Below are 57,671 nucleotides of genomic sequence, written 5' to 3'. Positions count from 1 at the left end.
GTCCGCCGGAGTGGATCACGCCTCCCTCAAAGGTATGCTTAGAAGAACAGTTTATAAGTTGCCGCGGAGATAGCAATCAGACCCATCACGACGACAAACACATTGCTAAACTTACCCGCGTACTTATGCATTGCAGGAACTTTGCTAATCGCATATACCGGCATTAAGAACAGGAGGATCGCAATCACTGGGCCACCTAAACTCTCAATGATATCCAATACGCCAGGGTTCAGTGTTGCGACTAACCAAGTTGTGACCAACATGAAAATAGCGGTACCACGATTGAGCTTACGGATATCAATTGTTTTGCCTTTTGCACGGTATGCGCGCTCAACTAGGCCATTAAAACCTTCTCGTGCACCTAAATAGTGACCGAGGAATGACTTAATTATAGCAACAAACGCGATGATAGCGGCAGCAAACTTGATGAAAGGTTGATCAAAGTAGCCTGAAAGGTAATCAAGGATACTAATGTTCTGAGCTTTTGCTTGCGCTAGGTCAGCTGATGAAAGGGTAAACACACAGCTAAACACAAAGAACATTACGGTAAAGACCATCAAGATATGGGCAGAGGCTAGGATGCGTGAACATTTTTTCTCTGCTTGCGCACCGTACTCTTCGCGTTTCGCTACAGAGAAGGCAGAAATAATCGGTGAATGGTTGAAGGCAAATACCATGACAGGGATTGTCAACCAGATGGTCACCCACATGCTTTGTCCACCGCTGTGTTTTGCTGCTTCGGCAATACCTTCCATTGTTAATGTATCCAGTACTGCGCCATTCCAATGAGGGATCATATATAAAGAGAACGCGAGCAGGACCGCAATGAATGGGAATACCAGCATGCTCATCACTTTAACAATATATTTTTCACCGAATGAAACAATTGCCATAATCCCACCCACTAAGATCAGCGCAAGTAACCAACGTGGTGGCGCGGCGAATCCCATGAGTTCAGTAAGGAATTTGTTGACGTTATTGGTAATTGAAACCCCATACACCAGCAAAATAGGGTAGATGGCGAAGAAATACAGCAAGGTGATCCAGTTACCGGCAGTTCGTCCAAAATGCTCTTCCACGACTTCCGTGATATCCCCTTCTGGTTTTGAACCAGAAAGAACAAAGCGTGTTAAGCCACGGTGAGCAAAAAAGGTCATTGGGAAGGCTAATACCAACATCAACAGAACAGGAATTAATCCACTCATCCCCGCGTTAATGGGTAAAAACAGAACACCAGCACCGATTGCTGTACCATATAATCCCAGCATCCATACTGTGTCAGTTTTACGCCAAGCCGCGGCATCCACTGTTTGCGAGGCTGTTTTATCGATGGAACCAACTCGAGTTGTATCCATAATAGTCTCCGAAATAAAAGTCAAAAAATAGGCATCTGAGCGAGGACAATAAGTCATCGCTGATGTTTTAATCTTTTGGTACGAACAAAATATCGCCAAATATAATGTGCAGTTTTTGTTTCAACGTAACAATCTGATTGGAAATAAATATAAAACTGATAGTAAATTTATTTTCAATCAGTTTTGTTAATTTTATATGTAAATTTGATAAACCGTTTTTGATGGTGCAAATGTACATATTATTAGTAGAAATCACCGTGATCATACTCTCAAAAGAGAAAAATGTCTTTAATGATGCTTTTTTTCGATTTTTATAAAAATGTTAAAAAATTTACCTTAAGATTAACGGATATAATGCTATTTGTGACAATGCAAAATAACCAAGATAAGGGCGTTATATGCCTTTTTATATTTAGTCTGCAATTTATTATTATATTAATAAATTAAATTAATATAAAAAAATAACAGTGAAATAAATTAATTTAAGAAAAAAATGTTAATGTGAAAAATATTATACTCAAGCGATGAGTTATATAAAGAATTGATTTTTATTGGTATTTTTATTGGTGGTTAAGTGATTCACTTAGTGAATAATTATTGTTTTTTTAGTTTTTTAATTCTAAATACATTAATGAACGATAAGGTGATAAGAGGAAGAGGTTAATACTTATTTTTCGATGCAAAAAATAATTAAAAAACGTAACGAAATATTTGTTAAGTAATTGTTGTTATTTTTTGTTAGGAAAGCGTTATTTTATTCATTTGAAGGATAAAAAAATAAAACTAAATATTGATACAACGCAATATTTAAATAGCTTAGGTACTGGCGGAAATAACGCCAGTACCGATTAATAAGATTATTAGGCTTGCAACCAGCCTTTACGGATCAGAGACGCAAATATCATGTGGTAGAGGCGAGTGAGAGGAGCTTGAATTTTATGGCCAATAAGGCACCAAAAAATCTGAGTTAATCCGCATGAGATTAGGCCTAAGATAAATGCGCCAACCATGTCTAACGGCCAGTGAACCCCGAGATAGATGCGTGACCATGCAATAGCAATGGCGGGAACAAGCATTAATACGCCAACCCAAGTTCTTAGCCAGAATAAAAATGCAAATACAAAGGTAAAGACAATCGTTCCGTGGTTACTAGGGAACGAGGAAGTCGGCTCGTGTTCAAGGAAGTTAGTACCAATACCCATCACAAAAGGTCGGTCGTGAGGCGCGACTAAACCAATCAACCATGAAATTGCTAAGCCAATCACTAATGCATATGCAGTTTTACACACAAAGGCTCTTTGACGAGTCATGTCTTGTTGTGCTCCCCAAAACCAACATGCTGCGGTGAATAAGGGGAAAAGGAGAATTAAGCGTTTAGCGATAACGGTTGCAAATGCGATAGTACCACTTGCAGACGCTGGGGCCGCATTAATGAGATTAAAAAGATCCAGATTAAGTTGTTCCAGCACGAGTGTATACCTCTGAAAATGGTGATATTAAAGACAATAAAGCGAGAGAGTAAAGTCTCTTACATGACAGGTAAAGTACCTTTATCTTAATATTGGTGAAATTAGTCGATAAATTGACGTTTTGTTGATGATTTGCTCAATGGTTATCAATGAAAAACATGAAATGGGGGAAAGGACAGGTGATGTGGGTTCAAAAAGAAATAAAGCTAATGGCAAAAGAAAGGGGATTTCATCTTGTTACTGAGGAAATTTTACAGCAGCTACCAGAGCTAAAACAGATTCGGATTGGGTTACTGAATGTGTTCATTCAACATACCTCAGCCTCATTGACGATAAATGAAAATGCGGATTATACGGTAAGAAAGGACTTTGAGCATTTTTTTAATCGTATGGTTCCTGAAGATGAACCTTACTATCAGCACAATTATGAAGGAAGTGATGATATGCCTGCTCATCTTAAAGGGAGCATTCTAGGGGCGAGTTTGACCATTCCTGTGAGCAAGGGGCAATTAAACATGGGAACATGGCAAGGGATTTATCTATGTGAACATCGAAATTATGGCGGTCAGCGTAGGCTCATTCTGACATTACAAGGGGAATAAGAGGGATCGCTTGAAAATGGGCAACAAAAAACCCGATAGCAGTAAGACGTAAAGTTGGCTATCGGGCTCCTCAATATGGGGACATCAAAGAAAAGCAGTGGCATAAATTAAGACTCCTTCTCAATAAGAAAGTTCGCATGTAAGAAAAAAAATTTGCTTTATTTTTGAATTTCTGGCTGGAATAGCACAAATTGGATAAGAAAGCGGCTCAAAGGAAGGCGTGAACCGCTTGAAAGTGAATGCTTATTTATAAAGGTCTAGATGCTCTTTCGCATAAGCTTCAAAATCTGTGCAGCCACCGATGTGTTTTTCATCGATAAAAATTTGTGGCACGGTCAGAACTTCTTTACCTACTGTTTTTGAAAGATCTTCTTTGGTGAGGCCTTCTGCTTGAATATCGACATAGCGATAGTCGAAATCATCACGATCATTTTTCAGTTTTTCCGCTAACTCTTTCGCACGCACGCAGTATGGGCAGCCTGGACGACCAAAAATCACAGTATACATAGTATCTCCTATATGACTAATTCTGTTTTTTATCCACAATGCTCAATACTATGCCTATAACAGCAAAGAAATAAAAGATGATTTTTCCTTTTGTTAGTATAGGTCTGTCATATAATACGGTGAGTAGCTGTTGGTCATATTTTAAAGTACAGCATGGTTGATGTGCGCCAGCCACTGACATGACATAGCTATCTGCTAATTTGAGTAGGTTATTGATAAAAATTGACCAAAGGGTATACGATGAATAAAAAACCACAACGTGAAATGCGTTCACTATCTGATCTACCTAAACCCATTTTAATTTTAGAAGCTATCGGTATTCTGCTACTCATTGTTGTATTACTTGCCATGAATGGTTACTTGACATTACCTGAACCATTGATGCAAAAAAATGCAATGGTGGCGATAGTGATGGTTGGAATTGGTTGCTTGATACCTGCAACGATTAACATCGTTTGGCGTGCGATTCATCGATTAAGCTTTCTTGGGATTGATAGTCAAAAAACGGCAAGGCCGGGAAGTAGAAAAAATCGAAATAACGATGATGAAAAAGAGAAAAAGGATGAGTGAGCATGGTTTTACTGGCGTTTTCACGGTTGATGTGTGAAAATTATCCACTTTTCTAACCATAAACGTTCGGTTTGGTTTAGTTAGAGTCAGGCGATTTGTTATTATTTGAGTTGAAGAAGGTTGTTACCCATGGATTCTATTTGTTACCCAGACATCTCACAATTGCGTGAATGGCTCGATCAACTCAAAACGTCCTATTTCGAGTGTGATTCATGCGCGGCGTTGCATTTGCCTCATATGCAAAATATAGAAGGTATCTTTGATGCTAAACTGGACATTATTAATAATGTACTGGTTCTTTCTGCTTTAGCTGAGCTGAAACCGACCGCAATAGTGACTTTGGTGGCAAATATTAGCCAAATTAATGCGAGTTCGCTGACGGCGAAAGTCTTTTTAGAAATTAATAACGAAAACCTACCTAAGTTAATTGTTAGCCAATCATTTTCTCTTGAAGCTGGGATGACTTATCGTCAGTTTTGTCATTTTTTACAGCAAGCCGAAGAGCAAATATCATCAATTGTGTTTGAAATTTATAGTAATAATCTACTTTATGCTAACCAAGATGAGTTTGATGAAGAAACCATTGAACTTGATGTTGATGATAATCCTTCCGTGATCCTTCACTAAATTTTTATATTATGTATTGTGAAAAATATGAGGCAGGTGAATGTCGTTCCTGCCAGTGGCTTGAATTACCGGCTGAGCAACAACTTAGACTAAAACAAGACAATTTGTTTTCCCTGCTACCTACGCTTTCACCAGCAGTATTTCAGCCTCCCGTTGCGAGCGCCTCGGTCAGATTTCGTAATAAAGCAAAAATGGTCATTAGCGGTAGTGTTGAAAAGCCTGTATTTGGCATCATCAACCCGCAAGGACAGGCGGTTAGCTTAACTCATTGCCCTCTCTATACTGAAGGTTTCGAACCCGTGTTTGACGTGCTTAAGCCTTTTATTGCGCGTGCAGGCTTAACGCCATATAACATTGAACGCAGACGAGGGGAATTAAAATATATCTTGTTAACTCAGAGCCAGCATACAGGGCAATTTATGTTGCGCTTTGTATTGCGTTCAGAAAAAAAAGTTGAGCAATTAAAAAAGGCATTACCTTGGCTAAAGCAGCAACTCCCACAATTAGCCGTTATCACCGTCAATTTACAGCCTATTCATATGGCGATTTTAGAGGGTGAGCAAGAAATCTATCTTACTGAGCAACAGGTTCTACGGGAAGAGTTTAACCAAGTTCCTTTGTTTATACGCCCTCACAGTTTTTTTCAAACTAACCCTGTTGTTGCTGCGCAGCTATATCAAACAGCGCGTGAATGGGTAAGGGAACTTAAGATTGATAGCTTATGGGATCTTTTCTGTGGAGTTGGCGGCTTTGGTTTACATTGTGCTGATAAACAAACTAAATTAACGGGCATTGAAATTAGTGCACCTGCTATCGCTTGTGCAAAGCAGTCAGCCCAAGAACTGGGTTTACAGCGGGTTGAATTCCAAGCGTTAGATTCCACTCAGTTTGCGACAGCTAAAGAAGGTGTTCCTCAACTTGTTTTAGTCAACCCACCAAGGCGTGGGATTGGTAAAGCGCTGTGTGATTATCTTTCAAGAATGCAGCCAGACTATATTTTATATTCGAGCTGTAATGCGCAAACAATGGCAAAAGATATAGAGCAATTGGTCGGCTACGACGTTCGCAAAGTTCAGCTGTTTGATATGTTTCCTCACACATCGCATTATGAAGTGCTAACCTTGCTTGCCAAGGTCTCCACAGAACACAAGCATTGATTTATTCGCAGTCACTTGCATGTTAGCAAGTGGCTGACTGCTTCTCTAGAAATGCAAGCTACGCCGAGCATAATGGCGAGTGATGGCGCTTTGACTTGATAGGTATCTGATAGACAGGAACGATACAGTTGCAGCCATCTGTTGAGTGGCTGCGACGTAAATTCGTAGAATTGGATATGATGGCGCTAATTTCATGATGGCATATGGCAATATGCCATCATGAAAAGCTTAACTTCGTTGTTCAAACGCGAGTGCTTGGCGCTCAATCAATCGCATAATAATGGTTAAGATGGCATTAACAACAAGATAAATAATACCAGCAGCGACAAACGCCATAACATCCCAACTTTGCCCAAACACTTGGCTACTGTAGCCCATAATATCCATCATCGTGATGGTACTGGCTAATGATGTACTCTTGAAGATCAACACGACTTCATTTGAATAAGAAGATAGAGAGCGTTTGAAAGCATAAGGCAGAATAATGCGCATAGTTTGTGCTTTAGACATACCTAATGCTTGGCAAGATTGCCACTGTCCTGAGGGAATCGCTTTTACCGCACCGTGGAAAAGTAATGTTGAGTAAGCCGCACTATTTAATGCCAACGCAATCACAGCACAGACCCATGGTGTCGAAATAAAATCCCATAAAACAGGGTAGTTCTGTAATGATTTAAATTGGCTAGGGCCATTATAAATTAAAAAGAACTGCACTAATAATGGGGTTCCCGTAAATAGCGTGATGTAAACCTTCACCGCTTGGGAAATCACCGGTGTTTTCAAAGATAGAATCAATGTAAAGACTACCGCCAAGACAAAAGCGATAAACAATGCACTGAACGTCAATGATAAACTGGTCGGTAAGCCAGGAAGAATATTAAGAATTAAATCGATCATTGCGATTCACCTCGCTCAAAACGGGTTGTACGCAACTCGATTCGTTTTAGGATGACTTGGCTCAATAAGGTGATCGCTAAGTAGATTAAGCCAACAATCGCATACCATGTAAACGGTTCATGGGTACGGTTAACGATGGTTTTAGTCTGCAACATTAAATCATTAACACTGATTAAAGAAACTAAAGCGGTATCTTTGAGTAAAACTAACCACTGGTTCCCTAATCCGGGCAGCGCATGACGCCACATCTGAGGCATGATAAAGCGAAAGAAAATAGTTCGTTTAGTTAATCCGAGGGCTAAACCAGCTTCCCATTGCCCATAAGGTACGGCTTTTAAGGCTCCTCGTAGCGTCTGTGATGCATAGGATGCATACAGTAGAGCCAGTGCAACCACACCGCAAGCAAAAGGCGTAAAGTCGAACTCACCACTTTCCGCAAAGAAAATGCTTGGATCAATTTGTAAGGTGGTTTGCCAGAAACCAAGGTTGATATCAATACCATCGCCTAATAGGTTTATCAGTTGCAGTGTCCCGAAGTAAACAAACAGGACAACCAGCAGTTCTGGTAAGCCTCGAATTAACGTTACCCAACAGGTTCCTAAAAATGCGATTGGTTTAAATCGAACGGATTCCCAAGCTGTGAATAGCATGGCGAGAATCAAACCCAATATAAGGGCAGAAACAGCAAGGCCGACGGTCAGACCGGCGGCACTTGTTAGAAAAAGAAAATTATTCATTAACAGTATCGATTATTGTTCAAACCATTTTTTATAGATAACGTCATAAGTACCATCTGCTTTGACTTCTGCGAGTGCCTTATTCATTTTATCTAATAACTCTTTATTACCTTTACGTACTGCAATACCGAGACCAATGCCGAAGTATTGTGGGTCTGTGACTTTTTCACCAACAGGTGCTAAGTTTTCGTTATCTTTAGCTTTTAGCCATTCGTCGGCAACCGCAGTATCGCCAAACACGGCATCAATACGGCCATTTTGTAGGTCAAGAATGGCAGATTGATAGTTATCATAAGGCACAGTTGTCATACCTTTATGTTGTTCCATGATGTATTTTTGGTGAGTTGTTCCGTTTTGTACACCAATTTTTTTACCTTGCAGTTGATCGACCGAAGAAACCTTCTCTTTAATGGCGATAAATTCGGCTGAGTTAGGATAGTAAGTATCCGTGAAATCAACTTGTTTTTGACGATCTGGCGTAATATCTATTCCTGCCATCAATGCTTCAAAACGACGGAATTTTAGACTTGGGATCAAGCTATCGAAGGATTGGTGAGTAAATGTGCATGTTGCATTCATTTTTTCACACATAGCATTCGCCAAATCAACATCAAAGCCAACGATTTGGTTATTTTTATCGAACATTTCAAATGGTGCGTATGTTGCTTCTGTTGCAAAACGGATAGTCTCTTTTTCCGCCGCAGTTGCAGATAAGGTTACAGCGCCAAGTAGTGCAGCTAATATCATTTTTTTCATTGCTTAATCCTATATCTATTAATGTGACAGATAGTTTGCAAATGCTTGAGTTTGAGGAGCAGTGAAGTGGCTAGCATCCCCTTGTTCAACAATATGGCCGTTTTCCATATACACCACACGGCTAGCGGCTTTACGGGCGATCTCTACTTCATGAGTAACGATAACCTGTGTAATTCCTGTTGCTGACAATTCCCGAATAATATCGACAACTTGTGCCGTAATTTCAGGATCAAGTGCCGCAGTAGGTTCATCAAATAGCAGCACTTGGGGTTCCATCATCAGTGCACGGGCAATGGCAACACGTTGCTGTTGACCACCCGATAAATGTAACGGAAAACGTGTTGCGAATTGTGTTAGGCGTAAACGCTCTAGCAATTTCTCCGCTTTGGCTTTTGCTTCTTGACGTGACAGCTTTAAAACTCGGCATGGTGCTTCAATAAGGTTATCTAAAACGGTCAAATGTGGCCACAAGTTGTATTGTTGAAATACCATACCTACATTTTGGCGCAATGCACGGATCGCCTTGGCATCGGGTGTAGATGCAAAGTCAAATTGCTGACCTGCAATGTTAAGCAAACCTGAACGTGGCATCTCGAGCAGATTTAACACGCGTAATAAAGAGCTTTTACCAGCGCCGCTTGGACCGAGTAACACCATGGTTTCTCCGGCTGGGCACTCTAAGTTAATATCAAAAAGTGCCTGATGAGAGCCGTAAAAACAGTTTATATTTTTTAATTGAATGCTCATGCTTACCAATAATACCTTGTTTAATTGACACAGATATTAATCCTGTAAGCATATTTATGCAATATTGTATGCATAAAAATTTGGTTTTTATCTTCAATCAATGATTATTTTGAAGATAATTGCTCTGTTTGTGGTTTATGAGCACGCTGTTTATCGCGTTCAAAAGCCAGCTCACTGATGCGTTTTGCCATTCCTTTAAAAATAAATAAATGTGCTGGCATCATGGCGAACCAATACAGTAATCCACTGAAGCCAGCAGGATGCCACCAAGCACGTACATCAATTGAACGGCGACTTCCGGTATCATGAATCGTAAAGGTGAGACGGCCTAAACCTGGCGCTTTCATACCAAATAATAAACTAAGCTGTTTTTCTGGTTCGATATTAATCACTCTCCAGCCATCGATCTCATCACCTAGCTGAAGTTCTTCGCGATCAGGCCGACCATATTTCACCTTGTTTAGCATCATGTCATCCATAATCGCACGGGTCTTCCAAAGGGCATTGGCATAAAAGTAGCCATCTTTCCCCCCAATTTGTTGTACGACGTGCCATAAAGATTCTGTGCTGGCGGAGGTACCGAGGGTAAAACCTGCTTGTTTAGGATAAAAACCATAACCTGGGCGCCAACGTTTTTTAACTTCAGGATCGTATCCCCAATCTGCATTATCGATCGCATCGGCTTCTTGAGATAAAGTCATTCTGACAGCATCATCAAATGAAACTAACGTTTGTGGGATCAATTGGCGTAGCGCTTTATCATCTGCTGGCAGATCATGTTGTAGGCCTTGGATCAACTCTTTCGCAATGGAAGGTGGTACTGAAGTGATTAGACTAATGAAATGTACCGAAATCATACTGATTGGAATGGGAATAGGGATCAGTAACCGACGTTTGCCGCTGATTTTGATAAAGCGTTTAAATAATTCTTGGTAGCTCATATATTCTGGGCCACCGGCATCATAGATATGATCTTCCGTGACAGGCAGTTTTGCGAATTCAGTTAAATAATAAAGGATATTACTCAATGCGATTGGTGATGATTTTGAGCGAACCCAACGTGGCGGAGTCAAAATGGCTAAGTTGTAAACCATATCACGCATGATTTCAAAGGCGGCGGAACCCGAACCAACAATGATAGCCGAGCGAATTTCGGTGACAGGCACTTTGCTTTCGCGCAGGATCTCTCCGGTTAAACGGCGAGAGATTAAATGCTGTGAATAACTATGGCCATGCTGTAATGAACTAAGATAAATGACATGTTTTACATTAGACTCATCAAGCGCTTGCTGAACATGACGTGCCGCAGTGCGTTCACGTTCAATGAGATTGGCTTGATCCGCCATGCTATGAACGAGGAAATAGACAATATCGATTTCCTGCATAATATCATTGAGTGTTTCAGGATCTTGTAAATCAACATAGATGCATTGCGTGTCTTGCCAACCTTGGGAGAGCATCCAATCTACACGTCTTGCTGCTGCTGTCACTTGATGGCCTTGTTTAATTAATTCAGGGATTAAATTCTGCCCGATATAGCCACTCGCCCCCAAGACTAAAATACGTTGTTTTTCACTCATGTTGGTTTCCTATTTCGCACTCATCTAACGCTATTGTGACTGAAATTCTACTTATGTAAAGCGCTGTTAAATATCGTCATTTTAGGATACCTGCTTATTCACTTAGTCATGAATAAGCAGGTGGATATAAAGAAAAAGGGGGTTAGGTAAAGAAGGCCATTAAGATAGGGGTAACGAGACTCAGCACGAAGCCATGAACAATCGCTGCGGGAACAATAGAAACCCCTCCACTACGCTGGAGAACGGGAAGTGTAAAATCCATTGACGTGGAGCCACATATCCCTAAAGCCGTAGAACGGTAGCGATTAATCATTAGAGGAATTAGCATAATTGCGGCAAGTTCACGAGCAAGGTCATTAAAGAACGCGGCACTTCCCATAACAGGGCCGTAAGCATCGGTTAATACGATACCCGTTAAGGAATACCAGCCAAAACCTGAGGCTAATGCCAGTCCCATTTTGACCGGTAGACCCAATAATATTGCAGCAATAGCACCACCTGCGAGTGCACTGACGGCCATTACAAAGGCAATCGTTGTACCACGACGGTTAACTAATATCTGTTTAATACTCATGCCACTGTTACGTAGTTGCAAGCCAACTAAGAGTAATAGGGCCATTAAAGCTATTTGGCTACCTTTATCGGCATAGTGAAGAAAATCAAAGCCGGTTAAGCCGACCAAGAAACCGATTAACAAAACACCACATAGCTGGAGTGATTCGAAAACCATCTTGATACGTGAAGGCGGTTTTTCTTGTTTATGCTTTGGAATTTTCCAAGGATCAAGCTTATCTAATAGCAAGAGTGAAATCAGGTTGAGCGAAAAGATACAACCAAAAAATGTTAGTGCGTAGATTAAAATGGAAAAGAGGTGAACACTTAAGTTTTCAAGTAAGGCGAGTGTAACCCCCATTAAAAATAAAATGATATATACCATTGAATTTAATGCACGATGGGTAATATCTAAGATCTTTTTATTTTTTATAGGGATAAGATAACCTAGTGTTAACGGTAGTAAAATAATGAGTAGTCCTGAATACATTTTGCATCCTTAAATTTATCCCATTAACAAGGAGTTATATAATCATTATTATATTTTAAAATGATTTTGCCTGTATCCTGTTTTTATAACAGCAGGCCAAATACTTTTATTACAACAACTATTACAGCAACGTCTTTTTCTCTAGCTATCGATAAAAAATAGGATAAAAAGACTAAAAAATAAAGTTTAACTATTTTATAACACTAAAAATAGATGCTCAATATGGTTCGCTATACTCGGTATACTACAAGTGTATTGAATGGTTGACTACCTGCATTTTTGTTAGCGATTTGGCTCTACATGCTTTTCCAATCCATTTATCTACTGTTTTACTACGTGTCGAATTATTTAGAGTATATATTGATGTAAATATATTTAATTTTTGAGCACTCTTATAGTCAGTCTATCGGTTAATAAGGTAAACTCTAAAAATAGTGAATAGCAAGGAGAGGGTGTATGTATCTGGAACGTGTGGAAATATACGGTTTTAGAGGGATTAACCGGCTCTCATTAGCTTTGAATAAAAATACGGTTTTAGTAGGTGAAAACTCGTGGGGAAAGTCGAGTCTTTTAGATGCATTGACTCTCTTACTTTCACCAGAACAGGAACATTATCAGTTTAATAAGCACGACTTTTATCATCCAACGGGCGATGACACTTCGCGGTTTCGTTCATTACAGATAGTGCTTAAATTTTGTGAAAATCGGCCCGGACGCCATCGTTCATTTCGTTTTCGTCATCTTAGTTCTGTTTGGGTCGATAATGGTGATGATTTAAAACATATTTTTTATCGTGTTAGTGCAGTATTAAATGACGATGGAAGCATTAGTGTTGATCGTAGTTTCCTTAATGCGGGAGGAAACAAGTTATCTTTGGATAATGTCGGTAAGTATATTAAAGAAATTATTCGTTTATACCCTGTTATCCGTTTACGTGACGCCCGTTTTCTCCCCTCATTAAACACCGAGACCATTGTGTCAGGTGAAAAAGAAGTTCGTGATATTTTTAATGTACGTATGGAAGAACTGACGCGAGCCTTGATCAATAACCCACAAAGGCTGAGCGATGAAGAGTTAGTTGAAGGCGTTGATGCAATGCAGCAATTACTCAGCCATTATTTTGCTGGGCAAAGCGCATTCATGTTTCAAGAAAAGAATGAAACGATTAAAATTGAGCCCCGCAAACGAGGTTGGCAGGCCTTAGATAATATCAGCCGCATTATTGCTAAACCCAATCAACGTAATATCCGGTTGATTATATTAGGAATGTTTTCTTCTCTGCTACAATCAAAAGGCAATCTGCAACTGGATAAGTATGCTCGGCCTCTCGTCATTGTCGAAGACCCTGAGACACGATTACACCCGATTATGTTGTCGATTGCTTGGGGGCTGTTAAATCTTTTTTCGCTACAACGTCTTACGACAACAAACTCAGGGGAGCTTTTATCACAGGTTCCCATTGAAAATATTTGCCGTTTAGTACGGGATTCCGGCAAAGTCTCTGCTTATCGTTTACGAGAGAATGAGTTATCCGCAGAAGAAATTCGTAAAATCTCCTTTCATATCCGTTTTAACCGGCCTTCTGCAATGTTTGCTCGCTGTTGGTTACTGGTGGAAGGAGAAACTGAAATTTGGTTGATGAATGAGTTAGCTAGACAATGTAATTATTACTTTGAAACCGAAGGGATCAAGGTGATTGAATTTGCACAAAGTGGTCTTAAGCCTTTGTTAAAGTTTGCCAATGGAATGGGTATAGAATGGCATACATTGGTTGATGGTGACGAAGCAGGCAAAAAATATGCGGCAACGGCGATTAGTTTTGCTGAAAAAATGCATGATACAGAGCGCGATCGATTAACACGGTTACCCGCACCCGATATGGAGCATTTCTTGTATCGTGAAGGCTTTGGGCATCTTTACCACGAAATATCGGGGATCCCTGATAACGCAAAAGTGTCAACGCGACGAGTGATTATTAAAGCGATTTCAAAAGCCTCAAAACCTGATCTTGCGATAGCCATTGTTAACCGCGCGGCAGAATTAGGGCCCGACTCAATACCATCACAACTCAAAAGCATGTTTTCACGAGTCGCGTGGCTAGCGAGGGGGAAAGCTTACTAAGTAACATCATAAGCAGGTTTTGAAGAGAGTGAATTTTTGAGGGGGCGTAGCCCTCTCTTTATTGTTATAGGTATGGATTGAATGAGAGCAAATTCACGTAAAAAAAAGTGGCTGATTTCTTTATCAGTAATTTTGATTTTGATGGTTATCGCATTGTTATTTTTTGGGGGAGAACAAAAAGAAGTCTTTCAAACAATTTCTGTGACGCGAGGTGATTTAAATAAGCAAGTTCAAGCAACAGGGAAACTGGACGCGGTCAGAAAAGTTGATGTTGGTGCGCAGGTTAGCGGGCAACTACAAACCTTGTATGTGAAAGAGGGCGATAACGTCAAAAAAGGCGATTTACTTGCTGTTATCGATCCCCAAAAAGCACAAAACGATGTTACCGAATCTCAAGAAACGATTCATGAGTTAGAATCTAATTTAGCCTTAGCAAAAGCGGAATTACGTTTAGCAGAGGTGACTTACCAACGCCAATTGAGTCTATCCAAACTTCAAGCGGTTTCTAAACAAGATTTAGATAAAGCGCAAACAGATGTTGAAGTGAAAAAGGCACAGGTAGCAACGTATCAATCACAGATTAAGCGTAATCAAGCCACTTTAGATACCGCTAAAACGAATCTTAAATACACGCAGATTACCGCGCCAATGGATGGCATTGTGACCTTTATTAAAACATTACAAGGTCAAACGGTGATAGCGGCGCAAGAGGCTCCTACCATTTTAACGTTAGCTGATCTCGATACCATGCTAGTAAAGACTGAAGTATCAGAAGCTGATGTGATTTATCTTAAGCCTGGTCAAGCTGCCTCATTTACCGTATTAGGTGCTCCCGATAAACGCTTTTCAGGGGTATTGAAAGATATTTTACCGACGCCTGAAAAAATTAATGATGCAATCTTTTACTACGCGCGTTTTGAGGTGCCTAATCCTCAGCATTTACTGAAATTGCAAATGACGGCACAGGTGCAAATTGATCTCGAATCACATAAAGATGTCCTGCTTTTACCTTTGTCGGCATTAGGCACAGAAGTTTCACCGCAGGTGTATGACGTTGAGATCCTTAATGGTGAAAATGCCGAGAAGCGCCAGATAAAAATTGGTAGCCGCAATGATATTTATGTTGAAGTCATTGATGGCTTAAAAGAAGGCGAACAGGTTATCACTAGTCGCAGCACGGTGGATTAATATGTCGGCCTTATTAGAACTGAAAGGGATAACTCGACGTTATCCCGCTGGTGAAACCGAAATTACCGTACTGAAAGACGTCTCACTAAAGATTGAAGCAGGGGAGATGGTTGCCATTATTGGCGCTTCAGGCTCAGGTAAATCAACATTAATGAATATCATTGGATGTTTGGATAAGCCGAGTTCAGGCGAGTATTTCGTTGCTCAACAAACAATTTCACAGCTTGATAATAATCAGTTAGCGGAATTGCGTCGAGAGCACTTTGGTTTTATTTTTCAACGTTATCATTTGTTAAGCCATTTAACGGCGGAGCAAAATGTTGAGGTTCCAGCCGTTTATGCGGGGGTGGGCAAAACACAGCGACGTCAAAGAGCGATTGAATTACTGGCCAAATTAGGGCTTAAAGAACGCGCAGAATATCGGCCTAATCAGCTGTCTGGTGGGCAACAACAGCGAGTCAGTATTGCACGAGCATTAATGAATGGCGGTCAAGTGATCCTTGCTGACGAACCTACAGGTGCTCTTGATAGCCATTCAGGTGAAGAGGTCATGAAAATCCTCAAAGACCTGCGCGCACAAGGTCACACCGTAATCATTGTTACTCATGATCCAAAAGTGGCCCAGCAGGCTGAACGCATCATTGAAATTAAAGACGGTGAAATCATTCGTGATTCCGGAACAGTGACAACGTCAGCACCACCGCGATTAAAAAAATCCGCCCCGAGAAAAATGTCCTTGTCACAAATGTACGGCCGATTCAGTGAAGCACTGTTAATGGCATGGCGTGCCATGGTCGTGAATAAAATGCGTACCTTATTGACGATGCTGGGCATTATTATTGGTATTGCGTCAGTCGTCTCCATCATGGTGATAGGGGATGCTGCACAGGGAATGGTACTTAATGATATTAAATCAATTGGTACGAATACCATCTCAGTGTATCCAGGCGAGGATTTTGGTAGCGATAATGCACAAGACCGGCAATCGTTAAAACCAGCCGATGTTGATGCCATTGCAAAGCAGCCCTATGTTCAAGCGGTATCTGGTGAGTTATCTCAATCAACTCGATTACGCCGAGGCAATTTAGATGCTTCAGCACGATTATTAGGCGTTGGGCGTGATTATTTTCAAGTTTATGCCGAAAAATTTTCTGAGGGGATGAACTTTACTGAAGATATGGTGAGACGTAGAGCTCAAGTGGTCGTGATTGATGCTAATACGAAACGACGTTTTTTCCCTAATCAGAAACAAGTGGTTGGTGAAACTATTTTGATTGGTAATATGCCAGCAACGGTGATTGGGGTATTAGCGGAACAAAAATCAATTTTTGGTTCAGATAATTCATTATCGATTTGGTTGCCTGATACCACCGTCAATAGCAAAATCGTAAACCGACCTTATTTGGATAGTATTGTTGTTAGGGTTAAAGAGGGCATTGATGCCAAAGTAGCAGAGCAACAAATCACTCGTTTGTTAACACTGCGACACGGTAAAAAAGATATTTTTACCTATAATATCGACACGCTAGTGAAAACCGCCGAAAAAACCACGCGTACGATGCAGCTATTTCTCACCTTAGTGGCTGTTATTTCACTGGTTGTTGGCGGGATTGGGGTAATGAATATCATGTTGGTGTCTGTAACAGAGCGCACACGAGAAATTGGTATTCGTATGGCTGTAGGAGCACGAACGAGTGATGTGATGCAACAATTTTTAATTGAGGCAGTGCTCGTCTGTTTGATGGGGGGAGGAATGGGCATAGCCCTTTCTTATGGTATCAGCCTACTTGCTCAAATGGCATTACCTGGCTGGGAGTTTGTTTTTCAGCCAATCGCGTTGATTAGTGCATTTGTGTGTTCGACTGCGATCGGTATTATTTTTGGGTTCTTACCTGCAAGAAGTGCCGCTAGATTAAACCCTATTGATGCGTTAGCCAGAGAATAACTTCCCTCTTTTTTCAAATTTGTGAAGCACCTCTAATCATTAAAGAGGTGCTTCAACATCCTTATTTTTATATTAATTTCCCTTCTAAAGGTTTTGTTTTCCGTCTTTAGTAATATTTCGACACCTAAAAATATATCTTAAAAGATAAATTTTACTTGCGATTTGGTAGCGAAGGCGGATATCATTCATCTCGTGGAATAAATGAAACCCAGTTCCATAAAATGGAACCGGATAATAAGCCAAAAAAAATTTAACAGCAAAGATTCTCACAGCAGGAATACTAAAATGGCGAATAAAATGGGTGAAGATTATTCTCTGGCTAGGGTACCTCTCAGTGCCCGTCGGCCATTTTATGAAGTCCTAATAATCCGTATTGGTTCACTGGCCTGTGTTTCACAGGTGATGTTAGGGGCCGCTCTCGGTTATGGACTGACTTTTTGGCAAGCGTTTTGGGCCACCATGCTAGGTTCAGTTATTTTACAAGTCGTTAGCTGGGCATTAGGTGCAGCTGCGTGCCGCGAAGGAATGTCAATCAGTCTACTGTCACGGTGGTCTGGGTTTGGTAAGTTAGGATCTGCTCTGATTGGTGGCGCTATTGCGATTTCACTGATGGGGTGGTTCGGCGTACAAAACGGTTTCTTTGCGGATGGTATGTATAAAGCGACGAATGTGCTAACACCAGGGACTTGGTCGCTTATTACAGGTATTGCGGTGACGATTATTACGGTATATGGGTATCGCTTTTTATCTATTACCGCCAATATTTCAACGCCGCTATTTTTACTCGCGTTAGTCTGGGCAACTTATAATCTGCTTTCAGGGCAGGATATTAGTGTCCTCATCAGTAGTGCTGAACCAGCAGGGCCTCTTATGACTTTACCCGCGGCCATTACTATGGTTGCTGGTGGGTTTATTATTTCCGCTGTCACAACGCCCGATATTAGTCGTTTCATGAAAAGCCCAAAAGAGGTTTTTTGGATGACTCTTATCGGGACTTTTTTTGGTGAGTTGTTAGTTAATATGATCGCCGTATTGATGGCGCTGGCATTACATACGTCTCAGGTATTCGATTTGATGATGACACTAACTGGGCTAGTTGGCGCATCAATTGTTATCTTCTCAACCATCAAAATGAACGATATTAACCTATATTCATCATCTTTAGGTTTTTCGACTTTATTGAACGCTATTTTTAATAAACGTTTTGATCGTCGTTATCTCACATGGGTCATTGGTATTTTTGGCACTATTGCTTCAATGCTAGGTATTTTAGATAACTTTATTGGTTTTCTGATTTATTTAGGAATAGCGATTCCGCCTGTTGCTGGCATCATGGTCATTGATTACTACTTATTAAAACGTGATCGTAAAGAATTAGAGACAACAAGAGCGAAAGGGGAACTCCCACTGACTTGTGAGGCGTTTAACCCTATTACGCTAATTGTTTGGATCATTGCTGTGATCGTCGGTTGGCTAAGTTCTGAATTAGGTCCTTTTAATGCCGACTTTGGTGTACCTGCACTGAATTCACTGCTTGCAAGTGCTCTTCTATATTGGATTGGAATGCGTTGGCAAGCTCGCATTAGAGGTGTTGATACGGTTCAATTCCGTAAAGTAAGTCACTCAGATTAAGGATGAGAGCGATGAGTAATCACATCGTTAAAGTTGCGCTTGCACAATTTAATTCTACGCTTGGTGATAAGACCCAAAATTTACAGCGTATGACGGATTTTTGTCATCAAGCCGCTGAACAAGGCGCTAAGCTGATCTGCTTCCCTGAATTGGCAACAACAGGTTATCGAGGCGATTTGCTCTCTACGCGATTATGGGATCTTAGCGATAGTACAGGCAGTGAAACCTATCAATTATTCAGTTCACTGGCTACCCGTTTGGATCTCACTATTGTGAGTGGTTTTGCCGAAAGAGGTCATTATTTAGGCGAGGTATATAACTCTGTCGGTGTCTGGAACCCTGGGTGTGAAGATATCAGCGGTGTTTTTCGCAAAGTTCATGCATTTGGCATCGAAAAACAGTGGTTCAGCTGTGGCAGTGACTATCCCGTCTTTGAGACGCCAATCGGCAAAATAGGCATCATGATTTGTTATGACATGGGCTTCCCCGAGGTGGCACGAATTCTGACTTTAAATGGTGCAGAATTATTGATCGCACCTTCTGCATGGTGCATCCAAGACAGAGACATGTGGGATATTAATACCGCTTGTCGTGCTCTTGAAAATGGGACTCACTTGCTAGCAGTGAATCGTTGGGGTCATGAAGGTGATTTACATTTGTTTGGTGGAAGTAAAATTTTAGGTCCTAGAGGACAACTTCTTAATGAGGCTCGCTGTGATAGCGAGGCATTGCTCATGGGAGAAGTAAACTTTCTTGTTCAGGCACATACTCGCCTGAATATTCCTTATTTAAGAGATCGAAAACCACAAAGCTATCAGGCATTGGTGCAAAATTCTCCGTTTACAGGTGAGTTATGAGTATTCTCTCAAGTGTTGTCGATGTATACCGTTTGTTTCTTCGCTCAGGCGATGAGCTTACAGTGACAACGTTAGTTAATGAATTGGGAATGCCAAAAAGCTCTGCATCGCGTTTATTAAAACAGATGGCGGAGTATGGCTTACTCGAAAAGAAAAATGATGCGCCTATTTATCGTCCGGGTTTGATCATTATGGAATTAGCTCATCATGCTAGAGGGATGAACCCTGTTATTGATATGGTGCTTGAATCGCTGGATGAGCTGACGAAAGAAACGGGTTATACCACTTATGTCTCTTTAAGAGATAAAGATAAGGTTCGGGTCGTGCATGCCCGAATTGGTAATAGTATGTTGCAAGTCATCACTCGACCGGGAACTAAGTTACCGATAGCGGGGACTTCGACAGGAAAAGCCTTGCTGTCTCGTAACTCGTTAAGCGAGCGCGAGGTGATTATTTGCCAAGAACCACAAGAGAAACAAGATCAGTTACGTCAAGAACTGAATATGATTGAAGAACGGGGTTGGGCATATTCGATTAATGAATCGGTTCCAGGAGTGGCTTCTGTATCGAGTACTGTTTATGACCCAGCGCAAGGTACCCTCTATGCATTGTGCTTGAGTTTACCTGCATCACAGATTACGCCTGAATTATTAGACCAGCTAGCCACACAAATATGTCATAAAGCATCCTATATTGGCAGCATGGTAGGCGATTCTTATTGGTTAAAACGTAGTATTAAACCATAAACATAACAATTAAATTTTATAGTGCGTGAATACGCCTTCACCAGGAAATAGGGTCAATTATCTGTTGTTATTCTCAATAATTTGCGAAATAACAACAGAATTGACCTGAAGTTGTAAAAATACCAAGGGTAAAATATGAGTTTAAAACAGACCCTGTGCGCTTACGAGTTAATCGATAGTGCCGTTGTTAGTGGGGATGATATTGTTGCCTTATTTAAGCATTTCACTGGCGTTGAGGTATCCTCAAAAACAGTGCAAGACGAAAAAGGGCAAAGTGATTTTGTTCGTATAGTCATTCCAGGAAGTCAGGGGAAATTACAAGGTAAAAACACACCGACACTTGGCATTATAGGTCGTTTGGGCGGAATTGGCGCGAGGCCATCGCGTATTGGCGTTGTCTCTGATGCCGATGGTGCGATCGCGGCGATTGCGGCGGCGCTAAAACTCGCCAATATGCGTGAAAGCGGTGATATTTTGAAGGGTGATGTGATTATAACAACACATATCTGCCCAACAGCACCGACCCGTCCTCATAGCCCCGTTGATTTTATGGATTCCCCTCTTAATGATGAGACGATGAATCAACATGAAGCCATTCCTGAAGCTGATGCCATATTATCGGTAGATACAACCAAGGGAAATCGCTTACTGAACCACAAAGGGTATGCATTGTCGCCGACAGTTAAAGAAGGTTATATCCTACCGGTTGCTGAAGACTTATTGCGATTAATGGAATGGAGCAGCGGGCAACATGCGGTGACCTTCCCACTCGCAGTGCAAGATATTACACCTTACGGTAATGGCTTACACCACATCAATAGTATTATGCAACCATCGGTATCAACCACAGCGCCTGTGGTGGGGGTTGCTATTTGCACACAAACGATTGTCCCGGGGTGTTCCACAGGTGCCAGCCATGAAGTGGACATTGCTGCCGCGGTGAAGTTTATGATTGAAGTTGCTAAAGAATTTAGTAGCGGGCATTGCCAATTCTATGATGAAGAGCAGTTTGCTTTACTTAAATCACTTTACGGTGACCTATCATTTTTGCAAACACACAGCCGCCCGCGCTGATCTCTGCATATTGTTTAGAAATAGACACAGTTAACTACCAAAAATTGTCATGTCATCATTACTGAATGCATGAAGTAATTAACTGTGCTCTATTAGGCTGAATTATTCTTGAGGCGTTGCCTCCGCACTTGTATTATTCAATGTACCATTTTCAATCGGAATGATGAGATTGGCATGGTTTCCTTTTGGGCCAGTATTAATACTAAAATTGACTTTCTGGCCAGCCTTTAATGTCCTGTAACCATCCATCTGTATGCAGGAGTAATGAGCGAAAATATCTTCTCCCCCATTTTCTGGGCAGATGAAACCAAAGCCTTTGGCGTTATTGAACCATTTAACTGTACCTGTCTCCATACATCGTCCTTCGTATTTACAAGTTGTGTTTGACATAAATGCATAATCACTATGCATCGACTAAGTATAATTACCCATATTGACTGTCTGCAAATCATACTGTAGTGAATTGCCTTCGGACGTCAAGCGATCAGTTTGCGGATTTTTGGCAAAGTGATAAAAATTTGATATGGCTAACGCTCCTTCCTTTATAAACTTTGAAGTTGGTCACAAACTATTGGTCATATGAGTTACTTTGAATAGCGTGTTACACTGTTATTAGAGTGAATCAATGATTGATAAAACAAATGATTCTCACGACATTTAATTGTTATCTTGATTAATAGAAATCATTGATAATAAAGGTTATGCTTAATTGAATCTTAACTCCGAGCACGACAAGTAATGAGCGATTTTCTTGGTACATTTAAAACAGATGTCATTATTAAGGATGAAGTGGAACAAGTCTTACAGCCACCTTCAATGTATAAGGTTATATTAAATAATGATGACTACACTCCAATGGATTTTGTTGTTGAAGTGTTACAAAAATACTTTTCTTTTGATGAAGAACGCGCTACACAGATAATGTTAGATGTTCATTTTCAGGGAAAAGGGGTTTGCGGTATTTTTACGGCAGAGGTTGCTGAAACAAAAGCGGCACAAGTTAACAGCTATGCGCGCGAACATGAGTACCCTTTGTTGTGCACAATAGAAAAAGTGTGAACTAGCTAATATCAATTTTGGGAGGTGCTTATGCTCAATCAAGAACTGGAGCTTAGTCTGAACGTCGCATTTGCAAAAGCGAAAGATAATCGACACGAATTTATGACAGTGGAGCACCTGTTGCTGGCATTATTAAGTAACACGTCAGCGCGTGAAGCATTGGATGCCTGTAAAGTTGACCTCGTTGTCTTGAGGCAAGAGCTTGAGCACTTTATTGCGCAAACGACACCACTGTTACCTGAAAATGATAATCGTGATACGCAACCCACTTTAAGTTTTCAGCGTGTTCTACAACGCGCTGTTTTCCACGTTCAATCATCTGGGCGTCATGAAGTGAGTGGTGCCAATGTTCTTGTGGCAATCTTCAGTGAACAAGAATCACAAGCCGCTTATTTATTGCGTAAACATGACGTAAGCCGTTTAGATGTTGTTAACTTCATTTCTCATGGCACCATTAAAGGCGAAAACCCAGCGCAATCTGAGCAAGATGCCGCTAATAGCCAAGTTAGCAATGAAGAGCAGCCTGTTTCCGATGATCACATGGATAACTTTACGACGAACCTCAATCAATTGGCGAAACAAGGCAATATTGACCCTCTGGTGGGGCGTCAGGCCGAGCTAGAAAGAACCATTCAAGTTCTGTGCCGCCGTCGTAAAAATAACCCATTGTTGGTCGGTGAATCAGGCGTGGGGAAAACCGCGATAGCGGAAGGGCTTGCATGGCGTATCGAGCAAAATGATGTACCTGAAGTGATGAAAGGCTGCACTATCTACTCACTCGATATTGGCGCTTTGTTGGCGGGGACTAAATACCGTGGTGACTTTGAAAAACGCTTTAAATCACTGTTGAAAATGTTGGAAAAAGACAGTAAAAGCATTCTTTTTATTGATGAAATTCATACTATCATTGGTGCTGGCGCAGCGTCTGGTGGACAAGTGGATGCCGCAAACTTAATCAAGCCATTACTGTCAGGTGGCCGCATTCGCGTGATTGGTTCAACAACCTATCAAGAATTCAGCAATGTATTTGAAAAAGATAGAGCACTTGCACGCCGCTTTCAGAAAATCGATATTGTAGAGCCTACAGCAGAAGAAACCGTTCGTATTATTAATGGGTTAAAACCAAAATACGAATCTCACCATGATGTTCGCTATACCGCGAAAGCGATTCAGGCGGCAGTTGATTTATCCGTTAAATATATTACGGATAGACATTTACCTGATAAAGCGATTGATGTGATCGATGAAGCAGGGGCTAGGACTCGTTTAGTCGCACCCAGCAAGCGCAAGAAAACAATCGGGGTGCCTGAAATTGAATCTGTGGTTGCACGTATTGCGCGTATTCCAGAAAAAACCGTTTCTTCAAGTGATAAAGAGCGTTTGAAAACCTTGGATGCCCGTTTAAAAATGTTGGTGTTTGGGCAAGATGATGCGATTGCAGCGTTAACTGAAGCGATAAAAATGAGTCGTGCTGGTTTAGGCCAAGAGCATAAACCGGTTGGTTCTTTCTTGTTTGCAGGTCCAACAGGTGTTGGTAAAACAGAAGTTACCGTGCAGTTAGCTAAAGCGCTTGATATTAAATTATTGCGTTTTGACATGTCCGAATACATGGAGCGACATACTGTGAGCCGTTTGATCGGGGCTCCCCCAGGGTATGTTGGGTTTGACCAAGGTGGCTTATTAACGGATGCAGTGATTAAACATCCTCATTCAGTAGTGCTACTGGATGAAATTGAAAAAGCACATCCAGATGTGTTCAATATCCTGTTGCAAGTCATGGATCACGGTACTCTGACTGATAATAATGGGCGCAAAGCGGATTTTCGTAATGTTATTATTGTGATGACGACTAACGCGGGGGTTCAAGAAACACAACGCCGTTCTATTGGATTTGCTGAGCAAGATAATAGTACTGACGCCTTATCTGAAATTAAGAAAGTCTTTTCGCCTGAGTTCCGTAACCGCCTTGATGGCATTATTTGGTTCAACTCATTGTCGGTTGAGATTATCACTCAGGTGGTGGATAAATTTATTGTCGAGCTTCAAGCACAATTGGATGAGAAAGGGGTGTCTATTGAGGTTAGCCAAGCGGCTCGCCGCTGGTTATGTGAGAAAGGCTATGATAAGGCAATGGGAGCCCGACCCATGGCACGTGTTATTCAGGATAACCTGAAAAAACCATTAGCAAATGAGTTGTTATTCGGTTCGCTAACTAATGGTGGCTCGGTGAGTATCGGGCTTGATGAAAAAAGCAACACACTGACATATAGCTTCAGTAGCGTGCACAAGGCCTCTCCGGAGGATGCGGTATTCTGACAAATAGACCACAGGTGTGTTGTGCAATAGCACACCACCTGTGGCTGTATCAGGCCTTGCCTGAAGAGATAGAATCAGCGGCTACGGAAAATGATACGGCCTTTGCTCAGGTCGTACGGAGTTAACTCTACAGTTACCTTGTCGCCTGTCAGGATGCGGATATAGTTTTTACGCATTTTTCCAGAAATGTGGGCAGTCACTACGTGACCATTTTCCAGTTCAACACGAAACATTGTGTTTGGCAGGGTATCGAGTACTGTGCCCTGCATTTCAATATTGTCTTCTTTGGCCATCTAATCCTCTAAGTCTAATAACCATGATTTTTAACGGGCAAGATAATGCCCAAAAACCCTCACTAAGTAAAGAAATGTCGCATTTTAAAGCGATTTTTCTTGAGCAGTGTGGGCATAAAATAGCTTAAAGCCAGAATTCGCTATTCGAATAATGACTGTATTTCAATCGATTGCGGTAACCAGCAGGCGGGATCAATCGCTTTGTTACGCCACCGATAAAGAATATGTAAAAAATCCCGACGGGATATTTCTTTTGCGCCTAATGAGGCGGTATGGTGGTTAAGTACCTGACAATCAAAAAGCTGCCCATTATAGCGCAAAAAATGAAAATAGAATGTAATAAAAGCAACTTTGGATGCATCATTCATTCTACTGAACATAGATTCGCCACAAAATAGGTGCCCTAGGTTCACGCCATATAGGCCGCCAACCAGCTCTTCACCATACCAAGCTTCGACAGAATGTGCGACCCCTTGTTGATGTAGAGCCTGATACCCAACGCAAACTTCAGGCACAATCCATGTTCCCTCTTCACGGATAGCACACGCCTCAATAACCTCGTTGAAGGCATGGTTGATGGTGATGCGATATTTTTGCTTTCTCAATAATTTTTTCATTGAACGGCTAATATGCAATTCACCCACCATTAAAACAGCTCGGGGGTCAGGCGACCACCACAATGGCATTTCACCGGGATTAAACCAAGGAAAGATACCATCATAATAAGCAGCCTTAAGCCGTTCAGGTGCTAAATCGCCGCCTATTGCTAACAGGCCATTAGGTTCCCGCATGGCTTCATGCACTGGCGGGAATAAATAGGAGTCATCATCGAGTTGGTACATGATGTGCCTCACAGAACCTGTTGTTGCAAATGGCGTTGACGAAACTGGAAGTAACGTCCTTTTGACGCTAATAATGCTTGATGCGAACCTTGCTCAATAATTTCACCGTTATCCATCACGCAAATGGCATCCATTTGTTCTATGCCTTGCATACGGTGCGTGATGACAATCAGTGTTTTCTCGGCACATTTCTCTTTCAACAACGAAAGGATTTGTTGTTCCGTTTGTGCATCAAGTCCTTCAGTGGGTTCATCCATTAAAATTAATGGCGTGTCATGTAGAAGCGCGCGAGCGATACCTAAACGACGTTGCTCCCCACCTGATAATTGTCGACCGCCTTCACCCATCCATGCATTAAGTTTTTGTTCATTCTCAAGCAAATTGCCGAGGCCGACTTGTTGTAGAACTTCATTAAGTTGCTTATCGGTCGCTTTATCATTCGCAAGAAGTAAATTATTACGTAGCGTATCACTAAAGATATGCACCCTTTGTGGAACGACAGACATAATCGCGCGTAGAGCTTGCTCACTATAGTCACGGATATCCTGCCCATTAATGTAGATCATACCACTATCAACATCCCAAGCTCGGGTTAATAGCTGTAATAATGTTGATTTGCCGCAACCTGTTTTACCCAATAAAGCAATATGTTGGCCTTGTTTTAGTGAAAGTGACACTTGTCTTAAAACAGGGAAAGGCTGCTCAGGATAAGTAAAAGAAATATTATCGACGACAAGGCTTTCCAATTGAGGTAGCGATAAACCTTTTTGTGGAAAGGTGACTTCAGGTTTGGCATCGATTAATTGAGATACTCGCTCCGCTGAAGCGATCACTTGGCCCATATGTTGAAATGCAACGGCCACAGGCCCTAAGGCTTCAAAGGCGGCTAATGCACAGAACACAAATAGAGCGATCAACGCACCAGGGTTTGTGTTCCCTCCGACATGATCTGCTGCCATCCACAACAAGAGTGTTGCAGTAAAGCCGGAAGCAAACAGGATAATCCCTTGGGATAACCCCGTTAGGCTAGCTTGCTGTTGTTGACGTACTTGCCACTGACTTTCAATATCAGACAATGTCTTACGAAAACGGGGAAGGGCACCGAATAAGGTCAATTCAGCTTGCCCTTGCAAGGCCGATGTGAGCACTGTGCGATAATGCGCGCGTAAATGCGTCAGTTCTTGACCGATAGGCTTGCCTGCTCGGTAAAATACGAATGGCAATGTAAACAGTAACAAGAGCATGATACAACCAAGTGTCCACGCTAAGCGAGGATCAAGGAAGCTCAAACCAAAAATCAGGACGAAGATCACCACAAAAGCGGCAAAAATAGGTGATAGCACACGTAAATACAGATGATCTAAGGTTTCCACGTCAGCAACCAAGCGGTTAAGCACCTCCCCTTGACGGAAGCGACTAATTCCGCCTGGTGACAGGGGTAATATTTTGCTGAAGGCGAAAACACGTAAATGTGCCAATACTCGGAATGTCGCGTCATGGCTGACTAATCGTTCAGCATAACGTCCTGCGGTCCGGAAAATTGCGGCGCCTCGCACTCCCGCAGCAGGCAGCATATAGTTGAAGTAGTAAATACCGGGGAAGCCGGCAATAGCCGCGCCTGCTAAGAACCATCCAGATAAGGTGAGGAGCCCGATGCTGGCAAGTAAAGTCACGATGGCTAAGATCATGCCGAGTAGGATCAGAAACCAATGACGGCGATAGAGTGCCAGAAAAGGTAATAGAACTCGCATTATCAAAGCTCCTCATTACGATGGGTCAATAAACGGGCAAATGGCCCAGCGGATTGACTCAGTACTGCATAATTGCCACGCTGAATGATTTGGCCATTTGCCATCACCCAAATTTGGTCATAATTAACGGTTTCTTCCAGCAAATGGGTGACCATAATTGTCGTTTGCTTTTGCGCTAGCTGGTTTAAAGTATGCATAACGCGTTGTTCGCTGTGTGCATCAAGGCTGGCGGCAGGCTCATCAAGCAATAAAATACGGGATGGTTTTAACAGTGTACGCGCAACCGCAACACGTTGTGCTTGCCCAACCGATAACCGTGCCGCATAGTCTCCAAGACGGGTATTTAAGCCATCAGGTAGCATAGGAAGAAACTCTGAGACATAAGCGTCATCCATTGCTTGTTGTATCTCAGCTGCTGAAGCGTTCGGTTTACCTAAACAGATATTCTCGACGAGTGTTTGCTCAGGTAAATGCGGATTTTGCCCAACCCAGCCAATGAATACTCGCCATTTTTCATGGCAAAGCTCGTTCAGTTCATCACCGTTAATTTTAATTGAACCTTGATAAGGCAAAAACCCTAACAATAGATTAAGTAAAGAGCTTTTCCCCGCGCCACTTTGCCCAACAATGGCAACGCGTTGTTGTGGTTCAATAATAAAATCGAGAGGGCCGACAAGACGTTGGCCGTCATGAGAAAAAATTTCTAATCCTTCGGCTTGGATGCGAATAGGTTGGTCGAGCGGTGTTTTATTGCCTGTTTCGGTTACCTGTTCGCCATCGCTTTCTAACAAGGTCACGAGGCTTTCGGCCGCACCTACTGCTTGTGCTTTCGCATGATAATAGGTGCCCAGATCGCGTAGCGGTTGGAAGAACTCAGGGGACAGGATTAAGGCAAGAAAACCCGCAAACATGGTAACAGGTAAGCCATAGCTACCAAAATTTAGCTCGCCGAGATAAGAAAAACCGAAATAGACGGCAACGATAGCAATTGAAATAGAAGCAAAGAACTCTAAAACCCCCGAGGAGAGGAACGCCATTCTGAGTACTTCCATGGTTCGTGAACGGAAATCTTCGGTTGATTCCCGAATTTGTTGAACCTCTGCTTTTTCACGGAAAAATAACCGCAAAGTATCTAACCCGCGTAACCGATCCAAAAAGCTGCCACTGAGGCGACCTAGCGCAATAAAGTTACGACGGTTGGCATCTGCCGCACCAAGGCCGACCAGCGCCATAAAAATGGGAATCAATGGCGCTGTCGCAAAAAGTATCAAACCCGCTGCCCAGTTAAATGGAAAGATGGCAATCAGGATCATCATTGGAATGATACTTGCCAGATACATTTGCGGTAGGTAGCGTGAATAGTATTCTTGCATATCCTCGATTTGTTCGAGAACAATCGTTGCCCAACTCCCCGCGGGTTTACCTTTTACCCACACAGGACCTAATTGTTGCAACTTATTCAAGACCATAGCGCGAACTTCTTGGCGTACGACTTGCCCACAACGAAAGCCAACACGTTCTCGAATTAAGGTTACGAGCGCACGTAATACAAATACGATAAGGAGCAGTACAAAGGGGGTAACCAATTGTTCCCGAGGGATATGATCCATAATCAGTGCTTGCAGTATCACCGCTAAGAACCATGCTTGAGCGATAATGAGCAGGCCACTAACAACGCCTAATAGCATAGAAATGCGTAACCAGCGTTTTGCCGATGTACTATGCTGTTTTAACCAACGTACCAATTCAGTCTGTCTTGTTTTATCCATAATGATCAGTGTGCAGGTATAGTTTTATATTGAGAGTGTGCCGCTAGCTAAAATAAGTGATAGGTTACAGCATAACGGAATTTTTTATCTATCATAACAGCTTCTTTGCGATATGTTGCATAATAAAAGTGTGTTATTAAAACAGCCCAGATAATTGTTATTGATATGTTTTATAAAGGTAAAGAATAATCGACGGTTATTTGAAATTAAAATCAAGAGAATGAATAAATAATTTATCGGTATCCTCTAATCGTGCCATTGATATATGAAGCTAAGGGGAGCCTAAGCAATTCCATCATATTTAATTGGGAATAAATATAATAGTAGGTAATAGCTTTACTTATCAGTATTGCTATTACCTCCAGTGTTAACTTGATTATTTTGGCACAATTTGACGCCATTCTTTAGGTGCTAAGCCAAATTGCCCATTTAACAGTTTATTCCAAGCCGTATTTAGCGATTCTGACGAATCATACTGGTGTGTTTGTGTATCCACAACGAGCCAATTTTCTTCTTTTTGCTGCCAAATAAGACAATCAAAATAATTGCTTTCTTTATATGCATAACACATCACAACGTCATCACGCCCATCTTGGTTAACATCGGCCATAAAACCAAGACAGTTATTAGGCTCAACACTTGCAGTACAGTACCATTCATATGATTTATCACTGATATTCCACCAACTATCAGGCAAATCTGCACTGTTTTTCGCTATTACTAACACATCTTTGAGTGATCTCCTGGATTCGTCATAAGGCATCACCATTTCAAGCTGTTTTTTATAGTCTGGATTCAATTTTAATTGTGCTAAGGCTTGTTTACCGTCGGGACCTAATTGACCTAAATCACGGGCAAGCATTGGGTTAACTTCAATTTTCCCCTTTTCAACACCGGCTAATAGGCTATTTAACGTTATCCGCTGGAAATCAATAATAGGGCTATTAATGAGCAAAATAGTGGCAATTAAGCCTAAGAGTGCCACTTTGTTAATGGTGACTAATGTTAGTACCCAACGTTGCCTTTTGAGGATCACCACAACGCTATACGCTAAAACAACAGCAGTGAAAAAGAGTGCGATTGTAGAGGCATATAAACGCTCAACACTCCAACTGTATTGATTGACACGAATAAAAATACCGTAGAGTGATAGGAAGGAGAAAACATTCAGCAAAAGAATGCTCAATAACATAAACGGGGTTAGCCATGAAGGGAGCTGATATTGATAACTACCATCGCCATAAGTTAGATTAATTAAAATAATATTGAGGAGTAAAAACCACAATAGCGTGATAGAACCAAAATCTGAATATTTCAGTTCCGTAAAAGATGAAAAGAGAAGGCCAATCACGAATACAATGGCAATAACATGTAAAACGATCAAGAAAAAGCGGGCGATATAACTTACGAAATGACTTAATTGAAGCTCAAAGTTGGAGCGTAAAAAAATCAGCCCTATGTTAAAGCCTAATGTAAAGCTTAACCATAAGGTAAATTCATGGCTCAATATATCGTGCAAAAAAAATAAGTTAACAGTTTGAAATAAGAAACTGGCCAGTAAAATGAGTGCGGTCAGTAATCCGCCAATCACTGAGGCCAGTATGCCTAATAGCGTATTTTTGATATAGAAACTAATCAAACAGGCATAATTGATCTGCCATGTACCAGAAAATTGACGCATTTGCATCCAAGGCAGTAAGACGAAAAACAGGATGGTTAATGTCAAAAATGCGAGAAAGAAGTGGGCATCGCTGCTTGATGCTGAGTGCCTAGCCTGCCATAAACTGATCCAAATCGTTAATAAAATGATGATCAAAATATTAAGATAGAAAACGCCTGCTTTAACTTGGGTAAATAAGTAACTGGTGGCAGAAGGAACAAAAATCGCGAGTAATAATGACAAATAAAAATATTGTTCACTTAAGCCAATCTCTTGCTGTACTGAATAATTCGTTGAGTAAAGAATAATCGTTGCTTGCACAATGGCAAGTAGGGCAACAAAAAGATAGGCGTAACGACTAACTGATTCTTTCAGTGTTTGCTGACCCATGAGGTTCCCTTTAGTAGAAGCGTATATTGGCGATGAGTTCATTATAGATTGGAGGCATCAAATACCTATTGAACTTGTTCTGAAAAAAACGGATGTTTCGATGAATTTGAATGAGAGATAGAAATAAAAAAGGCACCAGTTTAAGGTGCCTAATGGTGTTGATACTCGGCTAATATTATTTTTTATCCGCTAAACCATCTAAATAACGTTCTGCATCAAGTGCGGCCATACAGCCAGTACCCGCTGATGTAATTGCTTGGCGATAAATATGATCCATAACATCACCCGCCGCAAAGACGCCAGGAACAGAGGTTTGTGTTGCATTCCCGTGAGTACCGGACTGCACTTTAATGTAGCCATTTTCTAAATCTAGCTGGCCATCAAAAATACCCGTATTTGGGCTGTGGCCGATGGCAATAAATGCGCCCATTACGTCCAGTTCTTCAGTTTCATCGCTCTTTGTATTACGTAAGCGAACGCCTGTTACTCCCATATCATCGCCGAGAACTTCATCCAGTGTACGGTCAGTATGCAGGATAATATTACCGTTGTTCACTTTGTCCATTAAACGGTCAACTAGGATTTTTTCAGCGCGGAAGCTATCACGGCGGTGAATTAAGTGAACTTCTGAGGCTATATTGGACAGATAAAGTGCTTCTTCAACAGCAGTATTACCACCACCAACAACGGCAACTTTTTGGTTACGATAGAAGAAACCATCGCAGGTTGCACAAGCGGATACGCCACGGCCTTTAAAGGCTTCTTCAGAAGGCAGGCCGATATAGCGTGCAGATGCACCTGTCGCAATAATCAAAGCGTCACAAGTATATTCTTTTTCATCACCAAAGAGGTGGAAAGGGCGCTGCTTGAGGTCAACTTTATTAATGTGATCAGAAATAATTTCTGTTTGGAATTTGGTCGCGTGTTCATACATACGATCCATCAAACCTGGACCTGTTAGGCCTTCAGGGTCACCCGGCCAGTTTTCAACTTCGGTTGTTGTGGTTAACTGACCACCTTTTTCCACCCCAGTAATCAGTGCGGGACTTAAATTGGCACGAGCAGCGTAGACGGCAGCTGTGTATCCGGCAGGGCCAGAACCCAAAATGATTAACTTGCGATGTATGGCTGTGCTCATGAATACCTCATTTTTAATTAAAAATAGCAATAATGGGATTGTAGGAGAATTGGCTAGCTAAAAAAAGTGATTTAAATACTAAGTAAATTGTAACTGGGCTATTTTTGCGATAGATAATAGTGATTAAAGTAAAAATTTGCTATGGCAAGTATTGTAACATCGGGGAAGCGGATTTTTAGGAATATTCTTGAATCCGGCTAGCGAAACGTTTGAATAGAAAAAAAAGCGAAATCTTGTACTGATTTTTATTCATTTGCTTTGACAATCGGCTGTGCATTTGCGAAAACATCTATGTAAGAGTTAATTATCTAGTGAACCAATGTAAACGGTGCATTTTTGTTCTAGACGGAAAGTTAACTTTACAACACTTATAACTTAACAAACAGGTAATCATTGTGAACAGGGTTTCCGTTCACGTCGATCTCAGCATTGCGCATAAAATTTGCTCCTGAACACGAATACCTAATAAATAAAGTATGAGCGAGGATGGTGCTGTTTTATAGGTGTGGGAAATAACAATTAGAGAAAGAGAGATAAAGAGATGATTGACAATAAAAAGCGTCCTGGAAAAGACCTCGACCGTATTGATAGGAATATTCTAAACGAACTACAGAAAGACGGGCGTATTTCAAACGTAGAATTGTCTAAGCGTGTGGGGTTGTCACCAACGCCATGTTTGGAGCGTGTTCGTCGTTTGGAGAGACAAGGGTTTATTTCTGGCTATACAGCACTACTGAACCCTCACTATTTAGACGCATCACTACTGGTTTTCGTTGAAATCACCTTAAACCGTGGTGCACCAGATGTGTTTGAGCAATTTAATACCGCGGTGCAAAAACTCGAAGAGATCCAAGAATGTCATTTAGTTTCTGGTGACTTCGATTATTTGTTGAAAACGCGTGTGCCTGATATGTCCGCTTATCGTAAGCTACTCGGTGAGACTCTGCTGCGTCTACCAGGTGTTAACGATACGCGTACATATGTAGTTATGGAAGAAGTGAAGCAAAGTAACCGTCTGGTTATTAAAACGCGCTAACTATCTTCGATAGTCTCATTTCTGGGCAACATAACAGATTGTTGCCGCACTGCTGTTTCAACGCTGAGTTTACTCAGCGTTGTTCCGTTTTTGGTGTTGGATTTTCTCTCTTTTTAAGTAATTTTCCATCCACTTTCAGTCACGCCGTGCGTTGTTGATATGATTTTTTCTGAAAATACCCTAGATAACCGCAAGTTCTAGTTTCAATCTATTGATATTAAAGCTATAAATAATTAAGATTTTTAACATCAAATAGAAATTGAATCATCAACTGTAAGATGAAATACTGCATCTTGCAGTGCCTATAGTTGTTTAGTTTGCCATAGTGGCAACAAGTCACGCACAAGACGGTGATTGGTGTTAGAATGGCTTTCACAATGTGCTTATCATCATAGCGAATTCCGATGAATTCGTTTCGACATGGGTGACATCATCAGTCAGTAAAGAAACAGTAATGAGCCAAGAATATACAGAAGACAAACACATTCGATTTAAAAAACTCAGTAGCGGCAGACGACTACTCGAAGTCATTTTGCTGGCCATTTGTTTGAGTGCCATATTCTTAATGGTCGCATTGTTGAGTTTCAACCCTTCAGACCCGAGCTGGTCACAGACCACATGGAATGCACCAGTTAAAAACTTGGGGGGAAGTGTTGGCTCATGGAGTGCGGATATTCTCTTTTCTGCTTTTGGGATCCTTGCATTTGCCATCCCGCCGTTATTGTTGCTTGGTTGCTGGAGCATCTATCGCTATGAAAGCCAGCGTCGTTACATCGACTTTTTCTCACTCTCATTACGTTTGATTGGTGGGTTAGCACTGATCTTATCATCCTGTGGCCTCGCTGCACTTAATTTCGATGATTTGCCCAATTTCTCTTCTGGTGGCGTGATAGGTAGTGTGTTCAGTAACGCTATCATGCCATGGTTCAACGCATTAGGTGCCACACTTGCCTTGCTTTTTCTATGGGCAATCAGCTTTACGCTATTTACAGGCTGGTCTTGGTTGACGATAGCGGAAAAAATTGGTGCTGCGGTGCTAATCCCTCTTACACTGATGACTAACCGTGCACGTGGTGATGATACTGTAGACTATGACGTGGAAGAAGCAGAAGATGCTTTGCAACGGGCACAAGAAGCTGAACGTCAGGCCATCGAAAATTTCGATGCGGATAGCGACGATGTATTATTTTCTTCACCCACAATTAGTGAATTAGCCGCGGTTGACGTGGGTGAACCACAAGCGACAACACAACCCGTGGCAATGCAGACTGAACACACGGATACCCCGGTGGCCTCATCCCTAGCAGCAGAGGATGAAAATTTACCCTCATTTTCAGCCACCGAACAGCAAGAGGCATATCACTTTGAAGTGCCTGACGATTATCAACCAGTTGTGTACGATAGAGATTTTCAATTTAAAACGAATGAAAATCCGCAAGCGTCAAGCCACGCGGTACAGCAACCTGAAAATAGTCTCAATGATGTTTCGACTCACTCAATGAATCCAAGTCGTGAACAACCTGTTGATTGGCAATCCTTAAATCATGCACAACCTCAAACAGCATCGCCATCATTAAGTCAGCAACAAGCTGAACAACAAAAGCAAGCACCGATTGAACAGAACACACTTTCTTCATTTTCGGGGCTGTCGGGTGCACAAAATACACCTGAGCCAACAATGCCTATTTCACCGGTAAGCGATGCCGTATCTCAGGCAAATGGGCAATCGATGTCTGATAGGGTTGCCGACCCTGCGGCATTAGCAGCAGCAGGAATTTCTGTTGCGGCACTGGAGCGCCACGCACAGGTAAAACAAAACTTAGAGCCTGAATTACCTCGTCCAAATCCTGTGCGCCTGCCAACGCGTAGAGAGCTGTATGGTATTCGAATTCCTTCACAGCGTGATGCTGAGCTTCAGCGTCGCAAGGAAGAAGCATTACAACGCGAGCAAGTTTATCAGCAATGGTCTTCTTCTGAAGAGAATCAGCAGCAAGATGACGATAACGAACAAGAAAATAGGCTACGTGAGCAATTTTTGCAGCAGCAACGTGAACGTTATGGCGTTGATGAAGATAGTGGCCATGACGATGATGCATCAATCCCTCTCGATATCACGCCATCGGAACCGAGGAGCGAAAAAATTGAGCCAGTTGCTACGCGTTATACTCAACCGGACATCGAGCACCGTTGGCCTACCTCATCAACGCAAGTAGAGCCTCAGGCTCATCAATTGACAACGCCTGATAATGGCCTATCGACTCAACCGTCAGAGCATGATAGAGCCAATGATAGCGTTGAGCCGAATTTTGACCTAAGTGAACATATTTCAGTGCTGGATAGTTTCTCTCCAGTTAATGATCTGGTTAATGAAGAACCGGCGGATCCACTGTTTATGCCATCATTTAGCGCGACAACAACGGCGAGTAACTCAAATACACCTCCAGTCGACAATACAGTAAAAAATGTGTCGCCAATGCTGGACAGCGCTGCTTACCGGACTGATACTGTTGTGCCGCAACAGCCGCAACAGCCGCAACAGCCGCAACAGCCGCAACAGCCGCAACAGCCGCAACAGCCGCAACAGCCGCAACAGCCGCAACAGCCGCAACAGCCGCAACAGCCGCAACAGCCGCAACAGCTGCAACAGCTGCAACAGCCGCAACAAGATAGTCTATTTCACCCATTCTTGGTGCGTAATGATCAGCCGTTGCCTAAACCAACAACGCCAATGCCTTCTTTGGACTTGTTAACCACGCCTCCAGCTCAAGAAGAGCCTGTGGATATGTTTACATTAGAGCAGACGGCGAGATTGATTGAAGCGCGTTTAAATGATTATCGTGTTAAAGCTGATGTTGTTGGTTTTTCACCGGGGCCTGTTATTACCCGATTTGAACTGGATTTAGCGCCAGGGGTAAAAGCCGCACGTATTTCGACATTATCACGAGACCTTGCTCGCTCACTTTCAACAACGGCAGTCAGGGTGGTTGAAGTTATCCCTGGTAAACCTTACGTAGGCCTTGAGCTACCTAATGAGAAACGGCAAACCGTTTATCTAAGAGAAGTGTTAGATTGCGAACAATTTAGGCATAGTTCATCACCATTAACCATGGTGTTAGGGAAAGATATTGAAGGGGATCCTGTTATCGCAGATCTGGCAAAAATGCCTCATCTATTGGTCGCGGGAACAACGGGCTCAGGTAAATCTGTAGGGGTCAACGCCATGATCCTCAGTATCCTATATAAATCTAAGCCCGAAGATGTACGCTTTATCATGATCGACCCGAAAATGTTGGAATTGTCTATTTATGAAGGCATTCCTCATTTATTGACGGAAGTTGTTACCGACATGAAAGATGCTGCAAATGCATTACGTTGGTGTGTCAACGAAATGGAACGCCGTTATAAATTAATGTCGGCGCTCGGGGTGCGCAATTTAGCAGGCTACAATGATAAAATTAAAGCCGCTGAGGAGATGGGAAGACCCATTCCAGATCCTCATTGGAAACCGAGCGATAGCATGGAAATGGAACATCCCATGCTGAAAAAAGAGCCGTATATTGTCGTGATGGTTGATGAATTTGCCGACCTAATGATGACTGCCGGTAAAAAAGTTGAAGAGCTGATTGCTCGCCTTGCACAAAAAGCACGTGCGGCAGGTATTCATCTAGTCTTGGCGACACAACGCCCATCGGTGGATATTATTACTGGTTTGATTAAAGCCAATATTCCAACTCGAATTGCATTTACTGTTTCGAGTAAAATTGATTCACGAACCATTCTTGATCAGGGCGGTGCAGAGTCCTTGCTGGGAATGGGGGATATGTTGTATTTACCTCCTAACTCATCGATTCCTGTTCGCGTTCATGGTGCGTTTGTTCGTGACCAAGAAGTGCATGCGGTGGTGAATGACTGGAAAGCACGTGGGCGTCCTCAATATATCGATAGCATCACTAAATGCAGCGATGAAAATGAGGGAGGCGGCTACGATAGTGCGGAAGAGGAGCTCGATCCATTATTTGACCAAGCCGTTGAGTTTGTTGTCGATAAACAACGTGTTTCAATTTCTGGTGTTCAGCGTCAGTTCCGTATCGGTTATAACCGCGCAGCGCGAATTGTCGAACAGATGGAAACACAAGGTATTGTGAGTGAGCCGGGCCATAATGGTAACCGTGAGGTACTCTCTCCGCGGCAAGCTGATTACTAATTTATAGTGTGGGTTGTTGCAAGCGCAATGGCCAAAGAGTAGTGCTTATTACGGTATCAATAAAAGGTCTTTGTTCGATGAAAAAAATGATGTTATTGGGGGCATTAGCCCTAAGTTTACATATCGGCTCAGTGCTGGCAGATGCCAGCAAAGACCTTCAGGAACGTCTGAATAAGGTCAATAGCTTTCATGCTAGCTTCTCTCAAAAAGTCACTAGCCCTGAAGGTGATTTGGTTCAAGAAGGTGTTGGCGAGTTATGGTTACAGCGCCCGAATTTATTTAATTGGAATATGACATCGCCTGATGAGAGTGTCTTAGTCTCTGACGGTAAAAACTTATGGTTTTACAACCCATTTGTAGAACAAGTTACGGTGACAAATCTTGCAGATGCGACCCAAGATACGCCATTTTTATTAATTACCCGCAATAATCCGTCAGATTGGAAACAGTATTCGATTATTCAGCAGGGGAATACGTTTGATTTGAAGCCTAAGCTCACGAATGGCACTTTGAAACGCTTTTCTATTACCGTTTCACCTGAAGGTACCATTGAGAAGTTTTCTGCGATTGAACAAGATGGGCAAACAAGTGCCTACCAACTTAAAGAACAAAAGAATGGGCCTGTTGATAAGCGTCAATTCACCTTTACTGTACCAAAAGGTGTCACACTCGATGATCAACGCTCTGGTGGTCAATAAGAGGAAATAGTGGGTAACCTATCACTCGATTTTTCACAAAATGAATTTCAACCTCTAGCGGCGCGTATGCGCCCAGAGGTGCTTGAACAGTATATAGGACAACAACATTTGCTGGCGGAGGGAAAACCATTACCGCGGGCAATTAAGGCTGGCCATCTACATTCAATGATTTTGTGGGGACCTCCGGGAACAGGTAAAACGACGTTAGCTGAAATTATTGGCCACTATGCTCAAGCCGATATCGAACGGATTTCTGCGGTTACATCCGGTATTAAGGAGATTCGAGAATCGATCGAAAAAGCACGGCAAAACCGTGATGCAGGGCGTCGAACGATTCTATTTGTCGATGAGGTACATCGCTTTAATAAAAGCCAACAAGATGCTTTTTTGCCACATATTGAAGATGGCACGATCACTTTTATCGGCGCAACAACAGAAAATCCCTCATTTGAATTGAATTCAGCGCTTTTGTCTCGTGCACGTGTTTATCTACTCAAATCATTAGATGCCAGTGATATTGAAAAAGTGTTGTTGCAAGCCATGAGCGATACAAAACATGGTTTGGGTGGACAAAATATTATTTTGCCTGAGAGTACTCGTAAATTAATTGCTGAATTAGTGAATGGTGATGCAAGACGCTCCCTCAATTTGCTAGAAATGATGGCGGATATGGCGGAAAGTGATAGCCATGGTCAGCGTGTTTTAACTGCCGAATTGTTAAAAGAAGTCAGTGGAGAACGCGCCGCACGTTTCGATAATAAAGGCGACCGTTATTATGACTTGATTTCAGCCTTACATAAGTCAGTAAGAGGGTCGGCTCCTGATGCTGCTTTATATTGGTATGCGCGTATTATCACTGCGGGGGGCGATCCGTTATATGTGGCCCGTCGCTTGTTAGCAATAGCATCTGAGGATGTTGGTAATGCGGATCCTCGAGCAATGCAGGTCGCAATTTCGGCGTGGGATTGTTTTACCCGTGTAGGGCCTGCGGAAGGTGAGCGAGCAATCGCTCAGGCCATTGTTTATTTAGCATGTGCACCGAAAAGCAATGCGGTGTATACCGCTTATAAGGCGGCATTGGCAGATGCACAGAGGCAACCAGACTATGACGTTCCCGCTCATTTGCGCAATGCCCCAACAAAGCTATTGAAAGAGCTGGGAGCTGGAAAAGAATATCGCTACGCTCATGATGAGGAGAATGCGTATGCCGCTGGAGAGGTCTATTTTCCACCTGAAATGCAGCATACCCAATATTACCATCCCACAAATCGGGGTCTGGAAGCGAAAATAGCAGAAAAATTAAACTGGTTAGCGCAACAGGATCAAAATAGCCCAACAAAACGCTATCGCTAATGTGGGCAATGCGGTAAGGTTATAAAATAAGATTTTTTATAAAATTTTTTGAGTCGCATGGTCACCAGCGACTTGAAGGTGTACAGGGTATAATACTGGAACGTGTTATACTCTCTTTCAATATTTACTAACAATAATCACAGGATAAGCATGCTCGATCCCAATTTACTGCGTACGGAGCTAGACGCGGTTGCTGAAAAACTGGCTCGCAGGGGTTTTACCCTTGATGTGGAAAAGCTGCGTGAATTAGAAGAACGCCGCAAAGTTTTACAAGTTGAAACTGAATCCCTGCAAGCAGAGCGTAACTCGCGATCGAAATCCATTGGTGCCGCTAAGGCGCGCGGTGAAGATATTGAGCCTTTACGTCAGGAAGTGAATCAGTTAGGCGAAAAATTGGATGCCGCGAAGGTAGCACTAGATAAGCTACAACAAGAAATCCGTGATATTGCATTAAGCATCCCAAATATGCCTGATGATGCTGTACCTGATGGTAAAGATGATTCAGATAACGTTGAGGTGGCTCGTTGGGGAGAACCTCGCCAATATGATTTTGAGGTTAAAGACCATGTTAGCCTCGGTGAACTAGCGGGCGGATTAGATTTTCCAGCTGCGGTTAAACTCACAGGTGCACGTTTTGTGGTGATGAAAGGGCAAATAGCTCGTTTACATCGCGCACTGGCACAGTTTATGTTGGATCTACATACTGAGCAACATGGCTACCAAGAGTTGTATGTTCCTTACTTGGTTAACCATGATACGCTTTATGGTACAGGCCAATTACCTAAATTCGGTGAAGATCTATTCCATACTAAGCCGCTGGAAGAAGAAGCAGAAAGCACTTATGCGTTGATCCCGACGGCTGAGGTTCCTGTGACTAACTTAGTTCGTGATGAGATCCTTGAAGAAGATGCATTACCACTGAAAATGACAGCGCATACACCTTGCTTCCGTTCCGAGGCGGGTTCTTATGGCCGTGATACGCGTGGTCTTATCCGTATGCACCAATTCGATAAAGTAGAATTAGTGCAAGTGGTTCATCCAGAAAAATCGATGGAAGCGTTAGAAGAGCTAACCGGTCATGCTGAGAAAGTTCTACAACTGCTAAAACTGCCGTATCGCAAAGTGATCCTCTGCACGGGGGATATTGGTTTTGGTTCGCGTAAAACTTATGACTTAGAAGTTTGGCTGCCTGCTCAAAATACGTATCGTGAAATCTCTTCTTGCTCGAATATGTGGGATTTCCAAGCACGTCGTATGCAAGCTCGTTTCCGCAGTAAGGGTGATAAGAAAACTCAATTGGTGCATACACTGAATGGCTCAGGCTTGGCTGTGGGCCGTACATTAGTTGCTGTATTGGAAAACTACCAATTAGCAGATGGTCGTATTGAAGTGCCTGAAGTATTACGTCCATACATGAAAGGCCTCGAATATATCGGCTAATTGATTGAGTTAAATTAACTAGAAATAATAACGCCACTTTTTAGTGGCGTTATTATTTTGACGGTATTTGCCCGTTTGCATTCTATTAGAGGCTCAAATATAAAACCACCCGAGTGGGTGGTTTTGATTTGTAGCCTCTAATTTCAGTCAAAACGAAAGAGGATAAACTTAGTTAATTAATTTTTGTTTATCATCATTTTGTGCAAAGAATAGGTTACGGTAGGAAGTGTAATAACAAACACACATGATAGGCATCGTGATTAAAAGACCTAATCCGAATGGGATTGCGGAAACAAACAGAATGATGGTAATCACGATAAAGAATAGAATACCTGGAAGGATATTTTTACTGACCGCTTTTAGGCTTGCAGAGATCGCTGCACCTACTTTGAAATTATGGTTCATGATAAGAGCAGGAGCGAACCAAGTCATTGCGGCAGCGACGATACCAGTGATGGCCATAATGATGGCGATATAGAAGAATGAACCACCTAAAGCAAAGATAGCTTCTGGTGAAATTTGTCCACCTTGACCTGCTTCTAATAGAACAGCCATTAATGCCGTACCCCCGATCATGGTTGCAATAAAACCACCAACGAGTGTCACAGCAAAATTAATTGCGCCGACAGCAAATAGAGCACCAAATTTCGTTTGGAAACCAGCAAATAAGGTACCAATATCGACTTCACCTGTTGTACGCTGTTTTTCACAGATAGCAATGATACCACCAATAAGAATTGGGCTTACGAAAGTCACAAAGAAATTCACCAATGGGATCATTGAAAGAACTAAGATAAAAGCAAAGAAAATAATATTAATCAGTACCCACATACCTAACTTTTCTTTAACCATAGCCCATGCTTGGCTAATCCAATTAATTCCTTCGCCAGCATCAACAGCTCTTGGCTCAGCGAGAAATACAGAATTATCCATAGGGTTTTGTTTGTTTACAGAAGATGCAGGTGCATTTTGGGAATCGAAATTTTCGTTATTCATGATAGAAAAATAACCCGTAATGTGTAATGAAAGTGTAATGTTTTTAATGGAAATATGGTCAAAATTTAAATAACAAATAAAAATATACTTGAATTATTCAAGTACCGTGTGCCGTGCATGATTATGTAGTTAAATAAAATTTATTCAAAGCAGACTATTCTGGGAAGAAAAATTCAATGTAAAGAGTTGGGAATAGGGTTTTTATTAGATGGTTATACAAATATTTATCCTTTTTTATGCATTTTTTGAGTATTAGTGCTAAAAATATGACAAAAGGTCTAAACGGATATTTTAAACATGAGGAAGAATAAGCTAAATAAAAGTGAGCCGTTTTTACAACTCACAAAAATTTATCAGTAATAATATTCGTTAACTATTTACTGTTGTTACGGGATAAGAAACTAATGGCTTAATTTCTTTAAGTACGAACATACTTTGCATCTCCTTAATCCCCGGAAGTCGGCGGATCACTGACATCGCAAAATCGGCATAGGAATCTAAATCATGTGAGACAACTTGTAATAAGAAGTCCGCATCACCACCAATACTGTAGCATGAAACCACATTTTCTAATTCACTGACTTCTTGCTCAAACTTTTTGGCTTCTGTTTCGCTATGACTATCGATTGTTACTCTGACAAATACCATCACGCCTAAACCAATTTTTTTACGGTTGAGAATAGCACGATAGCCTTGAATAACATCATCCTCTTCCAATTTACGGACTCGTCGCCAGCATGGCGAGGCCGACATACCCACTTTGTCTGCTAATACCTGATTGGTGATGCGGGCATCATCTTGCAGTAACTGAAGAATTTTTATTTCTGTCTTATCTATGGCCATAATGGGAATTTCCTTGCTTAATTTGGCAAATCATCGGTCAATTATTTCTTTTTATTACTCTACTATAGATAAGATAGACAACAAATTTCTATTTATTGATGCCATAATTATCGCGTATTACACCTTGTAGTATGAAGTCACTTCCCATTATGAATTAAAGAGGCAAGTATGCAATTTGATGTATCTACTCATCGTTGTGCCATTATTATTAATCAAGACTTAGCGTTAGGCTTAGCTATGAATGCAGCAAGTATTATCGGTGTTGGCATTGGGAATAAAATTGAACAACTGATAGGGCAAGATTTGGCGAGTGCAGATAATATTCATTATCCCGGCGTCATTCTAGCATCATTACCAATATTAAAAGGTTCTGCTGATCGAATTAAACAAATACAAAAAGAGTGTTATGACATTGAAGATATTTATTTATTACCTTTTAGTCTAATTGCTCAGTCCTGTAAAAATTATGATGAGTATAAGCTCAGATTAATGAGTACTCTAGATCAAGATATTCAATTAGCGGCTATTGGTTTAGTGGGTAAAAAAAATAAGATAAATAAATTAACGGGAATTTATCATTATTTAAATAAGCGATTATCTCACCACTCTTCTATAGGTTAATAATATGATAAGCATCACACAGTTACTCTCTTATGGGAGTGCGTTGGCTATTGCTGCCATTATTCCGGGACCGGGAATGACGGCCGTCGTCGCACGTACCTTGAATGGAGGGGTTGTAATGGGTTTTGCACTACTGAGTGGATTAATATTGGGGGATATTCTTTATCTTTCGTTTGCGATATTTGGCTTGGTTTTGGTCGCAGATCATTTAGCTATTATTTTTAATGTTATTTATTGGGGAGCCGCCTTGTATTTATTATGGTTAGCATATTCATTATGGCGACAGGATATTCAACCATTAAAGACTTCAGATTCTATCTCAACAAAACAATTCGCGATAATCGGTGCTTCAGGGCTGATGATCACCTTAAGTAATCCAAAAACAATCGCTTTTTATATGGCGATATTACCTTTAGTGATTTCTTTGAATGAGATTACCATAACAATTTGGAGCACAATATTAATACCGATTACATTATCAATATTACTTTTAGTCGGAATGGTATTTATTTTGGGAGCTAAGAAAGCGAGCCAGTTCTTATCGAGTAGACGATCACAAAGGATAATATTTAGAGGAACGGCATTGATGATGGCTGCTGCTGCAATAGGTATGTTACTCAAGACACAATAAATAAGAGTGGCTCTACGCGAGGGTAGAGCCATTATTGTCAATACATTACCTTGTGGCCGTAGCTTTCTAGGATACTTTTCACGCGTTCCATGCTCTCTTTTGAAGGTGGTTTTACACCATCGAGTTTATATTCTTCCCCCATGGTTTCCCACTTGTGTTTACCCAGTTCGTGGTAAGGAAGTAATTCGATTTTCTCGATATTTTTCATATCCTTGGTGAATTCACCTAAGAGATGTACGGAATGGTCATCATCACTCCATCCTGGAACAACCACATAACGTACCCATGTTTTTTGGTTACGTTTGGCAAGATAACGCGCGAATTCAAGTGTACGATGATTAGAGACACCGACTAAAGTTTGGTGTATCTCATCATTAAGCTGTTTTAAATCCAGCATGACTAAATCAGTGGCATCCATAAGCTCATCGATAACGGGATCATAGCGACGAACAAAACCGTTAGTATCAAGGCAGGTATGGATATTTTGTGTTTTACATGCACGGAACCAGTCACGAACGAACTCTGCTTGTAAAATCGCTTCACCACCGGATGCCGTTACACCACCACCACTCGCATTCATAAAATGGCGATATGTCACAGCTTCTTTCATTAACTCTTCGACAGTGACCATTTTGCCAGTATGAGTGTCCCAAGTATCACGGTTGTGGCAGTATAAACAACGCATTAAACAACCTTGAAAGAAGACAATAAAGCGTATTCCAGGCCCATCAACGGTCCCACAAGACTCAAAGGAGTGGATACGCCCGAGAGTTGCAGGCGGTGAAGTGGTACTGATATCTGTGGTTGGAATCGTATTGGTTGTTGTCGACATAGCAGGAACTCCAAAAAAAGACCCGTCATACTTCAAGCGGCGGAGAGTAAGGCTATTGAGTGGCCGCTTACTTACAACTCGAATTATTTAAGGTATTCATCATTAATAATTTGAACTGTAGATTTATTGGTTATTTATTATGTGAAAACAACTTTCAGTGACCAATAGCTTAAAATATTCGGGTTTAGTTCTAAAAAAGCCCCATGGTTGGGGCTTTTTAGTTATTTTATTAATTTATGATGCTCATTATTACATTGAACTGGTGAAAGTACGAGTAATAACGTCTTGTTGTTGCTCTTTAGTCAGTGAATTAAAACGCACTGCATAACCAGAAACACGGATGGTTAACTGAGGATACTTCTCTGGGTTTTCCATCGCATCCAACAACATTTCACGGTTCATCACGTTAACGTTCAGGTGCTGACCGCCTTCGATAGACGCTTCATGGTGGAAGTAACCATCCATCAAACCGGCTAGGTTAGCCTTACGTACTTCATCATCTTTACCTAACGCATTTGGTACGATAGAGAAGGTATAAGAAATACCATCTTTCGCGTAAGCAAATGGCAGTTTAGCAACGGAAGTCAGTGAAGCAACCGCACCTTTTTGGTCACGACCGTGCATTGGGTTCGCACCTGGTCCGAATGGAGCGCCTGCACGACGACCATCTGGGGTGTTACCTGTTTTCTTACCATAAACCACGTTAGACGTGATGGTTAGGATTGACTGAGTTGGTACTGCATTACGATAAGTAGGCAGTTTCTGAATTTTCTTCATGAAACGTTCAACTAAGTCGCAAGCGATATCATCGACACGTGAGTCGTTGTTACCGAATTGTGGGTATTCACCTTCAATTTCAAAGTCAATAGCAATACCGTCTTCATCACGAATTGGTTTAACTTTGGCGTATTTGATAGCAGACAGTGAGTCAGCTGCAACAGAGAGACCCGCGATACCACAAGCCATTGTACGGTAGACATCACGATCATGCAGTGCCATCAATGCAGCTTCATAGCTGTATTTGTCATGCATATAGTGGATGATGTTCAGCGCAGTGACATATTGAGTTGCCAACCAGTCCATGAAGTGATCCATGCGATCCATCACAGTATCGAAGTCAAGGACTTCATCCATGATTGGTGCATGTTTAGGACCAACTTGCATTTTCAGTTTTTCGTCTACACCACCGTTGATAGTGTATAGCATGGTTTTCGCTAAGTTAGCGCGAGCACCGAAGAACTGCATTTGTTTACCAACGATCATTGGGCTTACGCAACATGCGATAGCATAGTCGTCATTGTTGAAGTCAGGGCGCATTAGGTCATCGTTCTCATACTGAACAGATGAAGTATCGATAGACACTTTTGCCGCGAATTTTTTGAAGCTAATCGGCAGTTGCTCTGACCACAGGATAGTCATGTTAGGCTCTGGAGATGGGCCCATGGTATACAGCGTGTTCAGGAAACGGAATGTGTTTTTAGTCACCAGCGTACGGCCGTCAAGACCCATACCTGCTAGTGATTCTGTTGCCCAGATTGGGTCACCAGAGAACAGTTCATCATACTCAGGCGTACGTAGGAAACGTACCATACGCAGTTTCATGACTAAGTGGTCGATTAGCTCTTGCGCTTCTTGTTCAGTCAGTTTACCTGCTTCAAGGTCACGCTGAATATAGACGTCTAAGAAGGTTGAAACACGACCAAATGACATTGCTGCGCCGTTTTGCGATTTCACAGCCGCTAAGTAAGCGAAATAAGTCCACTGAACGGCTTCTTTTGCGTTAGTTGCAGGACCAGAGATGTCATAGCCATATTTTGCAGCCATCTCTTTGATTTGACCCAATGCGCGGTGTTGCTCAGCAATTTCTTCACGCAGTTGGATGGTCATCTGCAAGTCTTCACCTTTTTCTAATCTTTCTTGCAGTGAACCAAACTGATTAAACTTATCTTTCATTAAGTAATCAATACCATACAGAGCTACACGACGGTAGTCACCGATGATACGACCACGACCATAAGCATCAGGTAAACCGGTTAAGATACCTGATTTACGGCATTTTAGGATGTCTGGTGTATAGACATCGAAAACACCTTGGTTATGAGTTTTACGGTATTCAGTGAAGATTTTTTTCAGGCTAGGATCTAAAGTACGATCATAGGCTTTACATGAACCTTCAACCATTTTGATCCCACCGAATGGAATGAGTCCACGTTTTAGAGGTGCATCAGTTTGTAGACCAACGATTTGTTCTAAATCTTTGGCGATATAACCCGCATCATGGGAAGTAATCGTTGATGCAACATCAGTGTCAAAATCAACGGGCGCATGCGTACGGTTCTCGATTTTGATTCCTTCCATGACTTTGTCCCACAGCGTATCAGTTGCTGGGGTAGAGCCTGCTAAGAAAGATTCGTCACCTTCATATGGAGTATAGTTTTTCTGGATGAAGTCACGTACATCGACGTTATCCTGCCAGTTACCTTGGTTAAAACCTTGCCATGCTAAAGCGAATTTTTCATTTAATTCTGACATGATACTTTTACCTTTTAACAATGGATCTTTTAAGGATCTTAATAAATCTTTTCGTGAGTGTCAGTGGCTATTAATGTTTTTGGCCACCACGTAAATGCATGAACCAATAAATTAGGCCGACTAAAAGTGCGCCGCCAATAATGTTACCGATAGTGACTGGTATAAGGTTGTCTGTAATAAAATGACTAACAGTTAACTGTGAAAAGTGTTCTGGTGAAACACCAATCTGTGTCCAGAATTCAATAGGGGCAAACTCTTTGATCATGATGCCTAGCGGGATCATAAACATGTTTGCGATGCTATGTTCAAAGCCGCTAGCGACGAACATGGCGACAGGGAGCACAAGAACCAATAATTTATCGGCTAGGCTACGACCTGAATAACTCATCCAAACAGCTAAACAAACCATTAAGTTAGCTAAAATACCTAAACAAACAGCCTCAATAAATGTATGGTGCAGTTTATGATCGGCAGTTTGTAAGACATTAAGTCCCCACTGACCATTTGCCGCAGTATATTGCCCAGCGAACCAAATCAACGCGACAAAGAACAGTGCGCCAATCAGGTTGCCAATATACACGTTGAACCAGTTTAGAAACATTTGTCCCCAAGTGATTCGCCCTGTTGCTTTGGAAACAATGGTCAATACAGTGGAAGTAAACAAATCTGCACCGCATATGACAACGAGCATTAATCCAAGAGAGAAGCAGACACCACCAATGAGTTTGGTAAAGCCGAAGGGAGCTGCTTGTGCGCCAGTGGTCGCAGTAATATAAAAAACAAATGCGATTGAGATAAAGATACCGGCAGTGAATGCTGACAAGTATGTAATTGCAGGATGTTTGTTGGCTTTGTAGACACCAGAGTCATCTGCAACTTGAGCCATTACAGCAGGAGGCAAAAGATTAAAAGGGTTGTCAGCTTTCATACTAACACTCTCTTACAAAGTTGATTAATTATAGCACGCAATCATAGTAACAAACGGCATAACAGAGAAATTTGATATGGATCATGAACTGTCGTAAGAAATCGACTTAAATTGTTGAAAAATAGTTAATTTTTGATTTATCTTCTTGATTTATATAAATTAAATAAATTTTAAAATTTACTAAAAATTTTTATGTTTTACCGTTTAACCCAAAATACAAGTAAAAAAACGGGCCTATTTGTTATCTAAATATTGCAAATTTAGACGTGTTTTTAATTAATTTAGTTTATGTGAAGATAATGGCCTAAAGGCCATTATCTTAAAAAGATGATCGAGAATGGGATTAGGCATTTTCACGTTTAGCTTTTTGCAGTTTTTCATAGGCTGCAAGTAACGCTTGGTGTGCTGGTAATGCCGTTAATTCATCATCGATAGACCACAAACCATAAAAGCATGATTCACCTGAAAGAGCGGCGGAAGCGGCGTCGACAGTTTTTTGACCATACATGCGAACAAATGCAGTGTAGTATTGTGACTTATCACGCTGCTCTTCTTGATTTAATAACAGCAAGGTGTGTAAACAGCGGTAATAATTCGCTCGTTCAGCTGTAAATACGGAGCTGTTAAAGTCTTGTGTCCACTCAACCCAAGCGAGCGCTTGCTCAAGGTCGCCACCGGCTAAGGCTAACATAGACTTTAATTCGCCAATACGTAAGTGACTCCAGCCATTATCTTTGCCTACGGCAAGACCCAATAATTCACGTACACGAGTAAAATCATCTAGGCCTTCATCGTCAAGCTGCTCAATAAGATTGAGGTAATCTTGTTTTTCCCATTGACTATCAGGCAGGTTAATAATGGTATCGCGTAAATGTGCGCCCATTGCATTGTTGGCAATATGCAGATCTTCTACGGGATAAATATCAGACATACCAGGCACAAGAATACGGCATGCATAGACGCCTAAATGGTGGTAATCGGCGATATACACTTCCGCATCTAATTGATTAAAGATCCCCATCAATGTGGCGAACTCTTCTTGAGTGGTGCCTTTGAAACTCCAATCAACAAATGGGTAATCGGCTTCATCTTTAAACAGATCCCAGCTAATAAGTCCACTTGAGTCAATGAAGTGGGTTTCTAAGTTTGTGTGTTCAGCCACCTCTTCATCGTCAAATGTTGGCGCGTTAAACACATCAAGATCTTTGAGGCCACGGCCTTGTAGCAGTTCGGTGACTGTACGCTCTAAGGCAACACCAAAATCAGGATGCGCACCAAAAGAAGCAAAACAGGTGCCATTTTGAGGATTAAATAGCACAACACAGATCACAGGAAATTGGCCGCCGAGAGACGCGTCATAACAGAAGATTGGGAAGCCTTCTTTTTCTAAGGTTTCAACGGCTTCAACAACATTTGGGTAGCGAGCCATAACGTCTGTCGGGATTGCAGGTAGGCTGATACTTTCTGCAATAATACGATTTTTCACAAAACGCTCAAAGACTTCAGATAATCCTTGCACACGTGCTTCATTTGCCGTGTTACCTGACGACATGCCATTAGACACATACAGGTTACCAACAATATTCATTGGAATATAAACGGTTTGATTATCAGATTGGCGAGTAAAAGGTAGCGCACAGATACCTCGCTCTTCATTTCCTGACTGCAAATCAATTAATTGACTGCCTGCTAATGCACCATCAGGATCATAAAATCGGCGTAAGCGAGCATCTAAAATACCTTCTGGCAAACTATCATCATCGGTGAGTGGGAACCATTTTTCATTTGGATAATGAACAAAATCGCCTTCAGCAATAGACTTGCCTAAATAAAAATCGGCAAAGAAGTAGTTAGTGGATAAACGTTCGAAGTATTCGCCAAGGGCTGAAGCAAGAGCGGCTTTTTTGCTGGCGCCTTTACCGTTGGTAAAGCATAGCGGACACTCTTTGTCGCGAATATGGACTGACCAAACGTTAGGCACAGGATTTAGCCATGAGGCTTCTTCAATATCAAAGCCTAGTTTTTTCAATTTAGTTTGAAAAGCGTCAATAGACACTTCAAGGGCGGCGTCTTTGCCTGGGATAAAGGTTTGGGTCATGGTCAATCACTTGTTAAAAAGGGGTATAGGCGGCCTATGATACGGATTTTTCCATGTCTGCTCACGCTTTTTATTCTTATTAGAGTAAATCATCTAAATATTCATAATTTCATCTAAAATAGATAGAGGCATCACGGAAATACTGTTTCAATTCCACATAATAACGTAAGTTTATTTAAAATAGAGGTCATAGGATGAAACAAGGTAAAAAGGTATTACTGGCGACAGCGCTCACACTCTGTACTGCATCGGTGTATGCATTACCTAATATTACGGTCTTAGCAACGGGAGGCACGATTGCAGGTGGTGGTGATTCAGCCACATCTTCTAGCTATCAAGCCGGTAAAGTGGGGATTGATGCGCTTATTAATGCGGTGCCTGAGATTAAAAAAATTGCCAATCTTACAGGTGAGCAGATCGTCAATATTGGCTCTCAAGATATGAATGATCAGGTGTGGCTGACATTAGCGAAAAAAATCAATCAAGAGTGTGATAACACCGATGGATTTGTGATTACTCATGGCACAGACACATTAGAAGAAACCGCGTTTTTCCTTGATTTAACAACATCCTGCCAAAAACCAATTGTGTTAGTTGGCGCAATGAGACCATCAACTGCATTGAGTGCTGATGGCCCTCTTAATCTTTATAATGCAGTGGTGGTGGCAGCGGATAAATCTGCTGGTGAACGTGGTGTGTTAATGGCCATGAATGACAAAGTCGTTCAGGGACGTGATGTGGTGAAAATGAGCACCACAGAAGTACAAGCGTTTGATGCTGTGAATGCTGGCCCACAAGGTTTTATCCATGACGGTAAAGTAACCTTTTATAAACCAGCCGAACCAAGGGCAACGAAGGCAGCTTTTGATGTGAGCAAACTGGATAAGCTACCTCTAGTCGGTATTGTTTATAACTATGCAAATGCTTCAGCCGCACCTGTCAAGGCTTTGCGTGAAGAGGGAGCGAAAGGGATTGTCAGCGCTGGTGTCGGAAACGGTAATATGTATAAAACGGTTTTTGATGCGCTAGCCACAGCAGCTAAAGAAGATATTGTGGTTGTTCGTTCGAGCCGTGTACCAACAGGTTACACGACACGCAATGCCGAAGTTGATGATAACTTATATGGCTTTGTGGCTTCAGAACGCTTGAACCCGCAAAAAGCACGTATTTTATTGCAACTCGCCCTGACTGAAACTCAAGATCCACAAAAAATCCAATCATTATTTGAAAAATATTAATGCGGATATAACGTCACCAAAGAGGGGCTATTTATGCCCCTCTTGTTCATTTTTAGATGACAAATTAACCCTGTTTGCGACAATATTTGCCGTGATTAATGCAAAGCAAGGTACTAACGAAAATAAGACAAATAACCAAAGAGACGCTGATTTTGCACCATCCATCCCGCCAGGTACAGAAAGCCCTGCAAGATTTGCGATCATCCCTGCCAGTGAGGCACCGAAAGCGGTAGAAAATAACTGTAATGTTGTAATCGCAGAAGAGGCTTTCTGGGATTCACTGCCAACTGACACTTGCAATACTCGCGTTAATAAATGTGGCCATGCCGCGCCAATACTTGCCCCTGTGATAAATAAAGCGAGGCAAATTATCCATATTTGCAATTGCTCTAGCTGAATGATTTTCGTCATGAATAAGGCAAGTGTGATTAAACCGATAAGTGTGAATAGGGGGCCTAAACGAATAATACGAACGGCAATAGTCGGTTTAAAAGAAGATGACAAGATAGCCGCACTTGACCAACCAGCGCCGACAAGCGCAGCCAAATAACCCGATAATAATGGGGCAACGCCATGCAATATCTGTAAAAAATAAGGAACAAAAACTTCAGTCTGTACGCTTAGGCCAAGTAGTGCCATGGTCAAGTAGATTGGCGCGAGCTGTGCGGAAAAATGAAATGTGCCATGCGGGAAGAGCGTATTGTGTCCACGGCGTTCAATAATGACAAGTCGTACACACAATAAGATAGCGATTAACATTCCCCCGATGGGAATAAATTTATCTTGGCTTAAACTTCCTAAAGAGATAGCGAGAACAGCAAAGGAAAGCAATAAAAGCGCTTGCAGTGGGATAGGTTGCTGTGGGCATTGTTCATTAGGATTTTGCGCAGGTAATACTCGCCAAGTTAGCCATAGATAGGGGATACCAACCACCACTAGACACCAAAAAGCGCCTCGCCACACATCATACTCAGCAAATATTCCCCCTAGAGCAGGGCCTAATAGCGTTGCCATTCCCCACATGCTCGACATCATGGCTAATACTCTCGACCATAAGTGCTGAGCAAATACGATATGCACCATGGAATAAGATAATGTGAGTAAAATACCCCCACCCACACCTTGAATAACTCTGCCTAATAGCATGATAGGCATGGAAGGCGTCATAGCACAAACCATTGAGCCGATCAGAAAAATCAATGTAGCAAGGCCATAACTGTTTCTTGGGCCAAAATAATTAAGAAGTCGTGATGTTAATGCTGATGAAATAATCGAAGATAGGATAAACAGTGTGGTATTCCAGGCATAAAAATCAATGCCGCCAATATCCCGTACAACAGAAGGTAGCGTTGTTATGGTGATATAAACGTTAATAGCATGAAGGCATATACCGCCGGACAAGGCGAGTGTTAAACAGAGATTTTTGCCAGTAAGGAGTGTTCGCCAGCCTTCCTGATGTTTCCCGTCAATATTTTCGTGCGATTGTTCCATCGTATCTCTCTAATTTCATTTTTCTTTGCTTACATGGAAATATTCACTTGGTTTATTTGTGATTAAAAAACGTGTTCTCAACTAAAGCAGTTATGCATCAACTTAGCAAGTTTGATTGAAACGCTTACAGGCAAAGAATGTTATTTTTTATATTGAAATAAGTATTAAGTGGACCCTCAATACAGGGTTTTTTATCTAAGTTTAATCTTTAATTCAGGATATTAATGCGAAAAATATTATCGGTTTGAATGATTAACACTGAGAATGAATAGAAAAATTAATGTGTCTTGGGTCATATTTTAGGAATAAATATATTTTTAACCTTGATAGTTCGCGTCGCGAAAAATAGGCTAAGTAGGTACTCGTATTTTGTTTATTGAAATTAATAATTACCTAATGGGCGACTACTGAAACTTATCACTAAAAAATAATATAAAAAACTGAGGAAACAGCGAATGGTTAATAAAAATGTCAATCGTGGCAGGGGGATGCTCGTGCTTAAAATAGGTATCGCACTTCTTCCTATGAGTTATCAACCAATAAGTTTTTCTGAGCAATTTTTAGATGATTCAACACTTAAAGGCGGTTTGTATTATTGGCAACGCGATCGTTCTAGAAAAGAGTTAAACCCTGAAAGCGATAAATATAAAAAATATGCCGATAACCTTAAGCATTCTACCGTAAATGCCAGTCTTGATTATTCTTCAGGTTATTTTCAGGATCTCATCGGTTTAGATTTAGCGGCATTTACTGCCATTGAATTATCAAATAGTGGTCCCGCGGCACCTAATGAAATTGGTTTTAGTGATGCGAAAACGCGTTGGGATGAAAAATGGTCAGGCGATCGTAGCGGCGTCAGTGTTTATAAAGCGGCTGCCAAAATGAAATATGGTCCATTTTGGGGGAAAGGAGGCTATATCCAACCCACAGGACAAACACTGTTGGCTTCCCATTGGAGCTATATGCCCGGTACTTATCGAGGAATTGAGGTCGGAGCGGTATTTGATTTTGAAAACAAGGGGGCTTTGAGCATGTCCTATATGTGGACTGATCGATATAAAGCCCCTTGGTATCGTGATATGTACAACTTCCGTGAAGCTGACAGTAAAACAGGGATTAGCTATCTACAATCTATTGGTTTTAAATATGATTTTAAAAATTCATTGGTATTAGAAGGGGCTTATGGACAAGCTAAAGACTATATAGATCAATATTTTGCAAAGGCCTCTTATGCGGTACCTATTGTTAATCGTGATTTACGAATGTCTTATCAATTCTATGGCGCAAAAGATAAGGTATCTGATGGCGGAGTGAATGATGTTTATGATGGCCTCGCTTTCTTACAGGCGGTGACATTAGGTTATACCTACGAGCAATTTGATTTTCGCTTGGAAGGAACTTACGCCAAAGCGAAAGGTAATCAAGGCTATTTCTTACAGCGCATGACGCCAGGCTACGCGACATCAAATGGTCGATTGGATATTTGGTGGGATGGGCGTTCAGATTATAACGCGAATAATGAAAAAGCGGTTTTTGCTGGTGTCATGTACGATTTAGCTCATTGGGATTTGGCTGGTTGGAAAGTAGGTACATCTTATATTTATGGTTGGGATGCTAAACCAAGTACCAATACACAATATGCCCAAGATGTAAAATTAAGAGAAAGCGCTTGGAATATCGATATTTTATATAGTATCCAAACAGGTAGAGCTAAAGATACTTTATTTAAATTGCACTTTACTAAATATGATAACCATACCGATATTCCAAGTTATGGTGGTGGGTTCGGTAATATATTTCAGGATGAAAAAGATATTAAGTTTATGGTCATGATGCCATTCACTATTTTTTGATAGCACGGTCACTGCTATTAAAAATATTATGTGGCAGTGGCTAAATTGAATTTAATATTGAGGTCACAATGAAAAGACATTATTTACATCCTTTAGCGTTATTAATTTCAGCCACCTTTATTTCTACGATGGCGAATGCTGAGCAAACATCGGATCAAATCGTTGATGCATTAAGTCATATCGATGTAAAAATTAATGTGGTTGATAACCAAGCAGGTGAGCATGGCATGGATTGCGCTGCACTTGGGGCGGATTGGGCGGCTTGTAATCGCGTTGATATTACGTTGACCAATGGTGATCAAGCGATTGAATCGGCTGATTGGGCACTTTATTTTCATAGTATTCGGCAAATACTCAAACAAGATAACCCACAGTTTACTATCACCCATTTAACGGGGGATTTGCATAAAATCACCCCCACTGAGCAGTTTAATGGCATAAAAGCACATGAAAAAATTGTGTTGCCAGTGACGGGGGAATATTGGCAAGTGAGCTATTCTGACTTTATGCCTCGTTGGTATGCGACCTCGGGTGATGCTCGGCCTCGTAATTTGAAAAGCACAGATACTCAAGACTCAACCATGTTCGTTGCACCATTTGAAATGAAAAACTGGAAAAGAACGGGAGCCGATAATAATGTCTTAATGACCCCCGAAAATCGTTACCAAAAAAATCTTTCTTTGCAAACATTATCTGAGCAACAGTTACGAGGACAAATCTTACCGACGCCACTCGATATTAAGATACAAGAAGGGAATGCGGATCTTTCCAACGGTGTTAAATTACAACTTGATGGCCTGACTCAGGGAGAATTAGCTGTCATTAATGAGCATTTACAACAGGTCAAATTAAAACAGAATGTTCAGGGATTCCCTATACTCGGGAAGATCGCACCTAGACAGTTCGCGCCAGAGAATCAAGTCAGTGGTGCATATGAATTAGTGATCACACCACAACAGGCTGAAATTATTGGTTATGACCATGTCGGCTTATTCTATGGTATGCAATCACTGCTTTCTGCCGTAACAGAAGCCGATAAGCCTAGTGTGGCGACAATGATTGTGAAAGATAAACCTCGTATGGATTATCGAGGAGTATTTTTAGATGTAGGAAGAAACTTCCATAGTAAACAGATGGTTAAACGTTTAATTGACCAAATGTCTCGTTATAAATTAAATAAATTCCACTTTCACTTAACCGATGATGAAGGATGGCGAATTGAAATTCCGGGGTTACCTGAGCTTACAGAGGTGGGAAGCCAACGTTGTCATGATTTGGATGAACAAACGTGTTTATTACCGCAGTTAGGATCGGGGGCAGAGAATAATAATATGGGAAGCGGCTATTTTACCCGTGATGACTATATTGACATTTTACGCTATGCCAAAGATCGTAATATTGAGGTCATCCCTGAAATAGATATGCCTGCACATGCCCGTGCCGCCGTTGTTTCAATGGAAGCTCGTTATAACAAATTAAAAGCGGCTGGCAATGAGGCCGCCGCGAGTGAATACCGCTTAGTTGATCCATCGGATACATCAGTAACAACCTCTGTCCAATTCTACGATAAACGCAGTTATTTAAATCCTTGTTTAGATTCCTCTAAAAACTTTGTTAATAAAGTGGTCAGTGAGGTTATGCAAATGCACAAGGAGGCGGGGGTTCCATTAAAAACATGGCACTTTGGTGGTGATGAAGCGAAAAATATTCGTTTAGGTGCGGGTTTCCAAGATAAAGCAGGCAATATCGAACCGGGCAAAGGCATAATCGATAAACAAATAGAAGATAAGCCATGGGCGAAATCGGAAGCGTGTCAGGTATTGATCAAGCGAGGTGATGTGAGTGACTTTGATCATCTCTCCAGCCATTTTGCTAAACAAGTGAGTGAAAGTTTACAGCAAAAAGGGGTGACAACAATGCAAGCTTGGCAGGATGGTTTGAAAGATGCTTCTAGTGCAAACGATTTTGCAACGGATAATGTCAGGGTTAACTTCTGGGATACACTGTATTGGGGAGGATTCGATTCGGCGAATGATTGGGCTAATAAAGG

General features: G+C 41.5%; 45 protein-coding genes and 2 pseudogenes (1 of these 47 running past the window's edge). 24 read left to right on the top strand and 23 right to left on the bottom strand.

The genetic code is table 11. From position 1 onward, the window contains the following. Positions 1 to 38 precede the first annotated feature (38 nt). Together ACWPW6_RS13480 and ybjG are read right to left on the bottom strand one after the other, a co-directional pair. Positions 39 to 1,355, bottom strand: a complete 1,317-nt coding sequence (locus tag ACWPW6_RS13480) for a serine/threonine transporter (RefSeq protein ID WP_154622052.1) — start codon at positions 1,353 to 1,355, stop codon at positions 39 to 41. A gap of 860 nt (positions 1,356 to 2,215) precedes the next feature. Further along, on the bottom strand, positions 2,216 to 2,824 hold the full coding sequence (gene ybjG, locus ACWPW6_RS13475; RefSeq protein WP_196714118.1) for an undecaprenyl-diphosphate phosphatase: 609 nt from the start codon (positions 2,822 to 2,824) through the stop codon (positions 2,216 to 2,218). Positions 2,825 to 3,006: 182 nt separating this feature from the next. On the opposite strand from ybjG, the gene ACWPW6_RS13470 reads away from it, so the two are divergent. Next, positions 3,007 to 3,426, top strand: a complete 420-nt coding sequence (locus ACWPW6_RS13470; protein WP_250000513.1) for a secondary thiamine-phosphate synthase enzyme YjbQ — start codon at positions 3,007 to 3,009, stop codon at positions 3,424 to 3,426. Positions 3,427 to 3,669: 243 nt separating this feature from the next. Here ACWPW6_RS13470 and ACWPW6_RS13465 read toward each other — a convergent pair whose 3' ends face one another. Further along, entirely contained in the window at positions 3,670 to 3,933 is a 264-nt protein-coding gene (locus tag ACWPW6_RS13465; RefSeq protein WP_004918038.1) for a GrxA family glutaredoxin, read from the bottom strand. Positions 3,934 to 4,173: 240 nt separating this feature from the next. Here ACWPW6_RS13465 and ACWPW6_RS13460 point away from each other — a divergent pair, with 240 nt between their 5' ends. The 3 genes from ACWPW6_RS13460 to rlmC all read left to right on the top strand — a co-directional run bounded on the left by ACWPW6_RS13460 (position 4,174) and on the right by rlmC (position 6,287). Beyond that, entirely contained in the window at positions 4,174 to 4,503 is a 330-nt protein-coding gene (locus ACWPW6_RS13460; protein WP_154622373.1) for a YbjC family protein, read from the top strand. Between the two features lie 129 nt (positions 4,504 to 4,632). Continuing rightward, entirely contained in the window at positions 4,633 to 5,130 is a 498-nt protein-coding gene (locus ACWPW6_RS13455) for a YbjN domain-containing protein (RefSeq protein ID WP_154622374.1), read from the top strand. A gap of 11 nt (positions 5,131 to 5,141) precedes the next feature. After that, positions 5,142 to 6,287 (top strand): 23S rRNA (uracil(747)-C(5))-methyltransferase RlmC, encoded by a 1,146-nt coding sequence (rlmC, locus tag ACWPW6_RS13450; protein WP_249999153.1) that lies wholly within the window; start codon positions 5,142 to 5,144, stop codon positions 6,285 to 6,287. Between the two features lie 228 nt (positions 6,288 to 6,515). Here rlmC and artM read toward each other — a convergent pair whose 3' ends face one another. The 6 genes from artM to ACWPW6_RS13420 form a co-directional block, all read right to left on the bottom strand. After that, positions 6,516 to 7,184 (bottom strand): arginine ABC transporter permease ArtM, encoded by a 669-nt coding sequence (artM, locus tag ACWPW6_RS13445; RefSeq protein WP_154622376.1) that lies wholly within the window; start codon positions 7,182 to 7,184, stop codon positions 6,516 to 6,518. Next, positions 7,181 to 7,921: an arginine ABC transporter permease ArtQ gene (gene artQ, locus ACWPW6_RS13440; protein WP_154622377.1), complete on the bottom strand. Its 741-nt coding sequence runs from the start codon at positions 7,919 to 7,921 to the stop codon at positions 7,181 to 7,183. The genes artM and artQ overlap by 4 nt, the downstream gene beginning before the upstream one ends. A gap of 12 nt (positions 7,922 to 7,933) precedes the next feature. Beyond that, positions 7,934 to 8,677, bottom strand: a complete 744-nt coding sequence (gene artJ, locus ACWPW6_RS13435; protein ID WP_249999151.1) for an arginine ABC transporter substrate-binding protein — start codon at positions 8,675 to 8,677, stop codon at positions 7,934 to 7,936. Positions 8,678 to 8,695: 18 nt separating this feature from the next. Then, positions 8,696 to 9,424, bottom strand: a complete 729-nt coding sequence (artP, locus tag ACWPW6_RS13430; protein ID WP_154622379.1) for an arginine ABC transporter ATP-binding protein ArtP — start codon at positions 9,422 to 9,424, stop codon at positions 8,696 to 8,698. A 104-nt stretch (positions 9,425 to 9,528) separates the two neighbouring features. Continuing rightward, on the bottom strand, positions 9,529 to 11,004 hold the full coding sequence (locus tag ACWPW6_RS13425; protein WP_163862669.1) for a DUF2867 domain-containing protein: 1,476 nt from the start codon (positions 11,002 to 11,004) through the stop codon (positions 9,529 to 9,531). 142 nt (positions 11,005 to 11,146) lie between these two features. Next, the gene (locus ACWPW6_RS13420; RefSeq protein WP_154635650.1) at positions 11,147 to 12,046 is read right to left on the bottom strand and encodes a lysine exporter LysO family protein; all 900 of its coding nucleotides are present in this window, start codon (positions 12,044 to 12,046) and stop codon (positions 11,147 to 11,149) included. 456 nt (positions 12,047 to 12,502) lie between these two features. Here ACWPW6_RS13420 and ACWPW6_RS13415 point away from each other — a divergent pair, with 456 nt between their 5' ends. From ACWPW6_RS13415 to ACWPW6_RS13385, 7 genes are all read left to right on the top strand, one after another. Further along, positions 12,503 to 14,167 carry an ATP-dependent nuclease gene (locus tag ACWPW6_RS13415; RefSeq protein ID WP_249999149.1) on the top strand — a complete coding sequence of 555 codons (1,665 nt, stop codon included), beginning with the start codon at positions 12,503 to 12,505 and terminating at the stop codon, positions 14,165 to 14,167. 81 nt (positions 14,168 to 14,248) lie between these two features. Then, a complete protein-coding gene (gene macA, locus ACWPW6_RS13410; protein WP_249999147.1) occupies positions 14,249 to 15,355 on the top strand; it encodes a macrolide transporter subunit MacA in 1,107 nt (368 codons plus the stop codon). A 1-nt stretch (position 15,356) separates the two neighbouring features. After that, a complete protein-coding gene (gene macB / locus ACWPW6_RS13405) occupies positions 15,357 to 17,300 on the top strand; it encodes a macrolide ABC transporter ATP-binding protein/permease MacB (RefSeq protein ID WP_154621786.1) in 1,944 nt (647 codons plus the stop codon). A gap of 285 nt (positions 17,301 to 17,585) precedes the next feature. After that, positions 17,586 to 18,932 (top strand): purine-cytosine permease family protein, encoded by a 1,347-nt coding sequence (locus ACWPW6_RS13400; protein WP_154623182.1) that lies wholly within the window; start codon positions 17,586 to 17,588, stop codon positions 18,930 to 18,932. Positions 18,933 to 18,943: 11 nt separating this feature from the next. Further along, a complete protein-coding gene (locus tag ACWPW6_RS13395; protein WP_196714112.1) occupies positions 18,944 to 19,789 on the top strand; it encodes a nitrilase-related carbon-nitrogen hydrolase in 846 nt (281 codons plus the stop codon). Beyond that, entirely contained in the window at positions 19,786 to 20,535 is a 750-nt protein-coding gene (locus ACWPW6_RS13390) for an IclR family transcriptional regulator (RefSeq protein WP_154623178.1), read from the top strand. The genes ACWPW6_RS13395 and ACWPW6_RS13390 overlap by 4 nt, the downstream gene beginning before the upstream one ends. A 135-nt stretch (positions 20,536 to 20,670) precedes the next feature. Then, the gene (locus ACWPW6_RS13385; RefSeq protein WP_154623177.1) at positions 20,671 to 21,609 is read left to right on the top strand and encodes a DUF1177 domain-containing protein; all 939 of its coding nucleotides are present in this window, start codon (positions 20,671 to 20,673) and stop codon (positions 21,607 to 21,609) included. A gap of 102 nt (positions 21,610 to 21,711) precedes the next feature. Here ACWPW6_RS13385 and cspD read toward each other — a convergent pair whose 3' ends face one another. Beyond that, positions 21,712 to 21,963 (bottom strand): cold shock-like protein CspD, encoded by a 252-nt coding sequence (gene cspD, locus ACWPW6_RS13380; protein WP_154623175.1) that lies wholly within the window; start codon positions 21,961 to 21,963, stop codon positions 21,712 to 21,714. Between the two features lie 384 nt (positions 21,964 to 22,347). Here cspD and clpS point away from each other — a divergent pair, with 384 nt between their 5' ends. Next, positions 22,348 to 22,668 (top strand): ATP-dependent Clp protease adapter ClpS, encoded by a 321-nt coding sequence (gene clpS, locus ACWPW6_RS13375; RefSeq protein WP_154623173.1) that lies wholly within the window; start codon positions 22,348 to 22,350, stop codon positions 22,666 to 22,668. A gap of 30 nt (positions 22,669 to 22,698) precedes the next feature. Then, complete coding sequence (gene clpA, locus ACWPW6_RS13370) at positions 22,699 to 24,984, top strand: ATP-dependent Clp protease ATP-binding subunit ClpA (RefSeq protein ID WP_154623172.1); 2,286 nt, start codon at positions 22,699 to 22,701, stop codon at positions 24,982 to 24,984. Positions 24,985 to 25,058: 74 nt separating this feature from the next. Here the strand turns inward: clpA and infA are convergent, their stop codons facing one another. The 6 genes from infA to trxB all read right to left on the bottom strand — a co-directional run bounded on the left by infA (position 25,059) and on the right by trxB (position 32,827). Continuing rightward, on the bottom strand, positions 25,059 to 25,277 hold the full coding sequence (gene infA / locus ACWPW6_RS13365; RefSeq protein WP_004244560.1) for a translation initiation factor IF-1: 219 nt from the start codon (positions 25,275 to 25,277) through the stop codon (positions 25,059 to 25,061). 140 nt (positions 25,278 to 25,417) lie between these two features. Further along, the gene (gene aat / locus ACWPW6_RS13360; protein ID WP_154623170.1) at positions 25,418 to 26,119 is read right to left on the bottom strand and encodes a leucyl/phenylalanyl-tRNA--protein transferase; all 702 of its coding nucleotides are present in this window, start codon (positions 26,117 to 26,119) and stop codon (positions 25,418 to 25,420) included. Positions 26,120 to 26,127: 8 nt separating this feature from the next. Then, a complete protein-coding gene (gene cydC, locus ACWPW6_RS13355) occupies positions 26,128 to 27,870 on the bottom strand; it encodes a heme ABC transporter ATP-binding protein/permease CydC (protein WP_196714110.1) in 1,743 nt (580 codons plus the stop codon). Between the two features lie 2 nt (positions 27,871 to 27,872). Beyond that, the gene (cydD, locus tag ACWPW6_RS13350) at positions 27,873 to 29,639 is read right to left on the bottom strand and encodes a heme ABC transporter permease/ATP-binding protein CydD (protein WP_249999144.1); all 1,767 of its coding nucleotides are present in this window, start codon (positions 29,637 to 29,639) and stop codon (positions 27,873 to 27,875) included. Positions 29,640 to 30,015: 376 nt separating this feature from the next. Further along, positions 30,016 to 31,689, bottom strand: coding sequence for a DUF7057 domain-containing protein (locus tag ACWPW6_RS13345; RefSeq protein WP_249999142.1), 1,674 nt, complete (start codon positions 31,687 to 31,689; stop codon positions 30,016 to 30,018). 175 nt (positions 31,690 to 31,864) lie between these two features. Continuing rightward, positions 31,865 to 32,827, bottom strand: a complete 963-nt coding sequence (gene trxB, locus ACWPW6_RS13340; RefSeq protein ID WP_154623163.1) for a thioredoxin-disulfide reductase — start codon at positions 32,825 to 32,827, stop codon at positions 31,865 to 31,867. Between the two features lie 541 nt (positions 32,828 to 33,368). Here trxB and lrp point away from each other — a divergent pair. From lrp to serS, 6 genes and pseudogenes are all read left to right on the top strand, one after another. Then, on the top strand, positions 33,369 to 33,863 hold the full coding sequence (gene lrp, locus ACWPW6_RS13335) for a leucine-responsive transcriptional regulator Lrp (protein WP_004918089.1): 495 nt from the start codon (positions 33,369 to 33,371) through the stop codon (positions 33,861 to 33,863). Between the two features lie 454 nt (positions 33,864 to 34,317). After that, a pseudogene (locus ACWPW6_RS13330) lies at positions 34,318 to 34,830 on the top strand (DNA translocase FtsK 4TM domain-containing protein); the annotation flags it as partial. A 357-nt stretch (positions 34,831 to 35,187) separates the two neighbouring features. Then, positions 35,188 to 38,067, top strand: a pseudogene (locus ACWPW6_RS13325) (DNA translocase FtsK); the annotation flags it as partial. Between the two features lie 77 nt (positions 38,068 to 38,144). After that, positions 38,145 to 38,765, top strand: coding sequence for an outer membrane lipoprotein chaperone LolA (gene lolA, locus ACWPW6_RS13320; protein WP_154623160.1), 621 nt, complete (start codon positions 38,145 to 38,147; stop codon positions 38,763 to 38,765). A 9-nt stretch (positions 38,766 to 38,774) separates the two neighbouring features. Beyond that, on the top strand, positions 38,775 to 40,118 hold the full coding sequence (locus ACWPW6_RS13315; RefSeq protein ID WP_196714107.1) for a replication-associated recombination protein A: 1,344 nt from the start codon (positions 38,775 to 38,777) through the stop codon (positions 40,116 to 40,118). A 150-nt stretch (positions 40,119 to 40,268) separates the two neighbouring features. Then, complete coding sequence (gene serS, locus ACWPW6_RS13310; RefSeq protein WP_154623158.1) at positions 40,269 to 41,558, top strand: serine--tRNA ligase; 1,290 nt, start codon at positions 40,269 to 40,271, stop codon at positions 41,556 to 41,558. A gap of 168 nt (positions 41,559 to 41,726) precedes the next feature. On the opposite strand, the gene ACWPW6_RS13305 is transcribed toward serS, so the two are convergent. Further along, the gene (locus tag ACWPW6_RS13305; protein WP_154623157.1) at positions 41,727 to 42,554 is read right to left on the bottom strand and encodes a BPSS1780 family membrane protein; all 828 of its coding nucleotides are present in this window, start codon (positions 42,552 to 42,554) and stop codon (positions 41,727 to 41,729) included. A gap of 369 nt (positions 42,555 to 42,923) precedes the next feature. Next, positions 42,924 to 43,397 carry an Lrp/AsnC family transcriptional regulator gene (locus ACWPW6_RS13300; RefSeq protein ID WP_154623614.1) on the bottom strand — a complete coding sequence of 158 codons (474 nt, stop codon included), beginning with the start codon at positions 43,395 to 43,397 and terminating at the stop codon, positions 42,924 to 42,926. 168 nt (positions 43,398 to 43,565) lie between these two features. Here ACWPW6_RS13300 and ACWPW6_RS13295 point away from each other — a divergent pair, with 168 nt between their 5' ends. Both ACWPW6_RS13295 and ACWPW6_RS13290 read left to right on the top strand, forming a co-directional pair. Continuing rightward, complete coding sequence (locus tag ACWPW6_RS13295; RefSeq protein ID WP_249999139.1) at positions 43,566 to 44,018, top strand: DUF2000 domain-containing protein; 453 nt, start codon at positions 43,566 to 43,568, stop codon at positions 44,016 to 44,018. 4 nt (positions 44,019 to 44,022) lie between these two features. Next, entirely contained in the window at positions 44,023 to 44,649 is a 627-nt protein-coding gene (locus ACWPW6_RS13290; protein ID WP_154623616.1) for a LysE family translocator, read from the top strand. A 37-nt stretch (positions 44,650 to 44,686) separates the two neighbouring features. On the opposite strand, the gene pflA is transcribed toward ACWPW6_RS13290, so the two are convergent. The 4 genes from pflA to ycaO all read right to left on the bottom strand — a co-directional run bounded on the left by pflA (position 44,687) and on the right by ycaO (position 51,039). Next, the gene (gene pflA, locus ACWPW6_RS13285) at positions 44,687 to 45,481 is read right to left on the bottom strand and encodes a pyruvate formate lyase 1-activating protein (protein WP_154623617.1); all 795 of its coding nucleotides are present in this window, start codon (positions 45,479 to 45,481) and stop codon (positions 44,687 to 44,689) included. Between the two features lie 249 nt (positions 45,482 to 45,730). Further along, complete coding sequence (pflB, locus tag ACWPW6_RS13280) at positions 45,731 to 48,013, bottom strand: formate C-acetyltransferase (RefSeq protein WP_154623618.1); 2,283 nt, start codon at positions 48,011 to 48,013, stop codon at positions 45,731 to 45,733. Positions 48,014 to 48,083: 70 nt separating this feature from the next. Further along, positions 48,084 to 48,941, bottom strand: a complete 858-nt coding sequence (gene focA / locus ACWPW6_RS13275) for a formate transporter FocA (protein ID WP_154623620.1) — start codon at positions 48,939 to 48,941, stop codon at positions 48,084 to 48,086. Between the two features lie 343 nt (positions 48,942 to 49,284). Continuing rightward, on the bottom strand, positions 49,285 to 51,039 hold the full coding sequence (ycaO, locus tag ACWPW6_RS13270) for a 30S ribosomal protein S12 methylthiotransferase accessory factor YcaO (protein ID WP_249999137.1): 1,755 nt from the start codon (positions 51,037 to 51,039) through the stop codon (positions 49,285 to 49,287). 194 nt (positions 51,040 to 51,233) lie between these two features. Between ycaO and ansB the strand changes: the two genes are divergently transcribed. Continuing rightward, positions 51,234 to 52,277: an L-asparaginase 2 gene (gene ansB, locus ACWPW6_RS13265; RefSeq protein WP_154624610.1), complete on the top strand. Its 1,044-nt coding sequence runs from the start codon at positions 51,234 to 51,236 to the stop codon at positions 52,275 to 52,277. Positions 52,278 to 52,304: 27 nt separating this feature from the next. On the opposite strand, the gene ACWPW6_RS13260 is transcribed toward ansB, so the two are convergent. Further along, a complete protein-coding gene (locus tag ACWPW6_RS13260) occupies positions 52,305 to 53,768 on the bottom strand; it encodes an MFS transporter (protein WP_154624611.1) in 1,464 nt (487 codons plus the stop codon). Between the two features lie 455 nt (positions 53,769 to 54,223). Here ACWPW6_RS13260 and chiP point away from each other — a divergent pair, with 455 nt between their 5' ends. Next, complete coding sequence (chiP, locus tag ACWPW6_RS13255) at positions 54,224 to 55,621, top strand: chitoporin ChiP (RefSeq protein WP_154624612.1); 1,398 nt, start codon at positions 54,224 to 54,226, stop codon at positions 55,619 to 55,621. 68 nt (positions 55,622 to 55,689) lie between these two features. Then, on the top strand, positions 55,690 to 57,671 hold the 5' portion of the coding sequence (locus tag ACWPW6_RS13250) for a beta-N-acetylhexosaminidase (protein WP_154624613.1). 697 nt of this gene lie beyond the right edge of the window; 1,982 of the gene's 2,679 nt are visible here — the first part of the coding sequence; its start codon is at positions 55,690 to 55,692; its stop codon lies off the right edge, out of view.

It is taken from the genome of Providencia sp. Marseille-Q8014 (assembly GCF_965112055.1).
This window is presented reverse-complemented; position numbering and strand designations above follow the sequence as displayed.

Excerpts from the sequence above, each read along its gene's own strand:
- ACWPW6_RS13480 (WP_154622052.1), bottom strand. The coding sequence starts at position 1,355 with ATGGATACAACTCGAGTTGGTTCCATCGATAAAACAGCCTCGCAAACA.
- ACWPW6_RS13470 (WP_250000513.1), top strand. The coding sequence starts at position 3,007 with ATGTGGGTTCAAAAAGAAATAAAGCTAATGGCAAAAGAAAGGGGATTT.
- ACWPW6_RS13465 (WP_004918038.1), bottom strand. The coding sequence starts at position 3,933 with ATGTATACTGTGATTTTTGGTCGTCCAGGCTGCCCATACTGCGTGCGT.
- ACWPW6_RS13460 (WP_154622373.1), top strand. The coding sequence starts at position 4,174 with ATGAATAAAAAACCACAACGTGAAATGCGTTCACTATCTGATCTACCT.
- ACWPW6_RS13455 (WP_154622374.1), top strand. The coding sequence starts at position 4,633 with ATGGATTCTATTTGTTACCCAGACATCTCACAATTGCGTGAATGGCTC.
- rlmC (WP_249999153.1), top strand. The coding sequence starts at position 5,142 with ATGTATTGTGAAAAATATGAGGCAGGTGAATGTCGTTCCTGCCAGTGG.
- artM (WP_154622376.1), bottom strand. The coding sequence starts at position 7,184 with ATGATCGATTTAATTCTTAATATTCTTCCTGGCTTACCGACCAGTTTA.
- artQ (WP_154622377.1), bottom strand. The coding sequence starts at position 7,921 with ATGAATAATTTTCTTTTTCTAACAAGTGCCGCCGGTCTGACCGTCGGC.
- artJ (WP_249999151.1), bottom strand. The coding sequence starts at position 8,677 with ATGAAAAAAATGATATTAGCTGCACTACTTGGCGCTGTAACCTTATCT.
- artP (WP_154622379.1), bottom strand. The coding sequence starts at position 9,424 with ATGAGCATTCAATTAAAAAATATAAACTGTTTTTACGGCTCTCATCAG.
- ACWPW6_RS13425 (WP_163862669.1), bottom strand. The coding sequence starts at position 11,004 with ATGAGTGAAAAACAACGTATTTTAGTCTTGGGGGCGAGTGGCTATATC.
- ACWPW6_RS13420 (WP_154635650.1), bottom strand. The coding sequence starts at position 12,046 with ATGTATTCAGGACTACTCATTATTTTACTACCGTTAACACTAGGTTAT.
- ACWPW6_RS13415 (WP_249999149.1), top strand. The coding sequence starts at position 12,503 with ATGTATCTGGAACGTGTGGAAATATACGGTTTTAGAGGGATTAACCGG.
- macA (WP_249999147.1), top strand. The coding sequence starts at position 14,249 with ATGAGAGCAAATTCACGTAAAAAAAAGTGGCTGATTTCTTTATCAGTA.
- macB (WP_154621786.1), top strand. The coding sequence starts at position 15,357 with ATGTCGGCCTTATTAGAACTGAAAGGGATAACTCGACGTTATCCCGCT.
- ACWPW6_RS13400 (WP_154623182.1), top strand. The coding sequence starts at position 17,586 with ATGGCGAATAAAATGGGTGAAGATTATTCTCTGGCTAGGGTACCTCTC.
- ACWPW6_RS13395 (WP_196714112.1), top strand. The coding sequence starts at position 18,944 with ATGAGTAATCACATCGTTAAAGTTGCGCTTGCACAATTTAATTCTACG.
- ACWPW6_RS13390 (WP_154623178.1), top strand. The coding sequence starts at position 19,786 with ATGAGTATTCTCTCAAGTGTTGTCGATGTATACCGTTTGTTTCTTCGC.
- ACWPW6_RS13385 (WP_154623177.1), top strand. The coding sequence starts at position 20,671 with ATGAGTTTAAAACAGACCCTGTGCGCTTACGAGTTAATCGATAGTGCC.
- cspD (WP_154623175.1), bottom strand. The coding sequence starts at position 21,963 with ATGGAGACAGGTACAGTTAAATGGTTCAATAACGCCAAAGGCTTTGGT.
- clpS (WP_154623173.1), top strand. The coding sequence starts at position 22,348 with ATGAGCGATTTTCTTGGTACATTTAAAACAGATGTCATTATTAAGGAT.
- clpA (WP_154623172.1), top strand. The coding sequence starts at position 22,699 with ATGCTCAATCAAGAACTGGAGCTTAGTCTGAACGTCGCATTTGCAAAA.
- infA (WP_004244560.1), bottom strand. The coding sequence starts at position 25,277 with ATGGCCAAAGAAGACAATATTGAAATGCAGGGCACAGTACTCGATACC.
- aat (WP_154623170.1), bottom strand. The coding sequence starts at position 26,119 with ATGTACCAACTCGATGATGACTCCTATTTATTCCCGCCAGTGCATGAA.
- cydC (WP_196714110.1), bottom strand. The coding sequence starts at position 27,870 with ATGCGAGTTCTATTACCTTTTCTGGCACTCTATCGCCGTCATTGGTTT.
- cydD (WP_249999144.1), bottom strand. The coding sequence starts at position 29,639 with ATGGATAAAACAAGACAGACTGAATTGGTACGTTGGTTAAAACAGCAT.
- ACWPW6_RS13345 (WP_249999142.1), bottom strand. The coding sequence starts at position 31,689 with ATGGGTCAGCAAACACTGAAAGAATCAGTTAGTCGTTACGCCTATCTT.
- trxB (WP_154623163.1), bottom strand. The coding sequence starts at position 32,827 with ATGAGCACAGCCATACATCGCAAGTTAATCATTTTGGGTTCTGGCCCT.
- lrp (WP_004918089.1), top strand. The coding sequence starts at position 33,369 with ATGATTGACAATAAAAAGCGTCCTGGAAAAGACCTCGACCGTATTGAT.
- lolA (WP_154623160.1), top strand. The coding sequence starts at position 38,145 with ATGAAAAAAATGATGTTATTGGGGGCATTAGCCCTAAGTTTACATATC.
- serS (WP_154623158.1), top strand. The coding sequence starts at position 40,269 with ATGCTCGATCCCAATTTACTGCGTACGGAGCTAGACGCGGTTGCTGAA.
- ACWPW6_RS13305 (WP_154623157.1), bottom strand. The coding sequence starts at position 42,554 with ATGAATAACGAAAATTTCGATTCCCAAAATGCACCTGCATCTTCTGTA.
- ACWPW6_RS13300 (WP_154623614.1), bottom strand. The coding sequence starts at position 43,397 with ATGGCCATAGATAAGACAGAAATAAAAATTCTTCAGTTACTGCAAGAT.
- ACWPW6_RS13295 (WP_249999139.1), top strand. The coding sequence starts at position 43,566 with ATGCAATTTGATGTATCTACTCATCGTTGTGCCATTATTATTAATCAA.
- ACWPW6_RS13290 (WP_154623616.1), top strand. The coding sequence starts at position 44,023 with ATGATAAGCATCACACAGTTACTCTCTTATGGGAGTGCGTTGGCTATT.
- pflA (WP_154623617.1), bottom strand. The coding sequence starts at position 45,481 with ATGTCGACAACAACCAATACGATTCCAACCACAGATATCAGTACCACT.
- pflB (WP_154623618.1), bottom strand. The coding sequence starts at position 48,013 with ATGTCAGAATTAAATGAAAAATTCGCTTTAGCATGGCAAGGTTTTAAC.
- focA (WP_154623620.1), bottom strand. The coding sequence starts at position 48,941 with ATGAAAGCTGACAACCCTTTTAATCTTTTGCCTCCTGCTGTAATGGCT.
- ycaO (WP_249999137.1), bottom strand. The coding sequence starts at position 51,039 with ATGACCCAAACCTTTATCCCAGGCAAAGACGCCGCCCTTGAAGTGTCT.
- ansB (WP_154624610.1), top strand. The coding sequence starts at position 51,234 with ATGAAACAAGGTAAAAAGGTATTACTGGCGACAGCGCTCACACTCTGT.
- ACWPW6_RS13260 (WP_154624611.1), bottom strand. The coding sequence starts at position 53,768 with ATGGAACAATCGCACGAAAATATTGACGGGAAACATCAGGAAGGCTGG.
- chiP (WP_154624612.1), top strand. The coding sequence starts at position 54,224 with ATGGTTAATAAAAATGTCAATCGTGGCAGGGGGATGCTCGTGCTTAAA.